Annotated in this window: 46 protein-coding genes (1 of these 46 running past the window's edge); 31 read left to right on the top strand and 15 right to left on the bottom strand. The window is 70.8% G+C overall.

The genetic code is table 11. The annotated features are described in order from the left end of the window. The 9 genes from ACTMTU_RS28765 to ACTMTU_RS28725 all read left to right on the top strand — a co-directional run. Window positions 1-262, top strand: the 3' portion of a protein-coding gene (locus tag ACTMTU_RS28765) for a VOC family protein (protein WP_441266371.1). It extends 179 nt beyond the left edge of the window; 262 of the gene's 441 nt are visible here — the last part of the coding sequence; its start codon lies off the left edge, out of view; it ends in the stop codon at window positions 260-262. 191 nt (window positions 263-453) lie between these two features. Beyond that, a complete protein-coding gene (locus tag ACTMTU_RS28760; protein WP_441266370.1) occupies window positions 454-1149 on the top strand; it encodes an ester cyclase in 696 nt (231 codons plus the stop codon). 342 nt (window positions 1150-1491) lie between these two features. Then, entirely contained in the window at window positions 1492-3450 is a 1959-nt protein-coding gene (locus ACTMTU_RS28755; RefSeq protein ID WP_441266369.1) for an acyl-CoA dehydrogenase family protein, read from the top strand. 87 nt (window positions 3451-3537) lie between these two features. Then, window positions 3538-4788, top strand: coding sequence for a 1-deoxy-D-xylulose-5-phosphate reductoisomerase (gene dxr / locus ACTMTU_RS28750; RefSeq protein ID WP_441266368.1), 1251 nt, complete (start codon window positions 3538-3540; stop codon window positions 4786-4788). Next, window positions 4785-6086 (top strand): M50 family metallopeptidase, encoded by a 1302-nt coding sequence (locus tag ACTMTU_RS28745; protein ID WP_441266367.1) that lies wholly within the window; start codon window positions 4785-4787, stop codon window positions 6084-6086. Before dxr ends, ACTMTU_RS28745 begins: the two co-directional genes overlap by 4 nt. Window positions 6087-6256: 170 nt before the next feature. Next, the gene (ispG, locus tag ACTMTU_RS28740) at window positions 6257-7426 is read left to right on the top strand and encodes a flavodoxin-dependent (E)-4-hydroxy-3-methylbut-2-enyl-diphosphate synthase (protein ID WP_159686382.1); all 1170 of its coding nucleotides are present in this window, start codon (window positions 6257-6259) and stop codon (window positions 7424-7426) included. 172 nt (window positions 7427-7598) lie between these two features. Next, entirely contained in the window at window positions 7599-8444 is an 846-nt protein-coding gene (locus ACTMTU_RS28735; protein WP_441266366.1) for a GNAT family N-acetyltransferase, read from the top strand. Window positions 8445-8494: 50 nt separating this feature from the next. Then, window positions 8495-9064, top strand: coding sequence for a GNAT family N-acetyltransferase (locus ACTMTU_RS28730; RefSeq protein ID WP_441266365.1), 570 nt, complete (start codon window positions 8495-8497; stop codon window positions 9062-9064). Between the two features lie 65 nt (window positions 9065-9129). Beyond that, on the top strand, window positions 9130-10824 hold the full coding sequence (locus tag ACTMTU_RS28725) for a proline--tRNA ligase (RefSeq protein WP_441266364.1): 1695 nt from the start codon (window positions 9130-9132) through the stop codon (window positions 10822-10824). Between the two features lie 361 nt (window positions 10825-11185). Here ACTMTU_RS28725 and ACTMTU_RS28720 read toward each other — a convergent pair whose 3' ends face one another. From ACTMTU_RS28720 to ACTMTU_RS28710, 3 genes are read right to left on the bottom strand one after another with little or no spacing between them, the layout of a single operon-like run. Beyond that, window positions 11186-12049, bottom strand: a complete 864-nt coding sequence (locus ACTMTU_RS28720; RefSeq protein ID WP_441266363.1) for an aminoglycoside phosphotransferase family protein — start codon at window positions 12047-12049, stop codon at window positions 11186-11188. 21 nt (window positions 12050-12070) lie between these two features. Then, window positions 12071-12526, bottom strand: a complete 456-nt coding sequence (locus ACTMTU_RS28715; protein ID WP_441266362.1) for a ferritin-like domain-containing protein — start codon at window positions 12524-12526, stop codon at window positions 12071-12073. After that, the gene (locus ACTMTU_RS28710) at window positions 12523-13077 is read right to left on the bottom strand and encodes a hypothetical protein (RefSeq protein ID WP_441266361.1); all 555 of its coding nucleotides are present in this window, start codon (window positions 13075-13077) and stop codon (window positions 12523-12525) included. Before ACTMTU_RS28710 ends, ACTMTU_RS28715 begins: the two co-directional genes overlap by 4 nt. A 152-nt stretch (window positions 13078-13229) precedes the next feature. Between ACTMTU_RS28710 and rimP the strand changes: the two genes are divergently transcribed. The 9 genes from rimP to ACTMTU_RS28665 all read left to right on the top strand — a co-directional run bounded on the left by rimP (window position 13230) and on the right by ACTMTU_RS28665 (window position 25217). Beyond that, window positions 13230-13727 carry a ribosome maturation factor RimP gene (gene rimP, locus ACTMTU_RS28705; RefSeq protein ID WP_441266360.1) on the top strand — a complete coding sequence of 166 codons (498 nt, stop codon included), beginning with the start codon at window positions 13230-13232 and terminating at the stop codon, window positions 13725-13727. A 2-nt stretch (window positions 13728-13729) separates the two neighbouring features. Beyond that, complete coding sequence (gene nusA, locus ACTMTU_RS28700; RefSeq protein ID WP_441266359.1) at window positions 13730-14725, top strand: transcription termination factor NusA; 996 nt, start codon at window positions 13730-13732, stop codon at window positions 14723-14725. A 130-nt stretch (window positions 14726-14855) separates the two neighbouring features. Then, window positions 14856-15134 carry a YlxR family protein gene (locus tag ACTMTU_RS28695; RefSeq protein WP_364601568.1) on the top strand — a complete coding sequence of 93 codons (279 nt, stop codon included), beginning with the start codon at window positions 14856-14858 and terminating at the stop codon, window positions 15132-15134. Window positions 15135-15287: 153 nt separating this feature from the next. Next, window positions 15288-18380 (top strand): translation initiation factor IF-2, encoded by a 3093-nt coding sequence (gene infB / locus ACTMTU_RS28690; RefSeq protein WP_441266358.1) that lies wholly within the window; start codon window positions 15288-15290, stop codon window positions 18378-18380. A 178-nt stretch (window positions 18381-18558) separates the two neighbouring features. Then, window positions 18559-18852 carry a DUF503 domain-containing protein gene (locus ACTMTU_RS28685; protein WP_005311234.1) on the top strand — a complete coding sequence of 98 codons (294 nt, stop codon included), beginning with the start codon at window positions 18559-18561 and terminating at the stop codon, window positions 18850-18852. A 27-nt stretch (window positions 18853-18879) separates the two neighbouring features. Next, on the top strand, window positions 18880-19323 hold the full coding sequence (gene rbfA / locus ACTMTU_RS28680; RefSeq protein WP_100109456.1) for a 30S ribosome-binding factor RbfA: 444 nt from the start codon (window positions 18880-18882) through the stop codon (window positions 19321-19323). Beyond that, on the top strand, window positions 19320-20219 hold the full coding sequence (truB, locus tag ACTMTU_RS28675; protein WP_441266357.1) for a tRNA pseudouridine(55) synthase TruB: 900 nt from the start codon (window positions 19320-19322) through the stop codon (window positions 20217-20219). Before rbfA ends, truB begins: the two co-directional genes overlap by 4 nt. A gap of 268 nt (window positions 20220-20487) precedes the next feature. Further along, window positions 20488-24219, top strand: coding sequence for a trypsin-like peptidase domain-containing protein (locus ACTMTU_RS28670; RefSeq protein ID WP_441266356.1), 3732 nt, complete (start codon window positions 20488-20490; stop codon window positions 24217-24219). Window positions 24220-24260: 41 nt separating this feature from the next. Continuing rightward, window positions 24261-25217: a bifunctional riboflavin kinase/FAD synthetase gene (locus ACTMTU_RS28665; RefSeq protein ID WP_307708569.1), complete on the top strand. Its 957-nt coding sequence runs from the start codon at window positions 24261-24263 to the stop codon at window positions 25215-25217. Between the two features lie 80 nt (window positions 25218-25297). Here the strand turns inward: ACTMTU_RS28665 and ACTMTU_RS28660 are convergent, their stop codons facing one another. The 8 genes from ACTMTU_RS28660 to eccE form a co-directional block, all read right to left on the bottom strand. Continuing rightward, window positions 25298-26281, bottom strand: coding sequence for an ABC transporter ATP-binding protein (locus ACTMTU_RS28660; RefSeq protein ID WP_441266355.1), 984 nt, complete (start codon window positions 26279-26281; stop codon window positions 25298-25300). Between the two features lie 14 nt (window positions 26282-26295). Next, on the bottom strand, window positions 26296-27267 hold the full coding sequence (locus ACTMTU_RS28655; protein WP_441266354.1) for an ABC transporter ATP-binding protein: 972 nt from the start codon (window positions 27265-27267) through the stop codon (window positions 26296-26298). Next, entirely contained in the window at window positions 27264-28226 is a 963-nt protein-coding gene (locus ACTMTU_RS28650) for an ABC transporter permease (RefSeq protein WP_441266353.1), read from the bottom strand. The genes ACTMTU_RS28655 and ACTMTU_RS28650 overlap by 4 nt, the downstream gene beginning before the upstream one ends. Further along, on the bottom strand, window positions 28223-29272 hold the full coding sequence (locus tag ACTMTU_RS28645; RefSeq protein ID WP_441266352.1) for an ABC transporter permease: 1050 nt from the start codon (window positions 29270-29272) through the stop codon (window positions 28223-28225). Before ACTMTU_RS28645 ends, ACTMTU_RS28650 begins: the two co-directional genes overlap by 4 nt. Before the next feature lie 3 nt (window positions 29273-29275). Beyond that, window positions 29276-31159: an ABC transporter substrate-binding protein gene (locus tag ACTMTU_RS28640; protein ID WP_441266351.1), complete on the bottom strand. Its 1884-nt coding sequence runs from the start codon at window positions 31157-31159 to the stop codon at window positions 29276-29278. A 199-nt stretch (window positions 31160-31358) separates the two neighbouring features. Then, a complete protein-coding gene (locus ACTMTU_RS28635; RefSeq protein WP_441266350.1) occupies window positions 31359-34559 on the bottom strand; it encodes an SCO5717 family growth-regulating ATPase in 3201 nt (1066 codons plus the stop codon). Window positions 34560-34842: 283 nt separating this feature from the next. After that, window positions 34843-35562, bottom strand: a complete 720-nt coding sequence (locus ACTMTU_RS28630; RefSeq protein WP_441266349.1) for a hypothetical protein — start codon at window positions 35560-35562, stop codon at window positions 34843-34845. Continuing rightward, window positions 35562-36857 (bottom strand): type VII secretion protein EccE, encoded by a 1296-nt coding sequence (gene eccE, locus ACTMTU_RS28625; protein ID WP_441266348.1) that lies wholly within the window; start codon window positions 36855-36857, stop codon window positions 35562-35564. The genes ACTMTU_RS28630 and eccE overlap by 1 nt, the downstream gene beginning before the upstream one ends. Before the next feature lie 220 nt (window positions 36858-37077). Between eccE and eccB the strand changes: the two genes are divergently transcribed. The 4 genes from eccB to ACTMTU_RS28605 all read left to right on the top strand — a co-directional run bounded on the left by eccB (window position 37078) and on the right by ACTMTU_RS28605 (window position 40705). Then, the gene (eccB, locus tag ACTMTU_RS28620) at window positions 37078-38619 is read left to right on the top strand and encodes a type VII secretion protein EccB (protein ID WP_441266347.1); all 1542 of its coding nucleotides are present in this window, start codon (window positions 37078-37080) and stop codon (window positions 38617-38619) included. Between the two features lie 9 nt (window positions 38620-38628). Next, window positions 38629-39873 carry a type VII secretion-associated serine protease mycosin gene (gene mycP / locus ACTMTU_RS28615; RefSeq protein ID WP_441266346.1) on the top strand — a complete coding sequence of 415 codons (1245 nt, stop codon included), beginning with the start codon at window positions 38629-38631 and terminating at the stop codon, window positions 39871-39873. Window positions 39874-40012: 139 nt separating this feature from the next. Further along, a complete protein-coding gene (locus ACTMTU_RS28610; RefSeq protein WP_441266345.1) occupies window positions 40013-40351 on the top strand; it encodes a WXG100 family type VII secretion target in 339 nt (112 codons plus the stop codon). A 57-nt stretch (window positions 40352-40408) separates the two neighbouring features. Further along, entirely contained in the window at window positions 40409-40705 is a 297-nt protein-coding gene (locus tag ACTMTU_RS28605; RefSeq protein WP_159686316.1) for a WXG100 family type VII secretion target, read from the top strand. Between the two features lie 67 nt (window positions 40706-40772). On the opposite strand, the gene ACTMTU_RS28600 is transcribed toward ACTMTU_RS28605, so the two are convergent. Further along, entirely contained in the window at window positions 40773-41018 is a 246-nt protein-coding gene (locus ACTMTU_RS28600; protein WP_441266344.1) for a DUF397 domain-containing protein, read from the bottom strand. Between the two features lie 124 nt (window positions 41019-41142). Continuing rightward, the gene (eccCa, locus tag ACTMTU_RS28595; protein WP_441266343.1) at window positions 41143-45093 is read right to left on the bottom strand and encodes a type VII secretion protein EccCa; all 3951 of its coding nucleotides are present in this window, start codon (window positions 45091-45093) and stop codon (window positions 41143-41145) included. Between the two features lie 186 nt (window positions 45094-45279). Here eccCa and eccD point away from each other — a divergent pair, with 186 nt between their 5' ends. The 6 genes from eccD (at window position 45280) to ACTMTU_RS28565 (ending at window position 52357) form a co-directional block, all read left to right on the top strand. Further along, complete coding sequence (eccD, locus tag ACTMTU_RS28590; RefSeq protein WP_441266342.1) at window positions 45280-46758, top strand: type VII secretion integral membrane protein EccD; 1479 nt, start codon at window positions 45280-45282, stop codon at window positions 46756-46758. Window positions 46759-46967: 209 nt separating this feature from the next. Then, the gene (gene rpsO, locus ACTMTU_RS28585; RefSeq protein WP_356629631.1) at window positions 46968-47258 is read left to right on the top strand and encodes a 30S ribosomal protein S15; all 291 of its coding nucleotides are present in this window, start codon (window positions 46968-46970) and stop codon (window positions 47256-47258) included. A 274-nt stretch (window positions 47259-47532) separates the two neighbouring features. Next, on the top strand, window positions 47533-49749 hold the full coding sequence (locus ACTMTU_RS28580) for a polyribonucleotide nucleotidyltransferase (RefSeq protein WP_307708593.1): 2217 nt from the start codon (window positions 47533-47535) through the stop codon (window positions 49747-49749). After that, window positions 49746-51125 carry a M16 family metallopeptidase gene (locus ACTMTU_RS28575; protein WP_441266341.1) on the top strand — a complete coding sequence of 460 codons (1380 nt, stop codon included), beginning with the start codon at window positions 49746-49748 and terminating at the stop codon, window positions 51123-51125. Before ACTMTU_RS28580 ends, ACTMTU_RS28575 begins: the two co-directional genes overlap by 4 nt. Window positions 51126-51143: 18 nt before the next feature. Continuing rightward, window positions 51144-51896, top strand: a complete 753-nt coding sequence (gene dapB, locus ACTMTU_RS28570; RefSeq protein ID WP_441266340.1) for a 4-hydroxy-tetrahydrodipicolinate reductase — start codon at window positions 51144-51146, stop codon at window positions 51894-51896. A gap of 8 nt (window positions 51897-51904) precedes the next feature. Next, complete coding sequence (locus ACTMTU_RS28565; protein WP_005311182.1) at window positions 51905-52357, top strand: tetratricopeptide repeat protein; 453 nt, start codon at window positions 51905-51907, stop codon at window positions 52355-52357. 36 nt (window positions 52358-52393) lie between these two features. Here the strand turns inward: ACTMTU_RS28565 and ACTMTU_RS28560 are convergent, their stop codons facing one another. Further along, entirely contained in the window at window positions 52394-52942 is a 549-nt protein-coding gene (locus ACTMTU_RS28560; protein ID WP_441266339.1) for a hypothetical protein, read from the bottom strand. Window positions 52943-53062: 120 nt separating this feature from the next. Further along, on the bottom strand, window positions 53063-53329 hold the full coding sequence (locus ACTMTU_RS28555) for a hypothetical protein (protein WP_441266338.1): 267 nt from the start codon (window positions 53327-53329) through the stop codon (window positions 53063-53065). Window positions 53330-53530: 201 nt separating this feature from the next. Here ACTMTU_RS28555 and thyX point away from each other — a divergent pair, with 201 nt between their 5' ends. The 3 genes from thyX to ACTMTU_RS28540 all read left to right on the top strand — a co-directional run bounded on the left by thyX (window position 53531) and on the right by ACTMTU_RS28540 (window position 57216). Further along, the gene (gene thyX / locus ACTMTU_RS28550) at window positions 53531-54271 is read left to right on the top strand and encodes an FAD-dependent thymidylate synthase (protein WP_441266337.1); all 741 of its coding nucleotides are present in this window, start codon (window positions 53531-53533) and stop codon (window positions 54269-54271) included. A gap of 193 nt (window positions 54272-54464) precedes the next feature. Further along, the gene (gene dapA, locus ACTMTU_RS28545) at window positions 54465-55364 is read left to right on the top strand and encodes a 4-hydroxy-tetrahydrodipicolinate synthase (protein ID WP_441266336.1); all 900 of its coding nucleotides are present in this window, start codon (window positions 54465-54467) and stop codon (window positions 55362-55364) included. Window positions 55365-55530: 166 nt separating this feature from the next. Next, window positions 55531-57216: a ribonuclease J gene (locus ACTMTU_RS28540; protein WP_441266335.1), complete on the top strand. Its 1686-nt coding sequence runs from the start codon at window positions 55531-55533 to the stop codon at window positions 57214-57216. The last annotated feature ends 455 nt before the right edge of the window (window positions 57217-57671 follow it).

Below are 57671 nucleotides of genomic sequence, written 5' to 3'. Positions count from 1 at the left end.
GGACGGTCACAGCCGGCTCGAGCTGGCGAAGTACCGCAGCCCCGCGGCGATCAGCGCCGGGCCGCGCAACCGGCCGCACAACATCCTGGGCACGCACCGCGTCATGTTCGCCGTCGACGACATCGAGGACACCGTCGCCCGCCTGCGCCCACACGGCGCCGAACTCGTCGGCGAGATCGCCCGGTTCGAGGACAGCTATCTGCTCTGCTACCTCCGCGGCCCGGAGGGCATCATCGTCGGACTGGCCGAGCAACTGCGCTGAGAAGGCTTCGGCCCGTACCACCGGCCCTCGCCGCGTGGCAGCCGCGACACGGCCTCGGCGAGGGCGACCGACACACGCTTCCACATGAGTCGGTGTCGCGCCCCCTTCCCTTCCGTCGGCCAACAGAGCGACCGACTTGGGCCGGGCATAGCCTGAAGGTGTCTGGAACTCTCCGATCCATGGGAGAAGTCATGACATTCATGCAGGTCATCGACTGCAGGACCAGCAGGGCCGATGAGTTGAACAGGTTGATGGACGCCTGGATCGAGTCGACGCAGGGCAAGCGGACAGCCACCCACTCGATCATGGGGCGTGACCGGGCCGACTCGACTCACGTGGTGGAGATCGTGGAATTCCCCTCGTACCAGGAGGCGATGAAGAACTCGAACCTGCCGGAGACGGACCGGATCTTCCAGGAGATGGTCGCCCTGTGCGACGGGGAACCGTCGTTCACGGACCTCGACGTGATGCGGGACGAGCAGCTGAACAAGATCGTGGTCCGGAGTTTCTTCGAGAACGTGATCAACGCGAGGAACTTCGACGCGGCGGACGACATCTGCACCGCCGACTACCGGGAGCACGACCCGTCCCTGTCGTCGTACGACGTGGGGCTCGCGCAGGCCAAGGCCGAGAACAAGGAAACGATGGAGGCGTTCGAACCGGTCGCCACCATCGAGAGCCTGGTGGCCGAGGGCGACCTGGTGTGCGTACGGGCGTCCTTCAAGGGGCGACACGTGGGCACGTACCAGGGCATGGAGGCCACCGGCCAGGAGATCTCCGGAACCGGCCACGCGACCTTCCGGTGCGAGGGAGGCAAGATCGCCGAGAGCTGGTGGAACCTCGACGACTTCGGCCTGCTGCAGCAGCTCGGTGCGGTCGACGTCTGATTCCTACGGGAACACCGATCCCCGCCGGGATACGCGGGCGCACGGCCGGGAGGCCGCGTTCCGGGCCGGTCGACCAGCCCGGCGGGTCGCCTGCGTGGGCCTGAGCCGGTCGGGGCACGGACGGTGACGCGGACCGCGGCGGCACGGAGCCCGCACGGCGCAGGAAGAGCGCAGGACAGGGGCACTGCGAAAAGCACACCGGGCGGGGGATCCGGCCGCTCCTCGTTGCCCCCTGTGCCGTACGTGGGCTGGTGGAGGTGCCGGGAATCGGGTACTACGAACGAGTAGCCACCGGCCGGTCATCGACCCGGCGGTCCCCGATTCGCGGCGAGGTGAGCCTCAATGTCCGCTCCAACGGACAAGCCCCTGCATCAGCCCCATACCCCGAAGATCAGCGAGCGCGAGGCGCGACAGGTCGCGGAAGCGGCGCGCGAACAACACTGGCGGAAGCCCAGCTTCGCCAAAGAGCTGTTCCTCGGCCGTTTCCGGCTCGACCTCATCCATCCCCATCCGATGCCGACCGGCGAGGCCGCCCGGCGGGGTGAGGAGTTCCTCTCCAAACTCCGCCGGTTCTGCGAGACGGAGATCGACGGCGCCCGCATCGAGCGCGAGGCGCGGATCCCCGACGAGGTGATCAACGGGCTGCGGGAGCTCGGCGCGCTCGGCATGAAGATCGAGCCCAAGTACGGCGGTCTCGGCCTCACCCAGGTGTACTACAACAAGGCGCTGGCCCTCGTCGGCTCCGCGAACCCGGCGATCGGCGCGCTGCTGTCCGCGCACCAGTCGATCGGCGTGCCCCAGCCGCTGAAGCAGTTCGGGACCGAGGAGCAGAAGCAGCGGTTCCTGCCGCGGCTGGCCCGCACCGACATCTCCGCCTTCCTGCTGACGGAGCCCGATGTCGGTTCCGACCCGGCCCGCCTCGCCACGACGGCCGTCCCGGACGGCGACGACTACGTCCTGGACGGCGTCAAGCTGTGGACCACCAACGGTGTCGTCGCCGACCTGCTCGTCGTGATGGCGCGGGTGCCGAAGTCGGAGGGCCACAAGGGCGGCATCACCGCCTTCGTCGTCGAGGCCGACAGCGCGGGCATCACCGTCGAGAACCGCAACGCCTTCATGGGGCTGCGCGGACTCGAGAACGGCGTCACCCGTTTCCACCAGGTGCGCGTCCCCGCGGACAACCGCATCGGCCCCGAGGGCGCCGGGCTGAAGATCGCGCTGACCACGCTCAACACCGGCCGGCTCTCCCTGCCCGCGATGTGCGTCGGAGCCGGCAAGTGGTGCCTGAAGATCGCCCGCGAGTGGTCGGCGGTGCGCGAGCAATGGGGCAAGCCCGTCGCCCGGCACGAGGCCGTCGGCGCGAAGATCTCCTTCATCGCGGCGACCACCTTCGCTCTGGAGGCCGTCGTCGACCTGGCCTCCCAGATGGCCGACGAGGACCGCAACGACATCCGCATCGAGGCCGCGCTCGCCAAGCTCTACGGGTCCGAGATGGGCTGCCTGATGGCGGACGAACTGGTCCAGATCCGCGGCGGCCGCGGTTTCGAGACGGCAGAGTCGCTGGCCGCACGCGGCGAACGCGCCGTCCCTGCCGAGCAGTTGCTGCGTGACCTGCGCATCAACCGCATCTTCGAGGGCTCGACCGAGATCATGCACCTGCTCATCGCCCGCGAGGCGGTGGACGCGCACCTGGCCGTCGCCGGCGACATCATCGACCCCGACAAGCCGATGTCCGCCAAGGCCCGGGCCGGGGCGAACGCGGCCGCCTTCTACGCCCGCTGGCTCCCCAAACTCGTCACCGGACCGGGCCAGCTGCCCCGTACGTACGCCGAGTTCCACCCCGCCGGTCACCAGGACCTGTCCACGCATCTCCGGTACGTCGAGCGCAGCTCCCGCAAACTGGCCCGTTCGACCTTCTACGCCATGTCACGCTGGCAGGGCCGTATGGAGACCAAGCAGGGCTTCCTCGGCAGGATCGTCGACATCGGGGCGGAACTGTTCGCGATGAGCGCGGCCTGCGTCCGCGCGGACATGCTCCGGGCGTCCGACGACCACGGCCGCGAGGCCTACCAGCTCGCCGACGCCTTCTGCCGCCAGGCGAGGATCCGCGTCGAGGAGCTGTTCACCCGCCTCTGGTCGAACACCGACGACCTGGACCGCAAGGTCGTCAGTGGCGTGCTCTCCGGAACGTACAGCTGGCTGGAGGAGGGCGTCGTCGACGCGAGCGGCGAAGGCCCGTGGATCGCCGACGCCACACCCGGCCCGACGGTGAAGGAGAACGTGCACCGCCCGATCCGCTGACGGGCCACGGCCGTGGCGGGCCCGATCACGGCGGCCCGCCGGGTACTCCCTGTCAACGCGGACAGGGAGTACGGCCACAATGGGGGGATGAGCGACAGCCCATCTCCCCTCGCGGACCCGCACATCGTCTTCGATCCCACCGAAGGCCGCCGGGACATCGTCGTCCTCGGCTCCACCGGGTCCATCGGTACGCAGGCCATCGACCTCGTGCTGCGTAACCCCGACCGTTTCCGGGTGACCGCCCTGTCCGCCGCCGGCGGCCGGGTCGGTCTGCTTGCCGAGCAGGCGCGCAAGCTGCGTGCCGGGACGGTCGCGGTGGCCCGCGAGGACGCCGTGCCCGCGCTGCGCGAGGCGCTCGCCGCGCTGTACGGCGCGGAGCCGCTGCCGGAGATCCTGGCCGGTCCGGACGCCGCCACGGAACTCGCCGCCTCCCCGTGCCACACCGTGCTGAACGGCATCACGGGCTCCATCGGTCTCGCCCCCACCCTGGCCGCCCTCGAGTCCGGCCGGACCCTCGCGCTGGCCAACAAGGAGTCGCTCATCGTCGGCGGGCCGCTGGTGAAGGCGCTCGCCAAGCCGGGGCAGATCATCCCCGTCGACTCCGAGCACGCCGCCCTCTTCCAGGCACTCGCCGCAGGCACCCGCGGCGATGTGCGCAAGCTGGTCGTGACCGCGTCGGGCGGCCCGTTCCGCGGCCGGACCAGGGCGGAGCTGGCGGGTGTGACCCGCGAGGACGCCCTCGCCCACCCCACCTGGGCGATGGGCCCGGTGATCACGGTGAACAGCGCGACGCTCGTGAACAAGGGGCTCGAGGTCATCGAGGCGCATCTGCTCTACGACATTCCCTTCGACCGGATCGAGGTCGTCGTCCACCCCCAGTCGTATGTTCACTCGATGGTGGAGTTCACGGACGGTTCGACGCTCGCCCAGGCCACGCCGCCCGACATGCGGGGGCCGATCGCGATCGGTGTGGGCTGGCCGGAGCGGGTCCCGGACGCGGCTCCCGCCTTCGACTGGTCCACCGCTTCGACGTGGGAGTTCTTCCCGCTGGACAACGAGGCGTTCCCGTCGGTGGGCCTCGCCCGCCATGTGGGGGAGCTGGGCGGCACGGCGCCGGCGGTGTTCAATGCCGCGAACGAGGAGTGCGTGGAGGCATTCCTCGACGGACGGCTGCCGTTCAACGCCATCATGGATACGGTCACCGAGGTGGTCGCCGCACACGGCACCCCCGCGTCGGGAACTTCCCTGACGGTGGCGGACGTCCTCGAAGCGGAGACCTGGGCCAGGGCCAGGGCCCGTGAGACGGCAGCGAAGGCAACGGCGGAGGCTCGCGCATGACCATTCTGTTGACCATTCTGGGCATCGCGCTCTTCGCCGTCGGGCTGCTGTTCTCCATCGCCTGGCACGAGCTCGGCCACCTCTCCACGGCCAAGCTCTTCGGCATCCGCGTGCCCCAGTACATGGTCGGCTTCGGCCCGACCCTCTGGTCACGGCACAAGGGCGAGACCGAGTACGGCATCAAGGCCATCCCCATGGGCGGCTACATCCGCATGATCGGGATGTTCCCGCCCGGTGAGGACGGCCGTATCGAGGCCCGCTCCACCTCGCCGTGGCGCGGAATGATCGAAGACGCGCGCTCGGCGGCGTACGAGGAACTGAAGCCCGGCGACGAGACCCGCCTGTTCTACACGCGCAAGCCGTGGAAGCGCGTCATCGTCATGTTCGCCGGCCCGTTCATGAACCTCGTCCTCGCAGTGGCGATCTTCCTCGGCGTGATGATGACCTTCGGCTCGCCGACGCAGACCACCGAGGTCGCCGGCGTGCAGAAGTGCGTCATCGCGCAGAGCGAGCAGCGCGACACCTGCGCGAAGAGCGACCCCGAGTCGCCGGCCTTCGCCGCCGGGCTGCGGGAGGGCGACAAGATCGTCGCGTTCAACGGCAAGCCCGTCGACGACTGGGCCACGCTGTCGACCCGTATCCGGGAGACGATCGGCCCCGCCACCATCACCGTCGAGCGCGGCGGCACGGAGCAGGTCCTTCAGGCCACGCTCATCGAGAACACGGTGGCGAAGAAGGACGAGGACGGGGAGGTGATCCCCGAGGAGTTCGTCCCGGCCGGATACCTGGGCTTCGCCGCCAAGACGGAGATTCTTCCGCTGTCGTTCGGCGACTCCGTCGACCGCATGGGCGGCATGATCGAGAACGGCGCGGAAGCGATCGTCGCCCTGCCGTCCAAGGTGCCCGACCTGTGGGACGCGGCCTTCGGTGACGGTGAGCGCAAGGACGACTCCCCGGTCGGCGTCGTCGGCGCCGCGCGCATCAGCGGTGAGGTGCTCAACCTCGACATGCCGACGACCAACATCGTCGCGACCTTCCTGATGCTGCTCGCGGGCTTCAACCTCTCCCTGTTCCTCTTCAACATGCTGCCCCTGCTGCCGCTCGACGGCGGACACATCGCCGGAGCGCTGTGGGAGTCGGTACGGCGGAACATCGCCAAGGTCTTCCGGCGGCCCGACCCGGGCCCGTTCGACGTGGCGAAGCTGATGCCGGTCGCCTATGTGGTGGCGGGGATCTTCATCTGCTTCACGCTGCTCGTGCTGGTGGCGGACATCGTCAACCCCGTGAAGATCAGCTGAGCAGTTCCCCTGCGGGGTTCCTGTGACGGCCGGGCACGCTTCGTGCCCGGCCGTCACCTTTGGGTGGACTTCGGTGTCCGATGTGCCCCGCCGAACGCCAGTGCCGTAATCTCAAGGGCTGGAGCCCGCCGATCCGGGACCACGATCCACACCTTGGGGTTGCACAGCAGATGACTGCAATTTCTCTCGGAATTCCGTCCGTTCCGACGAAGCTCGCCGACCGCAGGGTCAGCAGGAAGATCCAGGTCGGCTCCGTCGCCGTCGGCGGTGACGCGCCCGTTTCCGTGCAGTCGATGACGACGACCAGGACGTCCGACATCGGCGCCACCCTCCAGCAGATCGCGGAGCTCACGGCCTCCGGCTGCCAGATCGTCCGGGTCGCCTGCCCGACCCAGGACGACGCGGACGCGCTGGCCACCATCGCCAGGAAGTCTCAGATCCCGGTGATCGCGGACATCCACTTCCAGCCGAAGTACGTCTTCGCGGCCATCGACGCCGGCTGCGCCGCGGTGCGGGTGAACCCGGGCAACATCAAGCAGTTCGACGACAAGGTCAAGGAGATCGCGAAGGCCGCCGGCGAGACCGGCACCCCGATCCGGATCGGCGTCAACGCGGGCTCCCTGGACCGCCGGCTGCTGGAGAAGTACGGCAAGGCCACCCCCGAGGCGCTCGTCGAGTCCGCCCTGTGGGAAGCGTCCCTCTTCGAGGAGCACGGCTTCCGCGACATCAAGATCTCGGTCAAGCACAACGACCCCGTCGTGATGGTCAACGCCTACCGCCTCCTCGCCGCGCAGAGCGACTACCCGCTGCACCTCGGTGTCACAGAGGCCGGTCCCGCCTTCCAGGGCACGATCAAGTCCGCCGTCGCCTTCGGCGCGCTGCTCAGCGAAGGCATCGGCGACACCATCCGCGTCTCCCTGTCGGCGCCGCCGGCGGAGGAGGTCAAGGTCGGCATCCAGATCCTGGAGTCGCTGAACCTCCGCCAGCGCCGCCTGGAGATCGTCTCCTGCCCCTCCTGCGGCCGCGCCCAGGTCGACGTCTACAAGCTCGCCGACGAGGTCAGCGCCGGACTCGAGGGCATGGAGGTCCCGCTGCGCGTCGCCGTCATGGGCTGCGTGGTCAACGGACCCGGCGAGGCCCGTGAGGCCGACCTCGGTGTGGCCTCGGGCAACGGCAAGGGACAGATCTTCGTCAAGGGCGAGGTCATCAAGACCGTGCCGGAGTCGAAGATCGTCGAGACCCTCATCGAAGAGGCCATGAAGATCGCGGAGCAGATGGAGAAGGACGGCGTCGCCTCCGGCACCCCGGACGTGGTCGCCGTGGGCGAGCCCGGCGCCTGACCCGCACCCCCAGGACCCCGCCGGCGGGCTCGCAGCCCCGAGCCCGCCGGCACCCGGATCCACCAGGCCCCGTCGCCCCTTCCGGTCGGCGGGGTCTTCCCGTGCACGCGCCACGCCGTGGACGTGCCGGGTACAGTTCCAGAACCAGCAAACCGTGTGATGAGGCGCCCTCGTGTTGACGCAGACCACCACCCGGGTCCTCGGCCCGGGCGACCTCGGCGCCGCGCTCGCCATCCTCGAGAGCGAGCCGGTGACGAATGCTTTCGTCACCGCCCGTGTGCAGGTTGCCGGTCTCGACCCGTGGCGACTCGGGGGCGAGATGTGGGGCTATTACACGGACGGACACCTGCGCTCCCTGTGCTATTCCGGCGCCAACCTCGTGCCCATCTGCGCCGGCCCGGAAGCCGTACGCGCCTTCGCCGACCGCGCGCGCCGGGCCGGTCGCCGCTGCTCGTCCATCGTCGGCCCCGCGGAGTCCACGGCCCTGCTGTGGCGGCTCCTCGAACCGAACTGGGGCCCGGCCAGGGACGTACGGGCCAACCAGCCGCTCATGATCACCGAGCGGATGCCGGACGACATCGAGCCCGACCCCGGCGTCCGCCGTATCCGCAAGGACGAGATGGACGTGATCATGCCGGCGTGCGTGGCCATGTTCACCGAGGAGGTCGGCGTCTCGCCGATGGCCGGCGACGGCGGACTCCTCTACCAGGCCCGCGTCGCCGAACTCGTCGGCACCGGACGGTCCTTCGCCCGCATCGACGACGGCAAGGTCGTCTTCAAGGCCGAGATCGGCGCGGCCACCCCCCAGGCCTGCCAGATCCAGGGCGTCTGGGTCGACCCCGAGTACCGGGGCAGGGGACTGTCGGAGACCGGCATGGCGGCCGTCCTGCGCTACGCCCTGGCGGACGTCTCCCCGGTCGTCAGCCTGTATGTCAACGACTACAACACCGCCGCCAGGGCGTCCTACTGCAGGGTCGGCTTCCGTGAGGTCGGCGCCTTCATGAGCGTGCTGTTCTGATTCCCGGCACCCCGTGCTGAGCGGTCACGACGGCAAGTAGGGTTCGGCCCATGGCAGCACTCACCGGGGACGGCTCGCAGGCCCCCGACGTCGTCGTCGAACCGCTCGATCTGACGGCGCGGGTCGATGAGGCGCTCGCCGTGCAGGCACTCGCCTTCGGGCTCAGCGACGACGAGATCGACATCCGCCGCTACATCGTGCTGCGCCACCTGCAGAACCCCGGAGCCCGGGCGCTCGGAGCGACCACGGAGGGGGGCAGGCTCGTCGGATTCGTCTACGGCATGCCCAACGACCGCAGCCACTGGTGGTCCACCGTGGTCGAGCCGTATCTGCGCCGCAACGGCACCGACGGCTGGCTCGACGACTCCTTCGTCATCACCGAACTCCACGTCCACCCCGGCTTCCAGGGACGCGGCATCGGACGCGAACTGATCACCACCATCACCGACGGATGCGGCCTGCCCCGCTCGATCCTGTCCGCGATCGACACCGAGAGCCCGGCCCGCGCCCTGTACCGCAGGCTCGGCTACCAGGACCTCGCCGGGCAGGTGCTCTTTCCGAGCGCCCCCAGTCCCTACGCGGTGATGGGTGCCCCGCTGCCGCTGCGCCGCGCGAACTGATTTCCGCCTGCGGCTGCGCCCCGGCTAACCTCCTGCACATCACACGTTCCGAGCAGGAGTTCACCATGGCCCAGGTCCAGCGCATGTCCCGTCTGATGGTCAAGACACTGCGCGACGACCCGGCGGACGCAGAGACGCTCAGCCACAAGCTCCTCGTGCGCGCCGGTTACGTCCGCCGCAACGCCGCGGGCATCTGGTCCTGGCTGCCGCTCGGCAAGCGCGTCCTGGAGAACGTCACCCGCGTCGTGCGCGAGGAGATGGACGCCATCGGCGCACAGGAGGTCCTGCTACCGGCGCTGCTGCCCAAGGAGCCCTACGAGGCGACGGGCCGCTGGGAGGAGTACGGCGCGGAGCTGTTCCGTCTCAAGGACCGCAAGGGCGCCGACTACCTCCTCGGCCCGACCCACGAAGAGATCTTCACCCAGCTCGTCAAGGACCAGTGCACGTCCTACAAGGACCTGCCGGTGATCCTTTACCAGATCCAGACGAAGTACCGCGACGAGGCGCGTCCCCGTTCGGGCATCCTGCGCGGCCGCGAGTTCCAGATGAAGGACTCGTACTCGTTCGACACCTCCGACGAGGGTCTCGCCCAGTCCTACGCCCTGCACCGCGAGGCGTACGTCCGGATCTTCGAGCGCCTCGGCCTCGAGCACAAGATCGTCTCCGCGGTGTCGGGCGCGATGGGCGGCTCCGCCTCCGAGGAGTTCCTGGCTCCGGCCCCCGCCGGCGAGGACACCTTCGTGTACTGCCCGTCCTGCGACTACGCGGCCAACACCGAGGCCGTCACCTTCGCGCTCGCCCCGGTCGAGGGCGCCGCGCACGGCCCGGTCGAGGAGCTGGACACCCCCGACACCCCGACCATCGAGACGCTCGCCGACCACCTGGGCGTCCCGGCGTCCGCCACGCTGAAAAACCTGCTGGTCAAGGTCGACGGCGAGATCGTCGCGGTCGGCGTCCCCGGCAACCGCGAGGTCGACCTCGGCAAGCTGGGCGACCACTTGGCGCCCGCCGAGGTCGAACTGGTCACCGCGGAGGACTTCGTGGACCGCCCGGACCTGGTCCGCGGCTACGTCGGCCCGCAGGGCCTCGAGAAGGTCCGCTACATCGCCGACCCGCGCGTCGCCCCCGGCACCGCGTGGATCACGGGCGCCAACCGGGCGGGCTTCCACGCGAAGAACGTCGTCGCCGGCCGGGACTTCGAGGTCGACGACTACCTCGACGTCGTGGTCGTCGAGGACGGCGACCCGTGCCCCTCGTGCGGCACCGGGCTCAAGCTGGACCGTGCGATCGAGATCGGCCACATCTTCCAGCTCGGCCGCAAGTACGCGGACGCCTTCCAGCTCGACGTGCTCGGCCAGAACGGCAAGCCCGTCCGCGTGACGATGGGTTCGTACGGCGTCGGCGTCTCCCGCGCGGTGGCGGCGCTCGCCGAGCAGACCGCCGACGAGCAGGGCCTGTGCTGGCCCCGCGAGATCGCCCCCGCCGACGTCCACGTGGTCGCCGCGGGCAAGGCACTGCAGACCGAACTCGCCCTCGACGTCGCCGAGCAGCTCGGCGCGGCGGGCCTGCGGGTCCTGGTCGACGACCGCGCGGGCGTCTCCCCGGGCGTCAAGTTCACGGACGCGGAGCTGATCGGCGTCCCCAAGATCCTGGTGGCCGGCCGCCGCTCGGCCGAGGGCGTCGTGGAGCTGAAGGACCGCCGGACGGGTGAGCGTGAGGAGCTCACGGTGGCGGACGCGGTGGCGCGGCTGCGGGGGTAGCGCAGAGGTCGGGGCCGCTGCGCGGGGCGTGTTCCCCTACCGGCCCCTTCCCGCTGTACCGATGTGCGGCTCCGCCGCATGGGGGCTCGGCCCGGACCCGTCACCGCGCTCCGCGCGGTGCTTCGGGGGCTCTGCCCCCGGACTCCCGCGCCTCAAACGCCGGCGAGGCTGAAGTTGCCGGGCAACTTGAGCCCGCCTGGGGGCACCTCCCACGGTCGCCAGGCCGTAGGGGGAGTTTGAGGGCACCGCGCGGAGCGCGCGGGTACGCCGCCGCAGGGCGGTACGGGGTCCGGGGCTTGCCCCGGTTCGGGAAGGGCGGGGAGGGGAACACGCCCCGCGCAGCGGCACGCTCGTGGAGCGGCTACAGCCAGCCCGCGAACTCCAGTGCCAGTTCGCCCTCCGCGCGCCGCCCCGCGGACACCGCCCGCAGGCCCGACTCCACCGCGCGGAACAGCGTCCAGCCGCGCAGCCGGTCGCGGTCGACCTCGAGGGAGTCCGCGAGGCGGTTCAGCCTGCGGCGGGCCGCCGACGCGCCCGCGGAGGACGCGACGAGGTCCTCGACGCGGTCGCGGGCGAGGCGGGCCAGGTCGTACGCGCGTTCGCCGACCACGGGCTCGGGCCCGACCGCCAGCCATGGCGTGCGGTCGCCGGAAAGCACCTTCCCCTGGCGGAAGTTGCCGTGCAGCAGCAGTTCTTCCGGTGCCGCCGCGACCAGTTCGTCCCGCGCCGCCAGCGCGGCCGCGACGAGCGGTTCCGCGGAGCTCCGCATCGCCGCCGCCTGCCGTGCCGTACGGTCCGCCACCGTCTCGAAGGCATGGCCGTCCGGCGCCTCGACCCACAGCCGCCGCACGGTACCCGCCGCCTCCAGCAGCGCCTTGGCCTCAGGGAGCGAGCGGAGCGAGACCTCGGGGTGCAGCCGCTCCAGCAGGAGTTCGCCGTCGGCGGCGTCCAGCAGCCGTACCGCGCCCCAGCCGTTCCAGTGCTCCAGCGCGGACGCCTCGCGCCCCGGGGCCGCCGACGGGGGCGCCAGCTTCAGCGCGGCGGGTGTGCCGTCCGGCTGCCGTACGAGGAGGAGCAGGCTGCTCCGGCCGCCCGGCACCACGGTCCGTTCGACGTCCAGCTTCCGCCGGTCCACGGTCTCCTGGACCGTTTCCGGCAGCCGCGCCAGCCACAAGTCGTCCTCACCGAGTGCCCGGACCAGCCGCTGCGGGGGTTCGAAAGCCATACGCCCGTTGTTCCTTCCCCGTCAGTCCTGGCCGGCCCGCTCGGCGAGCCCAGGAAAGGCTACGCCGCTGCCGCGCCAGCGCACCGCGCGGACCGCCGCCTCGCGCAGCGCGCCTGCGGCATCCAGCCGCAGCGGACCTTCCGCGGCCCGTACGAGATCGGAGTAGACCGCCGCCACCCGTTCCTCCAGGACGGCGGCGAGTCGTATCGCGGCCGCGGCGTCCGGCACGGGGAAGGGCAGGGCGTAGCCCGCGGCGGCCGCCGCGGGCTTTCCGCCGAGGTCGCGCACGGTGCGCGCCAGCGAGTCCCGCCGTGAGCGGTGTGCGGCGTGCGCGGCGGCGGCCTCGTTCTCGCGGTCCTCGCCGACCCGGCCGCCGACCACTCCGTATCCGTAGACGGCGGCGTGTTCCGCCGCGAGCGCGGCCTGGAGGGCCTCGAGCTCGCGCGCCGTGTCGCCCCGTGGGTCGAGCGTGGTCAACGCGGGTCCCCCTTCGTCAGCAGGTACGCATGCCCGGCGCCGGCCGCGGCGACGGAGGCCAGCAGACGTGCGAGCTCCGGCTCCGCGTCGGCGAGGGCGGCCGTGTGGCTGTCGGACGTGCGGCGCTCCGCCGCGGCCAGCGCCTTGAGCGCGGCGGCGGGGTCCTCCGGGACGGAGCCGGCCGCGGTGGTGGACGGCGTGACCGGGGGAGCGGTGGACGGCGTGACGGACGGCGAGGGAGCGGCGGACGTCTGCCCGGGCCGGCCGCCGGCGAGTGCCACGGCGTGCGCGGCGACCGCGGTACGCAGCGGTGTCAGCCGTTCGGCGAGCTCCGGGTGGCGGGCGATGACCGCGTCGTACTCGTCGCCGAGCGCCGTGCTCCCGGCCGCGAGCCGTGCCCGCAACGCCGCCTGCGCGCGAGCCGGGTCCGCGGAACGGCCGGACGGGCGCCGCGTCGCGGGGGAGTCGCTCGAACAGCCCGTCAACATGGCGGCAGCGGCCGCCCCCGTCGCCAACAGCGCACGTCTGCGTGTCGTCCCCGTGCGCCCCACGCGTGTCTCCTCGGGCTCGCAGTGATCATCGCCGCAGGCGAGCGTACCTGCGGCTCCCGGGCGGGTGGACGGCAACACCCCCCGCGACCGGATACCCTTTCTTCGACACGCGACGATCCCACAACAGCACACGCGGCCGAGGAGTCACCCGGATGAGCACCACCCAGAGCGAGAGGCTGCGCGGGCTGCTTGAGCCGCTCGTCAGCGCCGCGGAGCTGGATCTGGAAGAGATCGAGATCTCCCGGGCGGGCCGGCGCCGCATGCTGAGGATCACCGTCGATTCCGACGAGGGCGTGGAACTGGACGCCTGTGCCGAGCTGAGCCGCGCCATCTCCGAGAAGCTCGACGAGACGGACGCGATGGGCGAGGACGAGTACGTCCTCGAAGTCAGCTCCCCCGGCGCCGACCGGCCGCTGACCGAGCGTCGTCATTTCGTGCGCGCCACCGGCCGCCTGGTCAAGCTGCAGCTCAAGGAGGGCGGGGACCTGGTGGCCCGCCTGCTGACCGTGGACGACGAGGGACTCGACCTCGAGGTGCCCGGTGTGAAGGGGCGCAAGCCCACCGCCCGCCGGGTGGCCTTCGACGACATCGTGAAGGCCCGCGTGGAGATCGAGTTCAACCGCAAGGACAAGAAGGAAGAGGAGGCGTAGCCGTGGACATCGACGTGAAGCTCCTGAAGGGCCTGGCCCAGGAGAAGGAGATCGCCTTCGACCTGCTGGTCGAGGCCATCGAGTCGGCCCTCCTCATCGCGTACCACCGCACCGAGGGCAGTCGCCGCCACGCCCGTGTGGTGCTCGACCGGAACACCGGTCACGTGACCGTGTGGGCCAAGGAGGACCCGGCCGATCTGGAGGAGGGGCAGGAGCCGAAGGAGTTCGACGACACTCCCTCCGACTTCGGCCGGATCGCCGCCACCACGGCCCGCCAGGTCATCCAGCAGCGGCTGCGTGACGCGGAGAACGACGTCACCTTCGGCGAGTACGCCCGCCGTGAGGGCGACATCGTCGCGGGCATGGTCCAGCAGGGCAAGGACCCCAAGAACGTCCTGGTGAGGCTGGACGACAAGCTCGAGGCGATCCTGCCGGTGCAGGAGCAGGTCCCCGGCGAGGAGTACACGCACGGTCTGCGCCTGCGCACCTATGTGGTGCGCGTGGCCAGGGGTGTGCGCGGTCCCTCCGTCACCCTGTCCCGCACCCACCCGAACCTGGTGAAGAAGCTCTTCGCGCTGGAGGTTCCGGAGATCGCCGACGGCAGTGTCGAGATCGCCGCGATCGCCCGCGAGGCCGGCCACCGCACCAAGATCGCCGTCCGCTCGACCCGCTCCGGCCTGAATCCCAAGGGCGCCTGCATCGGCCCGATGGGCAGCCGTGTGCGTAATGTCATGGCCGAGCTGCACGGCGAGAAGATCGACATCGTGGACTGGTCCGACGACCCGGCGGAGATGGTGGCGAACGCCCTGTCGCCCGCACGGGTCAGCAAGGTGGAGGTCGTCGACCTCGGCGCCCGCTCCGCCCGGGTGACGGTCCCGGACTACCAGCTGTCGCTGGCGATCGGCAAGGAGGGGCAGAACGCCCGCCTGGCCGCCCGCCTGACCGGCTGGCGCATCGACATCCGGCCCGACACCGAGCAGGGCCCCGACCAGGGCTGAGGAATGGGCAGGGGCCGAATCCCGTTGCAGTGAGGACGGGAGCCGACCAAGATCTCACAAGGATCAGGACAACAACCGTTCGATTTTTGCCCCCAAGGGGTGAGGTCGGTGCGGGGAGGTAGACTTAACCGTGTCTGGCCGGACGCATGCCCGCGTGTGCCCTGAGCGAACCTGTGTGGGATGCCGGGAGCGAGCGGCCAAGAGCGATCTGCTGCGGATCGTGGTGATCGAGGGCGAGTGCGTCCCCGATGATCGCGGTACGCTGCCCGGCCGGGGTGCGTACGTGCACCCCGCCTTGGTCTGTTTCGACCTGGCGGTCCGCCGCCGGGCGTTCCCGAGGGCCTTCCGGGCCCAGGGACCGCTCGATACCGCCGCAGTGCGGCGGTATGTCGAGCAGGCAGCACCGTAAGAGAAAGAAGTACGGCACGGATACCCCCGTGCGGTCAGGTACCTCGCGAGTTGGAAGTAGGTCGAGATTGCGATGAGCACTCGATGAGTACGCGATGAGTACGCCCATGAAGTAGCGACGGTCCGGCGGTAACCCGGACCTAAAAGGAGCGAAGTGGCTAAGGTCCGGGTATACGAACTCGCCAAGGAGTTCGGCGTAGAGAGCAAGGTCGTCATGGCCAAGCTCCAAGAACTCGGTGAATTCGTCCGTTCGGCGTCCTCGACGATCGAGGCGCCGGTTGTACGCAAACTGACTGATGCACTGCAGGGGCCCGGCGGCAACGCCGGCAAGTCCGCTGCGAAGCCCGGCGCGCCCCGCAAGGCGACGCCTTCGAAGCCTGCCGCGCCCTCGGCGCAGGCGGGACGTTCTGCTGCCCCCAAGCCCGGCGCACCGGCCCCCAAGCCGGCCCCGGCGAGCAGCACCCCCTCCTCCGCGGCCCCGGCTCCGGGACCGCGTCCGACACCGGGTCCCAAGCCCGCGCCGGCCAAGCCCGCCCCGGCGGCTCCGGTGCCCGCTGCCGAGTTCTCGGCCCCGGCTCCGGCCCAGCCCGCCGCACCGCAGGCCCCGCGTCCCGCGGGTGCCACGCCCGGTCCGCGCCCCGCCCGTCCGGCTCCGGCCGGCGGACAGCGTGACGGCGGTCAGCGTGACGGCGGCCGTGGCGGCGAGCGTCCGGCGCGTCCCGCCGGCGGCCAGGGCGCCCCGCGTCCCGGTGGTCGTCCGGCCGGTCCCCGTCCGGGCAACAACCCGTTCACGTCCGGTGGCTCCACCGGCATGGCGCGTCCGCAGGCGCCCCGTCCGGGTGGCGCACGTCCCGGCCCCGGTGGCCCCGGCGGCGCCGTTCCCGGCGCTCCGCGTCCGCAGGGCGGCCCCGGTGGCGCCCCGCGTCCGCAGGGCCAGGGCGGTGCCCGCCCGACCCCCGGCGGTATGCCTCGTCCGCAGGCCCCGCGTGCCGGTGCTCCCGGTGGCGCGCCCGGCGGTAACCGTCCGAACCCCGGCATGATGCCGCAGCGTCCTGCTGCCGGTCCCCGTCCTGGTGGCGGCCCCGGTGGCGGCGGTCGCGGTCCCGGCACGGGCGGCGCAGGCCGTCCCGGCGGTGCCGGTCGTCCCGGTGGCGGCGGCGGCTTCGCCGGTCGTCCCGGCGGTGGCGGCGGCGGTCGTCCCGGTGGCGGCGGCGGCTTCGCCGGTCGTCCCGGCGGCGGTGGCCCCGGCGGCGGTGGCGGCGGCTTCGGCGGTCGTCCCGGCTTCGGTGGCCGTCCCGGCGGTCCCGGTGGCCGTGGTGGCACGCAGGGCGCCTTCGGCCGTCCCGGCGGCCCGGCCCGTCGTGGCCGTAAGTCGAAGCGGCAGAGGCGCCAGGAGTACGAGGCCATGCAGGCCCCGTCGGTCGGCGGTGTGATGCTGCCTCGCGGCAACGGCGAGACCGTTCGCCTGTCGCGCGGTGCGTCCCTCACCGACTTCGCGGAGAAGATCAACGCCAACCCGGCGTCGCTCGTCGCCGTGATGATGAACCTCGGCGAGATGGTCACTGCCACGCAGTCCGTCTCCGACGAGACCCTTCAGCTCCTCGCCGACGAGATGAACTACACCGTTCAGATCGTCAGCCCGGAGGAAGAGGACCGCGAGCTTCTCGAGTCCTTCTCCATCGAGTTCGGTGAGGACGAGGGCGGCGAGGAGATGCTCGTCTCCCGTCCGCCGGTCGTGACCGTCATGGGTCACGTCGACCACGGTAAGACCAGGCTGCTGGACGCCATCCGCAAGACGAACGTCGTCGCGGGTGAGGCCGGCGGTATCACGCAGCACATCGGTGCGTACCAGGTCGCCACCGAGGTCAACGGCGAAGAGCGCGCCATCACCTTCATCGACACCCCGGGTCACGAGGCGTTCACCGCCATGCGTGCCCGTGGTGCGAAGTCCACCGACATCGCGATCCTCGTGGTGGCGGCGAACGACGGTGTGATGCCGCAGACGATCGAGGCGCTGAACCACGCCAAGGCGGCCGACGTGCCGATCGTGGTCGCGGTCAACAAGATCGACGTCGAGGGCGCCGACCCGACCAAGGTGCGCGGTCAGCTCACCGAGTTCGGTCTGGTGGCCGAGGAGTACGGCGGCGACACCATGTTCGTCGACATCTCCGCCAAGCAGGGTCTCAACATCGACTCCCTGCTGGAGGCCGTGGTCCTGACCGCGGACGCCTCGCTCGACCTGCGGGCCAACGCCGAGCAGGACGCGCAGGGTATTGCGATCGAGGCCCACCTCGACCGTGGCCGCGGCGCCGTCGCGACCGTCCTGGTCCAGCGAGGCACGCTGCGCGTCGGTGACACGATGGTCGCCGGTGACGCGTACGGCCGTGTCCGCGCGATGCTCGACGACAAGGGCGAGAACGTGGAAGAGGCGGGTCCGTCGACCCCGGTCCTCGTCCTCGGTCTCACCAACGTCCCGGGCGCCGGCGACAACTTCCTGGTCGTCGACGAGGACCGTACGGCCCGTCAGATCGCCGAGAAGCGTGCCGCCCGTGAGCGCAACGCCGCGTTCGCCAAGCGCACCCGCCGGGTGTCCCTCGAGGACCTCGACAAGGTGCTCAAGGCGGGCGAGGTCCAGCAGCTCAACCTCATCATCAAGGGCGACGCGTCCGGTTCGGTGGAGGCTCTCGAGTCCTCGCTGCTCCAGCTCGACGTCGGCGAAGAGGTCGACATCCGGGTGCTGCACCGCGGTGTCGGTGCGGTCACCGAGTCGGACATCGACCTGGCGATGGGCTCCGACGCCATCGTCATCGGCTTCAACGTCCGCGCGGCCGGCCGTGCCTCGCAGATGGCGGAGCGCGAGGGCGTCGACGTCCGGTACTACTCGGTGATCTACCAGGCCATCGAGGAGATCGAGGCGGCCCTCAAGGGCATGCTCAAGCCGGAGTACGAAGAGGTCGAGCTCGGTACGGCGGAGATCCGCGAGGTCTTCCGCTCGTCCAAGCTGGGCAACATCGCGGGTGTCCTCATCCGTTCCGGCGAGGTCAAGCGCAACACCAAGGCACGCCTCATCCGCGACGGCAAGGTCATCGCGGAGAGCCTCAACATCGAGGGTCTGCGTCGCTTCAAGGACGACGTCACCGAGATCCGCGAAGGCTTCGAGGGTGGTATCAACCTCGGAAACTTCAACGACATCAAGGTCGACGACGTCATCGCGACGTACGAGATGCGCGAGAAGCCGCGCGGCTGACGCACGGCGCTCGTCCGGGGCCGGTCGGCGGAAGTATTTCCGTCGATCGGCCCCGGCCGTTGCGTGTACGGTTTGGGTGTCCCTGCCAAGTACGGCGGGGACCCGACCGTGCCGGTCCGGCGGGAAGCCCTGGACCCCCGGCACGACGAACCCGGACCGGCGGGACATCCGGACATACATGTATGTGGGGACACTGTCCTTCGATCTGCTTCTCGGCGACGTACGGTCGCTGAAGGAGAAGCGCTCCGTGGTCCGACCGATCGTCGCCGAGCTCCAGCGGAAATACGCGGTGAGCGCGGCGGAGGTGAGCGGCCAGGACCTCTACCGGCGGGCCGAGATCGGCCTCGCCGTGGTGTCCGGGGACACAGGGCACCTCACGGACGTACTCGACCGGTGCGAGCGCCTCGTCGCCGCCCGGCCGGAGGTGGAGCTGCTGTCGGTACGACGCAGACTCCACAGCGACGAAGACTGAATGCAAGGCAAAGAAGGAGACGGACCAGTGGCCGACAACGCGCGGGCGAAAAAGCTGGCAGACCTCATCCGGGAGGTGGTCGCGGAGAAGCTGCAGCGTGGCATCAAGGACCCCCGCCTGGGTTCGCACGTGACCATCACGGACACCCGCGTCACCGGTGACCTGCGGGAGGCCACGGTCTTCTACACGGTCTACGGCGACGACGAGGACAGGGCCAGTGCCGCTGCGGGCCTGCAGAGCGCCAAGGGCATCCTGCGCTCGGCGGTCGGCGCGGCGGCCGGTACCAAGTTCACGCCGACCCTCACCTTCGTGGCCGACGCGCTCCCCGAGAACGCCAAGACGATCGAGGACCTCCTCGACAAGGCGCGCGCCTCGGACGCCAAGGTCCGCGAGGTGTCCTCCGGCGCCACGTACGCCGGTGAGGCCGACCCGTACCGCAAGCCCGAGGACGAGGACGAAGCCTCGGAATGACGCAGCGCACCGTCACGCCCGACGGACTTGTCATCGTCGACAAGCCGTCGGGCTTCACTTCGCACGACGTCGTCGCCAAGATGCGCGGGATCGCCAGGACCCGGCGCGTCGGACACGCGGGGACGCTCGATCCCATGGCCACGGGGGTACTGGTGCTGGGTGTCGAGAAGGCCACCAAGCTTCTCGGGCACCTCGCCCTGACCGAGAAGGAGTACCTCGGCACCATCAGGCTGGGCCAGGACACCGTCACGGACGACGCCGAGGGCGAGGTCACCTCCTCCACCGACGCCTCCGCCGTCACACGTGAGGCCATCGACGCGGGTGTCGCCGGCCTCACCGGCGACATCATGCAGGTGCCGTCCAAGGTCAGCGCCATCAAGATCGACGGAAAGCGGTCGTACGCGCGGGTCCGCGGCGGCGAGGAGTTCGACATCCCGGCCCGTCCGGTGACCGTCTCCTCCTTCCGTGTCTACGACGTCCGCCCGACGACCACGGAGGACGGCCTGCCCGTCGTCGACCTGGTCGTGTCCGTGGTCTGTTCCTCCGGCACCTACATCCGGGCGCTCGCCCGCGATCTCGGTGCCGTGCTCGGAGTGGGCGGACACCTGACGGCGCTGCGGCGCACCCGGGTCGGCCCGTACGGCCTGGACGCGGCGAAGACCCTCGACCAGCTCCAGGAGGAGCTGACCGTAATGCCGATCGCCGAGGCGGCGGCCGCCGCGTTCCCCCGGTGGGACGTGGACGAGCGGCGGGCCAAGCTGCTCACCAACGGCGTGCGGCTGGACATGCCGGCCCACGACCGCGCTCCGGTGGCCGTCTTCGGGCCCGACGGACGCTTCCTGGCCCTCGTGGAGGAGCAGAACGGCAAGGCGAAGAGCCTGGCCGTCTTCGGCTGACCCGAGCGTGTGACGGTCCTGGGCCGGACCGAGGCTGCCGGCGTCCTGTCGTGGGCGTCGCTTCTTCGGGGGCTCGATTCGTCGTGGGGCGGACGGCTTCGCCGTCCGCCCCACGATCCCCCCTCGATTCCCCCGCACAGTGTCTATCCACCCAGGCCCCTGGATTCACCCCTTCGAGCAGGCGCTCGGAGTGAACCGGGGTGCACTGGGGGGCGCGTTCGAGATCCGCGCTTCTCTTCTTGATCATCGTCTGCCTAACGTCGTCCGTATGGGACGCGCTGACCTGGCAACTTTGGTACGGATCTGCGATCCGGCCGGTCGGCCGTACGGCACCGGCTTCGTCGCCGACGACCTCGGCACGGTCGTGACCGGGCATGACGTGGTCCATGGCCTTCCCCGGCCCGTCGTCCGGCCCCTGGACGGCGGCGGACCCGCGATCGAGGCCGACTCCGTCACCCCGCTGCCCGGCAGTGGCCTCGCCCTCCTGCACACGAGCGGCCTTCGCGTCGTGCCCCTGCCGATCGGGGCGCGCGAACGCGTGGAGCCGGGCACATACGTGCGCCTCGTGGCGGGCGGCTGGCGTGAGGCGCGCGTACTCGCCACCACTCACGGCGTCCTGGAGCTCGCCATCGGCACGGACGGCAGCGACGCCCTGCGCCTCGTGGGCGGAGCCACCGGCGGGCCGGTGCTCGACGCGGCGACCGGGGCGGTCCTCGGCGTGCTCGCCGCCCCACCGCCTCCGGGCACGGCCACCTCCGGCGTGCTCGCGCACCCCTTGGGCACCGCACGCTCCGAGCCGCACGCCGAGCTCCTGCGCAGGAACGCCGCCACCGCGCCCGCGTACGGACCGGACCTCAACCTGGCCGCGGTACTGGAGCTGACCGCGACTTCGCTCGCCCAGGCCGCCGGTCCGGACGTATGGCCGGAGCCCGTGCCGCGGCCCGACATCGCGGAGGAGTTCGCGGCGTTCACCGCGAACGACGGTGCGGCTCTGGTCCTCGGACTGGCCGGCGCACCCGGCACGGGCCGTACGGCGGAGCTGCGCGCGCTCGCCGCACGCCGCGCCCAGGGGCCGCGGCCCGCGCCCACGCTGTGGCTGCGCGGCGCCGACGTCCGGGCCGGCGACACCAGCCTCGCCGACGCCGTGGCCCGCGCGCTGCGCGGGGCCGCCCGCATCGTCGCCGTACCGGAGCAGGCGGACGGCCGCGAACGCGGGGCGAGCGCGGAGCGGGTGGCGCGCCTGGCCGCCGAGGCGGGCCGGCCGCTGCTCGTCGTCCTCGACGGCTTGGAGGAGATGCCGCTCGCGACGGCGACGGCCCTGCCGGGCTGGACGGCGGCCACCGTGGCGTGGCTGGCCGCCTTCGGCACCCGGCTGGTCGTGGCATGCCGTCCGGAGCACTGGGAGCAGGCCGGGGCGCTCTACCCGCCGTACCTGCTGCACCGCCCGGTCGGGGCGGCGCAAGGGGCTTCGGCGGCGCAGGCGTGGCGGGGCCCTGCCGCACAGGCGGCAGGGCCGGCACACGCGGCCCGTACAGCTCATGCGGCACACGCGGCGCAGGCAGCACACGCGGACCCAACGGCGCACGCAGCTCGCACCGCACACGCACCACATGCGGCGAAGGCAACCCGAGCGGTCCAGGCCCCCGCCGCCCGGGCAGCGGAGGCAGCACACGCGGCGCACGCAGCGCCGCTGACCGCGGGCGCGGCGGAACGCACGGTGCCGGGGCCCCGCTTGCCGGTCGTGGTCCCGCCGCCGCTCGCCGTGGGACCGGGCTGTCCCGGCCCCGGTGTCCGGGACCCGCAGCCGCCGCCCGCCGTGCGTCTCGGCGACCTGACCCCCGACCAGGCCCGATCGGCGCGGCAGAGGTACGGGCTCGGGCCCGGCAGCGTGGCTGCCGGTGACGAGCGGCATCCGCTCGTGCTGAGGCTCCTCTCGGAGGTGCACCGTGCCCTGCCCGGCGCCGTGCCCGGCACACCGGGGCGGGACGACGTCTTCGGCGCCTACCTCGACCTCGTCTCCCTGCGGATCGCGGTACGCATCGCCGCCGCGGCCGGGTCCCCGCCCCGGGGCGCCGCCGTCCGCCGGCTCGCCGCCCGGGTGGCCGGGAGGGTGCACGAGGCCGCTCGGCGCTGCCTGGGGACAGGTCACGGCCAACTGGACCGTGCCTCGTTCGAGGAGCTGTTCCCCTGGGCGGGCGGCTGGGCGTCGGCGGTCCTCACGGAGACCCTGCTCGTCGCGGCGGGCAACGGCTACCGCTTCGCCCATGAGGGGCTCGCCGACTGGATCCAGGGAGCGCATCTCGACGTCGACGCGGCGCTCCACTCGCTCGTCCACCGCCGCGAGCACGACGGGCCGGGTGAGGACGGCCCGCCGCCCGTGCCCCGCCATCGCATGGGTCCCGTCGCCCAGGCCCTGCTGCACCTCGGCCGGGAGCGCGGTGCACACCGACTGGCGCACCGGCTCGCCGAACTGGCCGACGTGGTCCATGACGACGCCCACGGCCGGCGGGACCCGGATGCTCGCTGGTGGGCCTCCAGGCTGCTGCACGAGGTGCTCGGCCGGGTGCCGGACGCCGAGCCGTGCCTCGCCGTCCTGCAACGGCTGGCGGAACGGCCGGGAGACGACTTCGGGCCCGCCTTCTGGGCCGGGCTGCGGCTCGGGGACCCGGCGAGGTTCGACCTCCTGCGGCGGCTCCTGCCCCGCGATCCCTCCCCGCCGAGCGGCACCGCCACCCCCCACTTCCTGGAGCTCGCCGACGCGCGGCTGGCGGCCGACCCCGCGGCCGTGCAGCCGCTGCTGTGCCGGTGGTTCGACGACGACACGCCGCTCACTCCGGGACCCGGCGCGACGGTGCGCCCCACGGTCGGCGCTGCCGCACAGGCGCTGCTCTACGCCCGCCGGGACCTCGCGCCCGACGATCTCGCCGAAGCCCTCGCGGACACCTCCCACCCCCGCGCCTGCGAGCTTCTCCGTGCGCTCGCGGAGGACGAACCGTCCGCGATGTGCCGGGCCGTGGACCGCTGGGCCCGCGACCCGCGGCCCGGGCGACGGACGGCAGCCGCCACCTACGGGCCGCTCATCGCGGCCGGGTCCGTCGGCGACACCGACCGGGAACTGCTGCGGCGGGCCGCCCGCGCCCTGCTCGCCGGCACCCGGGGCGCGCACGGCCCCGCACTCACCCTGCTGGTCCGCGACCCGGTGAGCCGCGACCGGCATCTGCCGCGGGCCCTCGAGCTCTTCGCCGCCGGCGACCCGTGCCTGCCCGCCGACGCCCTCACCGACGCGCTGACGACCCATCCCGGACCGGTGCTCGCCGCCTTCCGGAGCCGGCTGCTGAGGCCGGACACCTCCGCCCGAGCGGGAGAGACGCTCGCCGCGCTCGCCGATGCCGCCACCACCCCGGCCGTGGCCCGCCGGGCGGCCGCCCTCGTATGCGAGTACGTCGACCACCGCCCGGACGGCGCGGTGCACGCCGCCGCCTACGTCCACCGCCGCCTCGAGCACGGACCGGACGGGCGGGACGTACTGTTCCCGCTCGTCACCCACCTCGTCCGCGGCCGCCCGGCCCGGGTGCGCGGCGCCCTCGCGCCCGTGCTCGCCGCGGCCGGGGCTCCCGCCTCCCGCCCGCTGCGCGCGGAGCTTCTGGAGGTCCTGCTGCGGTACGAGCAGTACGAGGCCCGCGACCTCACCGTCCTCGACGACCTGCTGCGCGCCGCCGCGCACGGCTGCGGGACGCGCGAGGAGGAACGGACCCGGTCGCTGGTCCACCGGACGGGCCTGCTGCTCGTCCGCACCCCCAAAGGCGCGGCGTGCCTCGACCGGAGGCTCACCGAGCTGGCCCGCGAGGTGCCTGCCTTCGCCGTGCTCATGGCACGCTGGCCGGTCGCGGATCCGGAGCAATGGGCCGCGGTGGAGGCCTGCCGGGCTCTCGGGATACGGGGGAGTCCGGTGCCGATGCCGACCCCGGCCGCCGGGCATGGCAGTCTTAGACCTGCGTAATCGGCAATCACGTACACAGGTTCGGGCGAGGAGCGGTCACAGTGCAGCGCTGGCGTGGCTTGGAGGACATCCCCCAGGACTGGGGACGCAGCGTCGTCACCATCGGCTCCTACGACGGCGTGCACCGCGGACACCAGCTGATCATCGGACGCGCGGTGCAGCGGGCGCGCGAGCTTGGCGTGCCGTCCGTCGTGGTGACCTTCGACCCGCACCCCAGCGAGGTCGTCCGCCCGGGCAGCCATCCGCCGCTGCTCGCACCGCACCACCGCCGTGCGGACCTGATGGCCGAGCTCGGCGTGGACGCGGTGCTCGTCCTGCCCTTCACCGCCGAGTTCTCCAAGCTCTCACCGGCCGACTTCATCGTGAAGGTGCTGGTCGACAAGCTGCACGCGCGGGCGGTCATCGAGGGCCCCAACTTCCGCTTCGGCCACCGGGCGGCGGGCAATGTCTCCTTCCTCGCGGAGATGGGCCGGACGTACGACTACGAGGTCGAGGTCGTCGACCTGTACGTGCGGGGCGAGGCGGGCGGCGGTGAGCCGTTCTCCTCGACCCTCACCCGCCGGCTGATCGCCGAGGGCGACGTCGAGGGGGCCTCCGAGATCCTCGGCCGCCCCCACCGCGTCGAGGGCGTCGTCGTGCGCGGCGCCCAGCGCGGGCGCGAGCTGGGCTTCCCGACGGCCAACGTCGAAACCCTGCCGCACACCGCGGTCCCCGCCGACGGCGTGTACGCGGGCTGGCTGACGGCAGCCGGCGAGCGGATGCCGGCGGCGATCTCGGTGGGCACGAACCCCCAGTTCGACGGCACGGAGCGGACCGTGGAGGCGTACGCGATCGATCGGGTGGGACTCGAGCTGTACGGGCTTCACGTCACGGTGGACTTCCTGGCGTACGTACGCGGCCAGGAGAAGTTCGACACCATCGACTCGCTGCTCGTGGCGATGGCGGACGACGTGAAGAAGTGCCGCGAGCTCACAGCGTCGTACGACGCCGGTCACTGACCTGACCCGACCCGCCGCAGGCCGGCCACCTCGGGCCGGCCTGGGCGATGCAGCCCCGGGCCGGCCCCGGCGAACGAGCCTCAGTCGGCCGCCGTCGCCCAGTGACACGCCACCTGCGGTCCGGGCGCGTTCGCCAGGACCGGCAGCTCCCGCGACCGGCACAGGTCGGCCACGCCGGCACGGGCCGCCTCGCCCGACGCCAGGACCTGGCAGCGGGCGTGGAAGCGGCAGCCCTCCGGGATGCGGGACGGGTCCGGCGGTTCGCCGGTGAGTACCACCGGTGCGGACTCCGACTCCGGCAGCACCGACAACAGCGCCTTGGTGTACGGATGCTGAGGTGACGTCAGCACGTCCTCGACGGGTCCCGACTCGACGATCCGCCCGAGATACATCACCGCCACCCGGTCCGCGATGTTCCAGGCGAGGCCCAGGTCGTGCGTCACGACCAGCGCGGAGAGCCCCAGTTCGTCCCGCAGCCGCAGCAGGAGGGCCAGGATCTCGCCGCGTACGGAGGCGTCGAGGGAGGCCACCGGTTCATCGGCGACGATCAGCTCGGGCTCCAGCACCAGGGCGCCCGCGATGACGACGCGCTGCCGCTGGCCGCCCGACAACTCGTGCGGATAGCGGAGGAAGAAGCGCTCCGGCGGGCGCAGTCCGGCCCGGGACAGCGCCTGGGCGACCGCCGCGCGCTCGTCGCCCGCGTAGCCGTGGATCCGCAGACCCTCCGCCACGGCGTCGTACACGGTGTGCCGGGGGTTGAGCGACCCGCTCGGGTCCTGGAGCACCAGCTGCACCCGCTTGCGGTACGCCTTCAGGGCGCGGGAGGCATACCCGAGCGGCTCCCCGCCGAAGGTGACCCGCCCGGAGGTGGGCGGCACGAGGCCGAGGAGGGAACGCGCCAGCGTGGTCTTGCCGCAACCGGACTCGCCGACCAGGGCGACGATCTCGCCCGCGCCGATGTCGAGGTCGACGCCGTCGACGGCCCGGGCGGAGGGCCCGCCGCGGCGGCCGGGGAAGGTGACGTGCAGTCCGGTGGCGGAGAGCAGGGGAGAGGTGGTGGTCATGACGTGCTCCTGTGTCACTGCTGCTTCTCCGCCCCGACCAGCACGCACGCGGCCCGGTGTCCCTGACCCGCCGTGACCAGCTCCTGGTCCTGCTCGGCACACGAGTCGAGGGCGACGGGGCAGCGCGGGTGGAACGTGCAGCCGCCCGGAAGCGACGACGGGTCGGGCGGGTCGCCCGGCAGCCCGCGCGGTGCCCGGCGGGAGGCCGGGTCGCCGATGCGCGGGAACGCCGCGGACAGGGCCCGCCCGTACGGATGTTCCGCCGCGCCGTACACGGCGCGGGCCGGGCCCTCCTCCACGACCCGGCCCGCGTACATCACGGCGAGCCGGTCGCAGGTGTCGGCGAGGACGCCCAGGTCGTGGCTGATCATCAGCAGGCTGATGTCCTGCTCGGCGACCAGCTGCTCGATCAGCCGCAGGATCTGCGCCTGGATCATCACGTCGAGGGCGGTCGTCGGCTCGTCGGCGACGATCAGCTGCGGATCGCACGCCAGAGCCATGGCGATCATCACGCGCTGGCGCTGTCCGCCGGACAGCTCGTGCGGGTACGCGTCCGCCCGGGAGGCCGGCAGCCCGACGTGCTGGAGCAGCTCACCGACACGGCGTCCCGCCTCGGCCGGTGTCGACCTGCGGTGCAGCATGATCGGCTCGGCGATCTGGTCGCCGACGCGGTGCACGGCGTTCAGGGAGTGCATCGCGCCCTGGAAGACGATCGAGGCGCCCGCCCACCGCACGGCGCGCAGCCGGCCCCACTTCATCGTGAGGACGTCCTCGCCGTCGAGCATGATCTCGCCGCTCAGCCGGGCGGAGGCAGGCAGCAGCCGCAGCAGGGCGAGGGCCAGCGTCGACTTGCCGCACCCCGACTCGCCCGCGACACCGAGTTTCTGTCCGGCGCCGAGGGACAGGTCGACACCGCGGACGGCGGGCACGGCGCGCTTCCCCGAGCCGTAGGTCACATGGAGGTTCCTGACCTCGAGCACACTCAACGCGCCACTCCCAGCTTCGGGTTGAGTACGGACTCGATCGCGCGCCCACACAGGGTGAAGGCGAGCGCCACGAGTGCGATGGCGATTCCGGGCGGGGCGAGATACCACCAGTGGCCCGAGGAGACGGCGCCCGCCTCACGCGCGTCCTGGAGCATTCCGCCCCAGGAGACGACGGTCGGGTCACCGAGCCCGAGGAACGCGAGCGTCGCCTCGGTGAGGATGGCGCTGGAGATGCCCAGTGTCGTCTGGGCGAGGACCAGCGGCATCACGTTGGGCAGGACGTGCCGGTTCATGATGTGCCCGTGGCCGCCGCCGAGCGCCTTGGCGCGTTCGATGTAGGGGCGGGACTCGACGGCGATGGTCTGCGCCCGGACGAGCCGCGCCGTGGTGGGCCAGCTCGTGACGCCGATGGCCAGGATGACCGTCCACACGTTGCGGGACATCACGGTCGCGAGCACGATCGCCAGCACCAGTGCCGGCATGACCAGGAACCAGTCCGTGATCCGCATCAGCACGGTGGAGAACCAGCCGCCGTAGTGACCGGCGATGATGCCGACGAGAGTGCCGATGGCGACCGACAGCGCAGCGGCCAGCAGACCCACGGTCAGCGAGATCCGCGCGCCCCACACCAGCAGTCCCAGCAGCGAGCGGCCGAACTGGTCGGTGCCGAGCGGAAATTCGCCGCTGGGCTTCTCCATCGCCGTGCCCGGCGCGTTGGTGACGCTCTGGACGTCGCCCCCGACGAGCAGCGGCGCGGCGAGCGCGATCAGCGCGATGAGTGCCAGCGCGGCGAGACCGAAGAGCCCCGCCCGGTGGCTGCGGTACGAAGTCCAGAAGCGGGCCGCCGAGTGCCGGCGGCGCGCCCACGTCAGGGACCTCGCCGTCGGGACGTTCTTCCCGACCGGGCCGGCCGGGGCGGCGGGAGTGGTCTTCGTCGGCGGCGTCGGTGTCGTCGTCATCGGCCCACCCGGGGATCGAGCAGCGGATACAGAAGGTCGGCGAGGAGGTTCATCACGATCATCGCGCCGGCGAAGACGACGAACAGCCCTTGTACGAGCGGCAGGTCGGGCACGCTGAGCGCCTGGTAGAACAGTCCGCCGAGGCCGGGCCAGGAGAACACCGTCTCGACCAGGATCGAACCGGCGGCCACATGGCCCAGGTTGATGAACACCATGGTGACGGTCGGCAGCAGCGCGTTCGGAACGGCATGCCGGCGCCGTACGACGTCGTCACGCAGGCCCTTGGCCCGTGCCGTCGTCAGGTAGTCGCTGCCCATCTCGTCGAGCAGCGAGGAGCGCATCACCAGAAGCGTCTGCGCATACCCGACGGCGACCAGGGTGAGGACCGGCAGCACCATGTGATGGGCGACGTCGGCCACGTACGCGAAGCCGCTCGCGGTGCCCGACTCCATGCCTCCGGTCGGGAACATCCCCGGGATCGGGCCGAGCCCCACCGAGAAGGTGATGATCAGCAGCAGGCCCAGCCAGAATCCCGGCACCGACCACAGGGTGAGCGCCACGCCCGTGTTGAGCTTGTCGCCGAGGCTGCCGTGCCGCCAGGCGGAGCGGGTGCCCAGCCACAGTCCGATCGCCGAGTAGATGACGACCGCCACACCCGTGAGCAGCAGCGTCGCCGGCACCTTCTGGAGAATCAGCTCGCCGACGGGCGCACGGAACTGGTACGACATCCCCAGATCGCCGCTCAGCGCGCCGGCGCAGTAGTCGGTGAACTGCTGCCACATCGGTTTGTCGAGGCCGAACTGCCGTCTCAACGTGGCCATCTGCTCGGCCGACGTCGGCATGCCATGGGTCATGGCCTTCACCGGGTCGCCGGGGATGATCCGGAACAGGAAGAAGCTGGTGACGAGCACGGCGACGAGCGAGACCGCCGCTCCGCCGAGTTTGCCCGCCACGTAGAGCAGATAGGCGCGTACGTTGCCGCGCGCGGCGCGGGCCTCGGAGGCCCGCGCCACAGCGGTCGTGCCGGTGGTGCTTGTGGTGCTCATCGACTATTCACGGTCTTCCGCGGTGGAACGGCGACGCATCGCGACGAACAGCCCGAGAGCGGCCGCGAGGACGACGACCGCGCCGATGCCGATCACCACACCCGCGGAGGAGCCGCTGTCCGAACCACTGTCGGCCGCGGCCGGCTCCGCCGACCACCAGCTCCAGTAGCCGTCCTGGCCGTAGATGTTGCCGGCCGCTTCCGGCATCGTCTTGATGGACTTGATGTGGTCCGTACGGTACGCCTCGACGGCGTTCGGATACGCGAGGATGTTCATGTAGCCCGTGTCGTACAGCCGCGACTGCATCTGCTTGACCAGGTCGGCGCGCTTGGCCGCGTCGTACTCGACGGCCTGCTTGGCGTAGAGGTCGTCGAACTGCTTGTCGCAGATGAAGTTGTCCGTCGCGCCGGTGTCCTTGGGCGTGGCGGGCAGTGCCGCGCAGGTGTGGATCGACAGGACGAAGTCCGGGTCGGGGTTGACGGACCAGCCGTCGAAGGCCAGGTCGTAGTCGCCCGCGAGCCACGGGTCGGAGACGTTGTCGAGGCACTCCACCTTCAGCCCGATGCCGAGCTCGCCCCACCACTCCTGGAGGTACTTGCCGATCGCCTTGTCGTTCGGGTCCGTCGCATGGCAGAGGATCCGGAAGCCGAGCGGCTTGCCGTCCTTGTCCAGGCGCTTGCCGTCGGCGTTCTTCTTGTATCCGGCCTGGTCCAGAAGCTGGGCCGCCTTGGCCGGGTCGTACGCGATCTTCTGGCTCGTCTCCGGCTTCCAGAAGTACGACTCGAAGCGGGGCGGGATGTAGCCCTCGCCCTCGACGGCGTGGCCCTGGAAGACCTTGTCGACGATGGTGGCGCGGTCGGTGGCGTGGAACAGCGCCTTGCGCACGGCCGGGTCGAGCAGCGCCTTGTGACCGTTGCCGAACTTCTTGCCGTCCTTGGACTGCGCGCCGGGGTTGGTGGCGAGCGCGAAGAAGCGACGGCCGGGAGCGTCGTTGACCTTGATGTTCTCGGCGCTCTTCAGCGCATCGGCCTGGGCCGGGGTCAGGCCCTGGACGAACGACACCTCGCCCTTCTGCAGGGCCGCGACGGCCGCATCACCGTCCTTGTAGTACTTGAAGACCAGCTCGTCGAACTTGGGTGCGCCGCGCCAGAAGTCCTTGTTCGGCTTCAGCTTCAGATACTGGTCGACCTTGAAGTCCGTGATGATGAACGGGCCGTTGCCGACGATCGGGAACTGCTTGTCGTTGTTGAACTTGGAGAAGTCGTCGACCTTCTCCCACACATGCTTCGGGACGATCGGCACATCGAGCGCCGTCATCGTCGCCTGAGGCTTCTTCAGCTCGATGACCAGCGTCTTCGGGTCGGGAGCCGTGACCTTCTTGAAGTTGGCGGTGAAGCTGCCGTTGGCGGTGGCGGCGTTCTCGTCGGTCATCATCTTGTTGAACGTCCAGGCCGCGTCCTCAGCGGTGGCCTGCTTGCCGTCCGACCACTTGGAGTCGTCGCGGATGGTGTACGTCCACGTCAGCTTGTCGGCGGACGGCTCCCACGCGGTGGCGAGCCCCGGGACGGTGTGGCCGTCCTTGACGTCGTAGTTCGTCAGGTAGTCGTAGGCCAGGCGGTGGATGGAGGTGCTCACCAGGCGCTGCGCCAGGAACGGACTCAGCGAGTCGATGCTCTGCGACACCGCGACGGTGAGGACCTGCTTGCCGTCGGCGGCGGCCGCCGCCCGCGCCTGCGACTGCGCGAGTGACCGGTCCTGCGGCTGGGCCTGGGCCTGGGGGGCCACGGCCCCCGCCGTCACCAGTGCCGTGGCCGCGGCGCCAGTGGCCAGGACCAATCGGAAGCGGGGGCGTTGCCGGGTTCTCTTGGGTGAAACCGTTGTGACCATGGACAGTGACCTCGCGTCATTACTCGCACGGAGAGGGCGGGTTGGTGATCTCTGGTTCGCCAGTTGGTGAAGCGAAGGTTTATCAGGGTGGTCATGCCGCGTCAACGGCCGCTCAAACCCCGTGTGGGCTGCGGGAATGCGACGAGGGCCCGCACCGGGGAGTCGGTGCGGGCCCTCATTGGTCAAGACCTCTGTCGCGTTACTGCTGAGGGGCTGGCGGTGCCTGCGGAGGCTGCTGCTGCGGCCATCCGCCGGGCGGGAACTGACCGGGCGGAACGTGTCCTTGCGGATCGGTTCCGCCGGCCGCGGGAGGCATCGGACCGGCGGGTTCCGCCGGTGCTGTGGCCTGCTGCGGATGCGGTTGCTGGGAGTGCGGCGGCTGCTGGTGAGGCTGCTGCTGCCAGCCCTGCGGCGGGTGCTGTCCCTGCGGCGCGCCGTACGGCGGCTGGGGCTGCTGCTGCGGGTGCTGAGGCTGGTGGGGCTGCGGCGGGTACGGCTGGCCGGGCACCGGTCCGCCAGGGGCGGGCTGGTGGCCCTGCGGGTGCTGCGGGTGGGGCTGCTGGGGTTGCCCCTGGGGGTGTCCCTGCCACTGTCCCTGCCCGTGGACCGGCATCGGCGGGGCCGCCTGGGGCGGCGGGTTGCCGTCCGCCGTCCAGAGCCCCTGCTGCTGCTGGGCGCGGACGAAGTCCTCGGCGATCAGCGCGGACAGATTGAAGTACGCCTCGCGGGTCTTGGGCCGCATCATGTCGAGATCGACCTCGGCGCCCGCCGCGAGGTGCTCGTCGAACGGCACCACGACCACGCCGCGGCAGCGGGTCTGGAAGTGCTGCACGATGTCGTCCACCTTGATCATCTTGCCGGTCTCGCGGACCCCGGAGATGACCGTGATGGAACGCTGCACCAGCTCGGCGTACCCGTGGGCGGACAGCCAGTCGAGCGTCGTCGAGGCGCTGCTCGCACCGTCGACGGAGGGCGTCGAGATGATGATCAGCTGGTCGGCCAGGTCCAGCACACCGCGCATGGCGCTGTAGAGCAGGCCGGTGCCCGAGTCGGTGAGGATGATCGGGTACTGCTTGCCCAGCACGTCGATCGCGCGCCGGTAGTCCTCGTCGTTGAACGTCGTCGAGACGGCCGGGTCCACGTCGTTGGCGATGATCTCCAGTCCGGAGGGCGCCTGAGAGGTGAACCGGCGGATGTCCATGTACGAGTTGAGGTACGGGATCGCCTGGACCAGGTCCCGGATCGTCGCCCCGGTCTCCCGGCGCACCCGGCGGCCGAGCGTACCGGCGTCCGGGTTGGCGTCGATCGCGAGGATCTTGTCCTGCCGCTCCGTGGCGAGGGTCGAGCCGAGCGCGGTGGTGGTCGTGGTCTTGCCGACACCGCCCTTGAGCGAGATCACCGCGATCCGGTAGCAGGACAGCACCGGCGTGCGGATCAGGTCGAGCTTGCGCTGCCGCTCGGCCTCCTCCTTCTTGCCACCGAGCTTGAAACGCGTGGCGCCGGAGGGGTTGCGGCTCGACTTGGGCTTCTGCTTGTTGTTGCGCAGGAGCCGGTCGGAGGAGAGCTCGACGGCGGCCGTGTATCCGAGCGGAGCTCCCGGCACGGAACGTTCACGCTGGTCGTGGGTGACCGGCGTGGGCCAGGCACCACCCGTACGCGGGTCCACGGCCGGACCGGGCGGCTGGGGGTAGGCGTGGGCCCCACCGGGCTGGGGGGCCTGCGGAGGCTGACCGTGCGGCGCCTGGCCCTGAGGGGGCTGGTGGCCCTGGGGCGGCTGACCCTGGTTCTGCGGCGGTACCTGGGCGCCCGGCTGAGCCTGATGCTGTCCGGGCTGCGGCTGTCCTGGGTGGCCCGGCTGCGGCGCCGGCTGACCGGGCTGCTGACCCGGCTGGGGAAAGCCGTAACCGCCCTGGGGCGGCGCGGCGGGGGCCTGTCCCGGCCCGGACTGCTGCGGAAAGCCGTAACCGCCCTGCGGCGCGGGCGCCGGCACGGGCTGCGCCGGCGCGACGGGACCGGTCTGCTGCGGGAAGCCGTAGCCGCCGCCCTGCGGTGCGGCGGGGGGCTGCCCCGGTACGCCCTGCTGCGGGAAGCCGTATCCGCCCTGCGGTGCCGGGGGCACCGGCCCGCCGGGCTGCCCTTGCTGCGGCGGCTGCTGTGCCTGCTGCTGCGCCGGGTGCGGGAAGCCGTAGCCGGGGGCCTGGGCGGGTACCTGGGCGGCCGGGTCCGCGGCCGGTGCGGGCACGGTCCACTGAGGCGCGGCCGGCGGCGCCGCCGGCTGGAACTCGGGCGGGAGGGGCGGCAGTCCTCCGCTCTGCGGCGGCGATGCGGGAGCGGCTGCCCACGGCGCGGCTCCCGAGGGGGCGTCCTGGGGGGCGGCCGGAGCAGGAGGCGCGGTGTCCTGGGGGGCGGCCGGGGCAGGAGTGGCGTCCTGGGGGGCGGCCGGGGCAGGAGTGGCGTCCTGGGGGGCGGCCGGGGCAGGAGTGGCGTCCTGCGGGGCTGTCGGAGCGGGGGTGGCGTCGGAGGGCTCGTCGCCGGCCTGCGGACCGGAGTCCGTGACGGCCACGGCTTCGCCGCCGTCCGTGTCGTCGCCTTCGTCGCCGGCGCTGCCTTCATGGCCGCTCCGGTCGGCGGCCGGGGCATCGGTGGCCGATGCGTCGTCGGCGATGGGCTCTTCGGAGGCGTCGCTGCCCGGGCCGTCGGTACGACGGGGATCGTCGGCGTCGTCCGCCACAGCGGCGTCGGGGGCGGCGCCCTCGGCCTCGGCCTCCGGCGCCGTCTGCGTCTCCGCCGGGGCCTCGGGCTCCGCGGCCGGTCCCGTCTCGGCCTCCGGCTGCGGGCCGTCGGCCGCCTCGGCGTCCGTCCCGCCCGCCTCTGCCGCGGCCCGCTCGGCCATCTCGCGCTTCAGCGCGGCGGGGGAGAAGCGCATGGTGGCGCCGCTCTCCAGGTCCCCGCCGCCGAAGGACTGCCACGACAACTCCGGCGCCTGCGGCGCGGTCGACCCCTGCGCGGGCTCGTCCGCCGGGGCGGGCGCCTGCTCCGCCTCGGGCACGGGTGCGGACGCGGGAACGGCCGGAGGCGCGACGGGTGCGGGTTCCTGCGGCGTGGATTCCTGCTGCTGGGCAGGCGCAGGCGCGGGCGGCGGCGTCTGCGACCAATTGGGTTCGAACCCGCTGCCCGAGGGCAGTCCCGGCACCGCGATCGGCGCGCCCTGCGGCGGGGGCGGCGGGGGCGTCTGTGCCCCGCTGCCTCCGCCGGACGTGTCACCCGACGCGTTCTGTGTGTACCAGGCAGGCGGGGTGTAGTCGATGGTGAACTCACCCGTCAACTCGGCGGGCTCCGCGTCGGACTCGTCGACGGGAATGTTCCAGCCCCCGTGGATGTCGTCCCGATCGCCGTTCACTTTGCCTCCTGGTGTGGTCGAGCACCCTTGTGCCGTCGTGGGTGGGGGCCACCGCCTTCTTCGGATCGGCCCGGCTCTCCCCCTGGGACGCTGTCGGCACACCCGTAGGTTCTAGTGCCGCGCCCCGACCCACCCTAATCGCCAACAACGCCACTCCGTCAGGCCCGTCAGGCCCTCGGCCACTGTCCCGTGCGTCACGCCCTGCCCACAGGTGACCCTGCTGCACCAGAGCGTGAGAAATCCGGCAGACCAAACCGGGACAACCCTGAACGGAACCGCCCGCTCAGTCCATCCGCCGGGCGCTGCCCAACAATCCGGTCTCGGCATCGGTGGCCTGCGTCATGACGAACTGCCGGTCCCGCGGCGTGCACCAGAGGGTGACTCCGTCGGCGAGCGTGGAAAGCGCCTCGGTCTCGGCCTGAGGCAGATGCATGATGCGTCCGATCTGCCGTGCTTCGTCCGGGGAGACACGCTGGACGCCGACGAGCCCCGACTTCTCCATCAACCGGGGCGCGACCGGGCTCAGATACGGCAGGAGCGTCAGCACCGACTGCCAGGGCCCGGAGACGACCCGGCCGCGCGGCGGCCGCATTCCGCAGTCCCGTACGACGACCACGGGGCTCCCGGCGGAAGCGCCCTGCGGCGGCACCCGGCCCACGTCGTGCAGCGAGATGCACTGCTGTCCGCCGCCCGCGGCCTGAGCCAGCGCGGTCCACGCCGGCGCGCGACCCGTCTCGACCGTGACCCTGGCCCCGGTCGCGGCGGCGCGCAGAGCGAGGACCTGGGCCGTCCACAGGCCACCGATCAGTGTCACGTCGTACGGGGTGGGGCGGTTGATGCCCAGTACGGCGGGCCTGCCTTCGGCGTCGACGCCGATGACCACGCCGTCGTCACCCACCGGCAGGGTGAGGGCGGCCAGTTGGTCGAGGGTCATCGCGTGCCGGTCCCTGCGGGGCCCGATGAGACCGAAACCGATACGCGGCTTTGCGGCAGGTGCAGACATCAGCGGGCTCCCCCGAGCGGCAGCGTGGCGAGCATTCCGGGCAGTTGCTCACGGTCGAGCCTCACCAGACCCGTCTTCACCCCACGGGCCGCCCGCTCCAGTTCGTGGCGTGCGGTGACCAGTTCCTCGTCGCTGCGTCCCGTGATCCGGACGTGTCCGGTGACCGTCACACCCTGCCGGTCGCCGTGGCCGAGGGTCAGGCTGAATGTCGTCGCGAGCGCGGGGATCGACGTGAGCAGGGCGACCAGCTGGGGCATCTGGGCCCCGCCACCGCCGAGTTGGGGCCACCGGCCCACCCAGTACGTCGTGTGCCTGCGGTCGTCGACGCGCCAGGTGCGGGAGGTCTCCTGAGTGCGCCGCGCGGGCACCTCCGCCCGGCCCGCCTGGGCGATGGCCATGGGGCTGGCGCAGGACGACGTGGCGAGGGCGGAGGTCAGTTCCTGCTCCGTGAGCACGGTCGCCCGGAAGCCGGCTCCGGTCAGGCGGCTGGCCAGCTGGTCCGCCGTCCGCACCACGCATTTCTGTGCGCCTTCGATGCCGCCGCCGCGGGCCGCCACCGCTTCCGGGCACAGCTCCGGGTCGAGCTTCAGAGCGATCCAGGTGATGCGCAGCGCCGGTGAGCCGGTCTGGGCCTGCAGCGGCGCGTAGTTGCGTGCCGCGACGGACTGCTGAGGCAGGTGCGGAGCCGGGGCGGGCTGGGTGTGCTGGACGATCTGGACCGACTCCAGCCGGATCCCGTCCACTTCCATGACGTCCTTGATCAGGGCCATGGGGAGCGGGCGCGCCATGCGCTCCGGCCGCAGCGCCGTCGCGTCCGACTCGACCTGGAGGACGGCGGTCAGGAACGTGCCGTCACCGATCATCCCCACGGGTCGCCGGTCCCGGTCGCCGTACGTGTACGTCCGCAGCGCCGGGTCGCATTCGACGACAGGCGCCAGTCCCGGCTCGGTCCCGGGCTCGATGGTCAGCGACTTCGCCCGGCGCGTCCTCGCGCGCAGGGCGAACACGGTGGAGAGCCACTCCGGCAGCGACCGGCGATGCCTGCGTACCACGGCCAGCAGCACCAGAACGGCCGCCAGGACACCGGCGGGTACAAGGAGCAGCGGGTCGGCGACCCAGGCGACCAGCAGCAGGGCGGCGGCGATCTCGACCAGGACGAGTTGTTGCAGTCGGAATGTTCCGAAGTGGCCGGGCCGTGCCCGCAGACGGGGTGCGCTCGGGCCGGAGGAATGGGCGGACGGTCGTGCGGAGGACTGTCTGCGGGCCGCGGGCCGCGCGCGCGTTGCGGACGCCATTACTCCGGCACCCCCCGGTTCATTAGGCCCCAATTCATCCCGATCACCCCTGTCCAGCCCCGCCCAGCAAGGCTTCCGGCGGCTGGATCACCCTACCCGCCCCACGAGCACCACCGATCAACAGGCATAGTAGGGGGCCGGTCCGAACGGCAGGGCCCGGGGCCGCGCTCACCACACGGGCCTCGCGGGGAGACAGTGCCTTCTTTACCAATGGGGACTCATGGCATCACGGCGGGATGAGCTCAACGCATACACCTTTGCGAAGAAGCGCACGGTGGCGGCATTCCTCCAACCCTCCCCGTCGGGCACGGAGGAGGGGGCGCCGCGGCCGCTGCGCGCGATCGTCCCCGGCCTGATCGTGGGAGTGCTGATCCTGGCCGGCTTCGGCGCGTTCGGCATGTTCAAGCCCAAGGCCCCCAAGGACTGGGCGGCGCCGGGCACCAAGGTGATCGTCGGCAAGGACTCCACCACGCGTTACGTGGTCCTCGAGACCGGCAAGGGCAAGAACAAGAAGGTTCTGCTCCACCCGGTGCTGAACCTCGCCTCGGCCCGACTGCTGCTCACCCCGGAGCAGTTCAAGGTCATTCAGGTCGCCGACGACATCCTGGACTCGGGCAAGCCGGCCCGTGGCCCGATCCTCGGCATCCCGTACGCGCCCGACCGCCTGCCCAGCGAGAAGGAGGCGGGCCAGGCCAAGCGCTGGGCGGTGTGCGAACAACCGGGCGCCGGCCAGGGCGCGTCCGCGCAGAAGGCGACGTTCATCTTCGCCGACCGCGACCTCAAGAGGACCGAGGGGAAGAACCGGCTGACCGGTGGACAGGTCCTGTACGTGGAGGGCAAGAGCGGGCGTTACCTCGTCGACGCGGCAGGCACCAAGTACCTGGTCCGCGGAACGGAGAACGACGCCGACCTCCTCACCCGCGCCCTGGTCGGTGACCGCACCGAGCCGCAGCCCGTCACGGAGGAGTGGTTGGCGACGCTCCACGAAGGCAGCCCGATCGACTTCCCCGTGATCCAGGGCCAGGTGGGCGCACCGGCCGGCGTCGGCGGCGGACTGACCGCCGAGCAGGACCAGGTGGGCATGGTCCTCCAGGCCCAGACGGGTGCCGGACCACGGCACTACGTCGTCCTCGAGGGCAAGGTCCAGCCGGTGTCGGACTTCACCGCGTGGCTCCTGATCAACTCTCCCCAGACGGACACGCTCGACATGGGCGGACAGGCTGCGGTGGTCGACGCGGCCTCCTTCACCCCGGAGTCCGACGTCTTCGGCGCGCAGAACCGCTGGCCCGAACCGAGGGCCGAGCACGTCAACTCCGCGAACGGCGGGCGCGACACCGTTTGCAGCGTGCTCCGGAAGGTCGACGACAAGGGCCGCACCACGCTCTCCACCTGGGCGGGCTCGGCCTACCCGGCGGAGATCACCGCCGGCGGCACCAGCACCTACGTCACCCCCGGCTCCGGACTGCTCTACACCCAGGTCCAGGGCAACCAGACCAAGCCCGACGGTTCTCTCTTCCTCGTGACCGACACCGGGCTGCGCTACGCGGTGCAGGCCAACGGCGACAGCGACTCCGACCGCTCCGACATCGGCGCCGGCGGCGAGGGGCAGCAACAGGACGGCCGCCCCGAACCCAGCCAGGCGCAGATCCGGCTCGGATACGGCAAGATCGTCCCGTCGCTGGTCCCGATCACATGGTCCGAGTTCCTGTCCAAGGGCCCGCGGCTGGACACCAACAGCGCACGCCAGCCGCAGGGTTCGTAAGGAGCGCCGATGCTGTATCCGCTCAAGCGGGCCGCGGCCACGGCCGCCGCCGCGCTGCTCACCGCCCTGACGGCCGCGACGCCGGCCGCCGTGGCCGCCGAAAGGCCGGGAGGACCGGCCCTCGACGGCAGCGGCGAGTGCACCTTCCCCATGAAGGAGCAGATCGCGGGTACCCCGTGGCCCCTTCAGCGGGTCCTGCTCGACGAGTTGTGGCAGGACACCAAGGGCAAGGGCGTCCGGGTCGCGGTCATCGACACCGGGGTCGACAACGACAACGTGCAGCTGAAGCCGGCCGTCGACGCCTCAGCGGGCAAGGACCTCCTCAAGCCCGACAAGAAGAACAGCGACGAGAAGCGCGGCAAGACGGACGGCACGGTCGACCTGGTGGGCCACGGCACCAAGGTGGCGGGCATCATCGCCGCACGGCCCCGCGAGGGAACCGGCTTCGTCGGCATCGCACCCGAGTCGACCATCATCCCGATCCGTCAGAACGACGAGAACAACAGTGGCAACGACCGCACCATGGCGACGGCGATCGACCACGCCATCGCCAAGGGCGCCGATGTCATCAACATCTCCCAGGACACCGTCAAGCCGCTCGGACCCGATTCGGCGCTGGGCAAGGCGGTGCAGCGGGCGATAACGGCGGGCGTCGTCGTCGTCGCGTCGGCCGGCAACGACGGCATGGACGGCAAGGTCAAGAACACCTACCCGGCCGCTTTTCCGGGTGTGCTGGCCGTCGCCTCCTCCGACCGGAACAACGAGCGGGCGGTCTTCTCCCAGGCCGGTGAATTCGTCGGCGTCGCCGCGCCGGGCGTGGACATCGTCTCCACCGTTCCGGGCAACGGCCAGTGCATCGACAACGGCACCAGTTTCTCGGCCCCCTACGTCGCCGGGGTGGCGGCCCTGCTGAAGGCCAAGCACCCCCGGTGGACGCCGGCCGAGATCATCGCCGAGATCGAGCAGACCGCGACCCGCAGCATCAACGGCCACGACAACTTCGTCGGTTGGGGAGTGATCGACCCCGTACGCGCCCTGAGCGGCGACGACAAGCCCCAGGCCGCCCCTCGGCCGGACCCCGGACCGGCCAAACCGCCCGCGCCGGAACCGGCGCACCTGGCCATGACGGAGACCGTCCAGGAACGCAACGAACGCTATGCAACCTACGCGCTGGGAATCGGCGTCGTACTGGTGGCGGTGATCGCGGGGACCGCGGCGGTCGTCCGGGACACCGCGCGGAAACGGGCACGCTGAAGCAAGTAACCGTAAACCGCTTTGCAGTTGGAACCGTCGTACCAAGTGGATAGAGTGACAGTCGGACCAATGGTCCGGCACGGGGGCGGCATCCGAACGGCTTCCGTCTACAGTCACTGTCGCAGGAAGAAGGGGCACGATGTCGGACAAGAATCTCGACGTAACCACCGGTGATATCACCGAACTCAGCGGCAAGATCCAGAACTTCTCGACCGAGCTGAACAGTCGGATCACCTCCCTGAACGGCGTTGTCGACCGCATTCAGGCGGGCTGGCAGGGTGCGGCGAGCCAGCAGTACGACCAGGTGCAGACGCAGGTGAACCGCCGTCTGGCCAACCTGCAGCAGAGCCTCGAGAATCTCCAGAACATTGTGAAGATGAGCGCCGACGGCTTCGACGAGGAAGAGCGCAAGCGCATGTCGAGCTTCGCCGGCATGGAGAACGCCAAGGGCAACACCAGCGCCATCCTCGAAGTCTGAGCCGGACAGTCCCGTCCGCATCGACCGTTCGCCGAACTTCACTACCAGGAGAGATCAATGACCACTGCCGTCAATTACGACACAGTGACCCAGGCCGCGCGCGACACGGTGAAGACCGCCTCGGACCTGGCGGACGAACTCCGCATCCTGCTGGGCCACGTCAACCGTGTCGCCGGCGCGTGGCAGGGTGAGGCCAAGGAGGCCTACGTGGCCATCCAGAAGCAGCTCGCCACCGACATGGACGGCATGAACCAGGACCTGCAGACGATCGCCCGCCTGCTGGGCGACGCCGTCATCGGTTACCAGGACACCGACAAGGGCAACGCCGCACGGTTCCGCATGATGATGGGCTGAACCGCCCGTCGCCCACGCGAAAGGGGGCTGCCCGCACCGGCGGGCAGCCCCCTTCGTCGTGACGCCGCTACTTGAGGTCGAACTCGCCGTCCCGCGCGCCCAGCACGAAGGCCCGCCATTCGGCGTCCGTATAGCGCAGCACCGTGTCGTGGTCCAGCGACGACCGCATCGCGACGGCACCGCCCGGCAGGTGGGCGATCTCGACCCGTTCCTCGTCGGGACTCGTGCCGGGAGCGCCGACCCACTCCACACCGGAGATGTCGAGGGCGTACAGCTCTTCCTTCTGACGTTCCTTGTCGACTGCGTCAGTCATCGGCGCGTCCCTCCATGCATGTCACCCAGCAGTTGCAGATGGTCACACTACTGCGTGCGCCCGACCGTTCTTGACGAACGGCCGGGCGGTGTGCAAGGGGACCGGGGAGCCGGTCGACGCGCTCCTACTGACCCGGGTACCAGCCGACCTGGATCAGCGGGTTGCCCCTCTTGCGTGACACGAAGGTGCCCCGTCCCGGCGGCATCGGACGGGCCCTCACGTTGCCCATGATGTCGCCCTCGGCCGGGCTGCCGGACAGGATGACACCCTGGCCGCCCAGTTCCTTCATGCGCTGCATGAACGGCTCGTACATCGCGCGGGACGCTCCCGCGGCGTTGCGCGCCACGATGAAGCGGACACCCACGTCGCGCGCGTAGGGCAGTTTCTCGGCCAGCGACGCCAGCGGATTGCCGGAGTTGGTGGCGACCAGTTCGTAGTCGTCGATCACGACGAACAGCTGCGGACCCGACCACCAACTGCGGTCACGCAGCTGCTGCGGTGTGATGTCCGGCTTCGGGGCACGCCGTTCCATCACCGTGGAGATCGCGTCCATGTGCATCTCCATCGCCGACGCCATCGGCGCGTACTCGAGCAGGTGGGACGCCGGGACCGCCTCCAGCATGGTGCGCCGGTAGTCACCCACCACGATGCGCGCCTGCTCCGGCGTGTACCGCTCGGCGATCTGCTTGGCGACGAGCCGCAGCAGGTTCGTCTTTCCCGACTCGCTCTCGCCGAACACCATCAGGAAGGGATCGGTCTCGAAGTCGACGAAGACCGGTTCCAGGTTCGTCTCGTCGATGCCGATCGCGATGCCGTGCTGGGGGTACTCGAAGCCCTTCGGCAGCTGCTCCGCGGGCAGCCTGCGCGGCAGCAGCCGGATCGTCGGAGCCGCCGGACCGGACCAGTTGCTCTTCACCGCCTGGACGAACGCGGAAACGCCGTCGGCGAGGTCGCCGGAGCTGCTCACCGAGTCGATCCGCGGCAGCGCCGTCATGAAGTGCAGCTTCTCCGGCACCTGGCCACGGCCGGGCACCCCGGCCGGGACGTTGGCCGCGACCTTGCGGTCGAACTCGGAGTCCATCACATCGCCCAGACGCAGCTCGAGACGGCCGAGCATCTGGTCCTTGAGCGCCGCGCGCACCTCCATGTAGCGGGCGGCGGTGATGACGACGTGGATGCCGTAGCCCAGGCCGCGGGCGGCGATGTCCGAGACGATGGGCTCCAGCATCTCGTAGTCGTTCTTGAAGCCGCCCCAGCCGTCGATGACCAGGAAGACGTCTCCCCAGGCCTCGCCCGGCAGCTCACCCGCGGCACGCTTGCGCCGGTACGTCTGGATGGAGTCGATGCCGTTCGCCCGGAAGAACTCCTCACGCCGGTTCAGGACGCCCATGACCTCGGCCACGGCACGCCGCACCCGCTCGGGGTCGAGACGCGAGGCGATACCGCCGACGTGCGGCAGGTCCGAGAGGGACGACAGACCGCCACCGCCGAAGTCCAGCCCGTAGAACTGCACTTCGCCCGGTGTGTGGGTGAGGGCGAAGGAGGAGATCAGGGTGCGCATCAGCGTCGACTTGCCGGACTGCGGACCGCCGACCACCATCATGTGGCCCGCGGCACCGGAGAAGTCGCGGTACAGCACCTCACGCCGCTGCTCGAACGGCTTGTCGATCAGGCCCAGCGGCACGATCAGACCACCCGGCCGGGTGTACTCGGTCGCGGTGAGTCCGCGATCCGCGGTGGGAGCGAGGCCGGGCAGCAACTGGTCGAGCGTCGGGGCCTGGTCCAGCGGCGGCAGCCACACCTGGTGTGCCGGCACGCCCTGACCCTCCAGCCGGCGCACGATCACATCGAGGACCGTGTCGGCGAGGGCTTCGTCGTCGGAACCGCTCGGTGCGGTGGCCGACGGGTCGGGGGCCGCGTACACGACCGGCACCGGAGCCGCGGTGAACAGCGCCGGCCGCCGCTCGACGGACAGATGGCCGACCGAGAGGTCCGGGCCCCCGGTGCGGTACGTACCGGACACGTAGGCCGCCTTGAAGCGGGTCATCTCGTCGGTACCGAACTTCAGGTAGCCGGAACCGGGCACGGAAGGCAGGTGGTACGCGTCCGGCACACCGATCGCCGTGCGGGACTCGGCCGCCGAGAAGGTGCGCAGACCGATCCGGTACGACAGGTACGTGTCCAGACCGCGCAGCTTGCCCTCCTCCAGGCGCTGCGACGCGAGCAGCAGATGGACACCCAGCGAACGGCCGATGCGGCCGATCTGGATGAACATGTCGATGAAGTCCGGCTTGGCGGTGAGGAGTTCGGAGAACTCGTCAAGAACCAGCACGAGCGAGGCGAGCGGCTCGAGCGCGGCGCCCGCCGCGCGGGCCTTCTCGTAGTCGTGGATGTTGGCGTAGTTGCCCGACTTGTGCAGCAGTTCCTGGCGGCGCTGCAGCTCCCCGCGGATCGCGTCGCCCATGCGGTCGACCAGCGTCAGGTCGTCCGACAGGTTGGTGATGACCGCCGCGACGTGCGGCATCTGCGACATTCCCGCGAACGTCGCACCACCCTTGAAGTCCGCGAGAACGAAATTGAGCGTCTCGGAGGAGTGGGTCACCGCGAGCCCGAGGACCAGGGTGCGCAGCAGTTCCGACTTGCCGGAACCGGTCGCGCCGACGCACAGGCCGTGCGGGCCCATGCCCTCCTGCGCGGCCTCCTTGAGGTCGAGCATGACCGGCTGGCCGTCCTCGCCCACGCCGATCGGCACACGCAGCCGCTCGGCCACGGAACGGGGCCGCCACGTACGGGCCACGTCGATACCCGCGGCGTCGCCGAGGTTCAGCAGATCGGTGAAGTCGAGGTTGGAGAGCAGCGGTTCGTCGTCGTCGCCGCCCCCCATGCGCAGCGGCGCGAGCTGACGGGCGAGCGCCTCCGCCGCGGGCAGCGAGATGCCGTCGGGAATCCCCTCGTACGCCACCCGCGAGCCCGACTCCAGCCGGAGCCTGCCCGGCCGCACGACGACGGACAGTCCGCCGCGGGGCTCGTCCAGGTCCCCGGAGACGACCTCGACGATGGTGACGCCCTGCAGGCCCTCCGCCGCCGCGAACAGGGAGTCCGGCGGCACCATCCCGCCGTCGAGCACGACGACGATGTGGGGCTGGTCCATCACGGGCTGGTTCTCGCGGCTGAAGCGCGGCCGGCCGTCGAGCCGGCTGTGCAGCATCTGCTCCAGCTCACCGAGGTCGTCGCCGAACAGACGCTTGGTGCCCGCGCCGTCCACCTGACCGGGCACCTGCGTGTGCGGGAGCCACTTCGTCCAGTCCCAGCGGGCCACCGCGCCCGGCGCCGCGACGACAGCCAGCATCAGGTCGTCGGGCGAGTGCAGCGTCACCAGCTGGGAGACGAGCGCACGGGCCGTGGCCTGCGCCGACTCCGGCTCGCCGGAGACCGTCACGTGGTAGAAGGCGCGCATCGAGACGGCCATCGGCAGGCCGTCCAGCGAACCGTGGGCAGCCAGGAACTGCTGCATCGCACCGGCCGCCAGCGGCTCCAGCTCGTCGACCGGCGCCGTGTCCGGAGCGATCAGCGGCGTGGCGAGCTGCTGCGCGCCCAGGCCGATACGGACCTGGGCGAAGTCCTTGTCTCCCACCCGTCGTTCCCACAGGCGGGACCCTTCGGCCACCACCGACCACAACTGCTCGGGGGAGGGGTGCAGATAGAGCTGCGCGTCGCGCTGCTTACGCGCGGTCTTGCGCACCGTACGCCGCGTCTGTGCGAGGTATTTGAGGTAGTCACGACGGACATCGGCCATTTGCCCCTGCGTACCGCGGCGGTACCTGACGACCTGTGCCACAACCATCGCGACCGTCGAGACCAGCATCAGCACACCCATGATGCGCATGAACGGAGGTGCCTGCGGCGAGAAGAAGAAGACCACGGAGGAGCCCATGCCGAGAACCGGCAGGACCTGCATCAGCATGCCCTCCTGCTGGCCTCGCGGCAGCTCTGGAGGCGCCTCCAGAACCAGTTCCCCTGTGGGGACTTCGGGCGGCAGGGACCTCGGCGGGCGTTTCACGACGATCTGGCTCACCGGAGCATCAATCCCTCGAGACGGACGGAAGACGGATGGGCCGGTTCCGCCACCGACGCCCCCGGGACCGGGTGATCGGCGCGCTCCCCTCCGCGCGACGGTGATCCTACTTGCAGACCGGTCCCACGTGTCCCGGTAGGGTGGCGCGCGCATCGTGCGCAACCGCGAATCAGGGGGTCCACACACGTGAGTACGACCGCAGCGACCGGCTTCTGCCGCGTCACCGTTGTGGCGCCGGACAGTCGTATCGATGTCGCCCTCCCCGAGGACATCGCCGTTGCCGACGTCTATCCGGAGATCCTGCGCCTGACCGGACAGACGCAGGCGGCGGGCGCACCCACCGGCTACCACCTGGTCCGCAGGGACGGCACGGTCCTCGACGGCGCACGGTCCCTGGCCGCCCAACGGGTGGTGGACGGCGACGTGTTGAGCCTGCGTCCGTTCGCGGAGTCCCTGCCCCCGGCCGTCTTCGACGACGTCTCCGACGCCGTGGCGTCCGCCGTGGTCCGCGACCGTCACCTGTGGAGCGACGACCTGCTGCGCGGAGCCGGCCTCGTCGGCGGCGTGCTGCTGCTCGTCCTGATGGGCTTCGTGCTGTGGTTCGCCGATCCCGTCCGCCACGACATGCACAGCCTGCCGGGCATCATCGCGGGCGCCGCGGGCGTGCTGCTCACCGCATTCGCCGGTGTGCGGGCACGCGTCTACGCGGACCGCGGCACGGCCGTGGCCCTCGGACTCGGGGCGCTGCCCCTCCTGCTCATCGCCGGCTCCGGAATCATCGGCCCCGACGCGGGCCACGGCCCCGGCCGACTGCAGTTCCTCCTCGGCTGTGTGACCGTGCTGATCGCCTCCGTGGCCCTCGTCGCCCTCACGCCCAGCGGCGACGCCCCGTTCGTCGCGGCCACGTTCCTGGCCGTCACCGGCACCGCCGCCACCTTCCTGGCGATCATGACGGAGTGGTCCGCGACCGGGACGGCAGCCGTCGTGGTGCCGGTAGCCATCGGCCTGGTGGCCTTCCTGCCCGGCCTCTCCGCCCGCTTCGCCCGCCTCCCCATCGGCTACGCCGCGCCCCGCAGCGCCGCCGACGAGTTCGAGGGGGACGGCTACACGGACCCGAACGAGCCGCCGGAGGCCGAGCCGGTCGACGCCGAGCGGATCGCCGCCCAGGCGCGCCGCGGCCACGAGATGCTGCTCGGCCTGGTCGGCGGCTGCGCCGCGGTCGTCGTCGGCTGCGCCGCCGTGCTCGGCTTCTCCAGCAACGTCTGGGGACAGTTCCTGGCCCTGGCCGCCGGTCTGGCGATGCTGCTGCGCGCCCGCCTCTTCCGCTACACCTCGCAGGTCGCCTGCACCCTGGTGGCGGGCATCGCGGCCATCGCCCTGCTGGTCCTCGGCCTCTCCCTGAACCCGCCGGTCGACCTGATGAAGGACTTCCTGATGTACGGCGACCGGGGCGGCCTGGACATCCGTACGATCTGGCTCACGGCCGCCGTGGCCGCCGGTGCCGCGCTGATCACGGCGATCGGACTGGTCATCCCCAAGAAGGGCCTCTCCCCCTTCTGGGGCCGGCTCCTGGACATCACCGAGGGTGCCGTGCTGCTCTCCCTGGTCCCGCTCTGCCTCGCCGTCCTGGACGTCTACGACGCGGCCCGCTCGCTCACCAGCTAGCCGTGGCCGGCCGGGCGTGGCGGCGCCCGGCCGGGCGGGCTCCGGCAGGCTGGTACGCTGTGTAACGGCCGATTGTGTACGCGATCCCCGGAGTCCTGCGGATTCCGGAGTGCAGCGCCTGTCGGACCTCCGCCTCCGAGTCACGGAAGCTCCCCTGAGACAGAGACCAGGGGCACTCGCGGGCGCATCGAAACCATGAGGAGTACCGAGTGTCTCTCGACGCCGCTACGAAGAAGCAGATCATCACCGAGTTCGGCACCAAGGAGGGCGACACCGGCTCCCCCGAGGTCCAGGTTGCGATGCTCTCCCGCCGCATCTCGGACCTGACCGAGCACCTCAAGACGCACAAGCACGACCACCACTCCCGTCGTGGTCTGCTGATCCTGGTCGGCCAGCGCCGCCGCCTGCTGCAGTACCTGGCCAAGAAGGACATCCAGCGTTTCCGTACGCTGGTGGACCGGCTCGGTATCCGCCGCGGTGCTGCCGGCGGTGCCAAGTAAGACGCCGTGAAGGGAGCGGTTCCCACTCTTAGGGGGCCGCTCCCTTTGCTGTACGTGCGCGATGTACCGGACGACAATTAGTCTGGTCGCACAACGACACACCGAACGCGCGAGAAGCCGCCTCCTCGCCGCCGGTCCTCGGTAGTGGCCCCCGGACAGAACACCCCGGGTGCTTCGATCGAAGACCGGCCCGCACACAAGGCGCGCTTCTCCGCCACGGTCCCCGAGCCACACGGGCACGGGGACGAAAAGACGAATGTAGGAGAAACCGCTGGTGGAGAACGAGACCCACTACGCCGAGGCCGTCATCGACAACGGCGCCTTCGGTACCCGCACCATCCGCTTCGAGACGGGCCGCCTGGCCAAGCAGGCCGCCGGTTCCGCCGTGGCGTACCTGGACGACGACACCATGGTGCTGTCGGCCACCACCGCTTCGAAGAAGCCCAAGGACCAGCTCGACTTCTTCCCCCTCACGGTGGACGTCGAGGAGCGGATGTACGCAGCCGGCAAGATCCCCGGCTCCTTCTTCCGCCGTGAGGGCCGGCCCTCCGAGGACGCGATCCTCACCTGCCGCCTGATCGACCGCCCGCTGCGCCCCTCCTTCAAGAAGGGCCTGCGCAACGAGATCCAGATCGTCGAGACGATCATGGCTCTCAACCCCGACCACCTGTACGACGTGGTCGCCATCAACGCCGCCTCCTGCTCCACGCAGCTGGCCGGCCTGCCGTTCTCCGGCCCGATCGGCGGCACCCGTGTCGCTCTGATCAAGGGCCAGTGGGTCGCGTTCCCGACGCACACCGAGCTCGAGGACGCCGTCTTCGACATGGTGGTCGCCGGCCGCGTCCTCGAGGACGGCGACGTCGCGATCATGATGGTCGAGGCCGAGGCCACCGAGAAGACGATCGAGCTCGTCAAGGGCGGCGCCGAGGCGCCGACCGAGGAGGTCGTCGCCGCAGGTCTCGAGGCCGCGAAGCCCTTCATCAAGGTCCTCTGCAAGGCGCAGTCGGACCTCGCCGCCAAGGCTGCCAAGCCCACCGGCGAGTTCCCGGTCTTCCTCGACTACCAGGACGACGTCCTGGAGGCGCTGACCGCCGCCGTCAAGAGCGAGCTCGCCCAGGCGCTGACCATCGCCGGCAAGCAGGAGCGCGAGACCGAGCTCGACCGCATCAAGGAGCTCGCCGCCGAGAAGCTCCTCCCGGCCTTCGAGGGCCGCGAGAAGGAGATCTCGGGCGCCTACCGCGCGCTGACCAAGAAGCTGGTCCGCGAGCGGATCATCAAGGACAAGGTCCGCATCGACGGCCGTGGCATCACGGACATCCGTACGCTCGCGGCCGAGGTCGAGGCCATCCCGCGGGTGCACGGTTCCGCGCTGTTCGAGCGTGGCGAGACCCAGATCCTGGGCGTCACCACCCTGAACATGCTCCGCATGGAGCAGCAGCTGGACACCCTCTCCCCGGTGACCCGCAAGCGCTACATGCACAACTACAACTTCCCGCCGTACTCCGTCGGTGAGACCGGCCGCGTGGGCTCGCCCAAGCGCCGCGAGATCGGCCACGGAGCGCTCGCCGAGCGCGCCATCGTGCCGGTGCTGCCGACGCGCGAGGAGTTCCCCTACGCGATCCGCCAGGTCTCCGAGGCGCTGGGCTCCAACGGCTCGACGTCCATGGGCTCGGTCTGCGCCTCCACCATGTCGCTGCTGAACGCCGGTGTGCCGCTCAAGGCCCCCGTCGCCGGTATCGCCATGGGCCTGATCTCCGAGCAGATCGACGGCGAGACGCACTACGTCGCCCTCACCGACATCCTCGGTGCGGAGGACGCCTTCGGTGACATGGACTTCAAGGTCGCCGGCACCAAGACCTTCGTCACCGCGCTTCAGCTCGACACCAAGCTCGACGGCATCCCCGCCTCGGTCCTGGCCGCCGCGCTGAAGCAGGCCCGTGACGCGCGTCTGCACATCCTCGACGTGATGAACGAGGCGATCGACGTTCCGGACGAGATGTCCCCGAACGCGCCGCGCATCATCACCGTCAAGATCCCGGTGGACAAGATCGGTGAGGTCATCGGCCCCAAGGGCAAGATGATCAACCAGATCCAGGAGGACACCGGCGCCGACATCACGATCGAGGACGACGGCACCATCTACATCGGTGCCGCCGACGGTCCGGCCGCCGAGGCCGCCCGCGCCACGATCAACGGCATCGCCAACCCGACCATGCCGGAGGTCGGCGAGCGTTACCTGGGCACCGTCGTGAAGACGACGACCTTCGGTGCGTTCGTGTCCCTGCTCCCGGGCAAGGACGGCCTGCTGCACATCTCGCAGATCCGCAAGCTCGCCGGCGGCAAGCGCGTGGAGAACGTCGAGGACGTGCTCGCCGTGGGCTCCAAGGTCCAGGTCGAGATCGCCGAGATCGACTCGCGCGGCAAGCTCTCCCTCATCCCCGTGGTCGAGGGCGAAGAGGGCGACGAGACGAAGGACGACGCTGCCAAGTGACGTCCCGTAGTTCACAGGCGACGGCCCGCACCTCCTCGGAGGCGCGGGCCGTCGCCCGTACCCAAACCCTCCTCAAGGGCAAGGACGGAATCGGCACCGTCCGGCGCACCACCCTCCCCGGCGGTCTGCGCGTCGTCACCGAGACGCTGCCCTCCGTACGGTCCGCCACCTTCGGCATCTGGGCGAACGTCGGCTCACGCGACGAGACGCCCTCCCTCGGCGGCGCGACGCACTACCTCGAGCACCTCCTGTTCAAGGGCACCCACAAGCGGTCCGCCCTCGACATCTCCGCCGCGATCGACGCGGTCGGCGGCGAGATGAACGCCTTCACGGCCAAGGAGTACACCTGCTACTACGCGCGGGTGCTCGACACCGATCTGCCGCTCGCCATCGACGTCGTCTGCGACATGCTCACCGGCTCGCTGATCCTTCAGGAGGACGTCGACGCGGAGCGCGGTGTCATCCTCGAGGAGATCGCGATGACCGAGGACGACCCCGGCGACTGTGTGCACGACCTGTTCGCACACACCATGTTCGGCGACACGCCCCTGGGCCGCCCGGTACTCGGCACCGTCGACACCGTGAACGCCCTGACCGCGGACCGCGTGCGGCGCTTCTACAAGAAGCACTACGACCCGACCCACCTCGTCGTCGCGGCCGCGGGCAACATCGACCACGCGACGGTCGTGCGCCAGGTCCGCCGCGCCTTCGACAAGGCCGGCGCACTGTCCCGTACGGACGCCGTCCCCACGCCGCCCCGCGACGGCAGCCGCGCGCTGCGCACAGCGGGCAAGGTCGAACTCCAGAACCGCAGGACGGAACAGGCACACGTCGTGCTCGGCGTGCCGGGCCTCGCCCGGACCGACGAGCGGCGCTGGGCGCTCGGCGTCCTGAACACCGCGCTCGGCGGCGGCATGTCCTCCCGCCTCTTCCAGGAGGTCCGTGAGAAGCGCGGCCTCGCCTACAGCGTGTACTCGTACACGTCCGGCTTCGCCGACACCGGCCTGTTCGGCGTGTACGCCGGCTGCCGGCCCAGCCAGGTCCACGACGTGCTCAAGATCTGCCGGGACGAGCTCGACCGGGTCGCCTCCGACGGCCTGCCCGACGAGGAGATCGAGCGCGCCATCGGTCAGCTCTCCGGCTCCACGGTCCTCGGCCTGGAGGACACCGGCGCGCTGATGAACCGCATCGGCAAGAGCGAGCTGTGCTGGGGCTCCCAGATGTCGGTCGACGAGATGCTCGCCCGCATATCGGCCGTCACCCCCGACGACGTGCGCGCGGTGGCCGGCGAGGTGCTGGGACAGCGCCCGTCGCTGTCGGTCATCGGCCCGCTCAAGGACAAGCAGGCGGACCGCCTCCACGAAGCGGTCTCCTAGGAACGAAGGAAGTTAGCGATGAGCAAGCTGCGCGTGGCCGTCCTGGGTGCCAAGGGCCGTATCGGCTCCGAAGCCGTACGCGCCGTCGAGGCCGCGGAGGACATGGAACTGGTGGCGGCGCTCGGCCGCGGCGACAAGCTGGAGACCCTTGTGGACTCCGGCACCCAGGTCGTCGTCGAGCTGACCACTCCGGCCTCCGTGATGGGCAACCTGGACTTCTGCGTACGCCACGGCATGCACGCGGTCGTCGGCACCACGGGCTGGACCGACGACCGCCTGGCGCAGCTGAACACGTCGCTCGCCGCCTCCCCGGAGACCGGCGTGCTCATCGCGCCCAACTTCTCCATCGGCGCGGTCCTCACCATGAAGTTCGCCCAGCAGGCCGCTCGTTACTACGAGTCGGTCGAGGTCGTCGAGCTGCACCACCCGAACAAGGCCGACGCCCCGTCCGGCACCGCCACCCGCACGGCCCAGCTCATCGCCGCGGCCCGCGCCGAGGCGGGCTGCGCGCCGCAGCCCGACGCCACCGTCACCGCCCTCGAGGGTGCGCGGGGCGCGGACGTCGACGGCGTCCCGGTGCACGCCGTCCGGCTGCGCGGGCTCCTGGCCCACCAGGAGGTGCTGCTCGGCGGGGAGGGCGAGACCCTGACCATCCGTCATGACTCGCTGCACCACAGCAGCTTCATGCCCGGCATCCTGCTCGGCGTCCGCCGTGTGGTGTCCGCTCCCGGCCTCACGTTCGGCCTGGAGAACTTCCTCGACCTCGGCTGAAGCGGACCATGCGCGCAAAGATCACGTACTTCGTCACGGCCGCCGTCCTGGTCGTCTACTTCGTCCTCGTCGGCAGCCGGGGCGTGATGCTGCTGAAGCAGGGCACCGCGCTGACCGTCACGTTCGGTGTCGCGGTGCTGATCCTGCCGGTGATCGGTGTCTGGTTCCTGTGGATGAACACCCGTTTCGTCAACCGCGCCAACCAGCTGGCCGCCGAGCTGGAGGCCGAGGGCGGGCTGCCCGTCGACGAGCTGGTCCGTACGCCCGGCGGGCGCATCGACCGTGACTCCGCGGACGCCGTGTTCGCCAAGCGGCGCGCGGAGACCGAGGACTCACCCGGCGACTGGCGCTGCTGGTTCCGGCTGGCCGTCGCCTATCACGACGCCCGTGACACACCGCGGGCCCGCCGCGCGATGCAGCGCGCGATCGCGCTGCACGACGGCAGGCCCGTCCCGAACTGAAGTCGGCGCCGACCGGGGCGGCGGGGAAGCGGAGAGTCAGCCGGCCCGGTACTCCGCGCCCCACGCCTCCACGGTGTCCGCGGCGCGGTCGAAGGCTTCCGGCCGTGAGAGGAAGTCGGCGTTGTGGTCGGTGAGCAGCGTGAGCGGCTCCCCGCCCGGGCGGGCGGCCACGAGCGCCTGACCCTGCACCGTCCGGGGCAGGCCCAGCCAGCGCACCGGCTGCTGCACGGTGCGCAGTTCCGAGGTACGGCGCCACGGGACGGTGGTCGTCGCGAAGAACCCCACGCGCCGCAGGCCGTGCCGGCTGACCCAGACTCCCATGCGCAACAGCCGCAGCGCGGCCGCGATCACCGCGAGGCCGAGCACGAAGCACACCCCGGAACCCGGCAGGGCACCCGCGAAGGCGATGATCACGCCCGCGATCAGCACGAACGAGGCGAGCAGCAACAGCAGGGCGGCGGCCCCGACCCGCCATGGGCCGGGCCGGTACGGACGCCGCCACTGGTCGTGATCGTCGAAAGGCAGCGCGACGTCGTCCTCTTGCGTGTCAAAAGCACGGTCGGCCGTCAGGAAAGGCAGGGGCACGACTGATCCTCACTCACCAGCACACTCGGTTGGGCTGTGCCCGGTGAGGCTACCGAGGCCGCCGGGCGCCGACCACCCCAGGGGGTCTTGGGCGTTCCCCTGCCCCCGGCGGCGACTGCCTCAGCGGTTCTGGGACGCTTCGGACTTCTTGGGCTGCGAGGGCGTGCCCCCGGCGTCCAGCGCCGGCAGCCCGAAGAGCAGCGACCCCACCAGGCCGGCCACGACGGTCAGCCCGACAAGAACCCGTCCCGCGAGCTCTGAACGGCTGGGACGGACGGGGGGAGGGGGAGTGACGTTACTGCGAAAGGCATCGGCCTCGGCGACGAACGCGAAGGGGACGGCCTCTCGCCGGGGGGCACCGCCCAGCGATGGCTGGGGGAGGGACATCAGGGACTCTCCTGTAACTCGTGATGGAACGGCTGCGTGGTTGAACACCGCTACTCGTACAGACGAGCGCAGACGTCATTCGGTGCCCGAATTCCCCGAATTGACCAAAGGACACCTCGAACGGACGGCATGGTCGGCGCTGTCGGTGCCGCGCCGTAGAGTGGGCGCCGCCCGAGCGATGCAGATGGAAGGACCCCGCCGGTGAGTGAGACCCCCGCAGAGATGGCCAAGCCCAGCTTCCGGAGCGACGTGACCGTCGAGTTGGTGAAGCACACCGCCGGAGACTCCGACGTGCTGTGGGCCGCCCGTGTCTCCACCGCGGGCGAGCAGTCCCTCGAGGAGCTCTCGAAGGACCCGGAGCGCTCAAAGGGCCTGATCAACTACTTGATGCGGGACCGCCACGGAAGCCCCTTCGAGCACAACTCGATGACGTTCTTCATCAGCGCCCCGATCTTCGTCTTCCGTGAGTTCATGCGGCACCGCGCCGGCTGGTCGTACAACGAGGAGTCCGGCCGCTACCGCCGCCTCGAGCCGGTCTTCTACATCCCGGACGCCGAGCGCAAGCTCGTCCAGGAAGGCCGTCCGGGGAAGTACGTCTTCGTCGAGGGCACCCAGGCGCAGCAGGAGCTGACCGGCCGGGTGATGACCGACTCCTACACCCATGCGTACGAGGCGTACGTGGAGATGCTCGACGCCGGCGTCGCCCGCGAGGTGGCCCGCGCCGTTCTGCCCGTCGGTATGTACTCCTCGATGTACGCGACGTGCAATGCCCGCTCGCTGATGCACTTCCTCGGCCTGCGCACCCAGCACGAGCTGGCGAAGGTCCCGTCCTTCCCGCAGCGTGAGATCGAGATGGTCGGCGAGAAGATGGAGCAGCACTGGGCGAAGCTCATGCCGCTCACATACGCCGCATTCAACGCCAACGGACGCATCGCACCGTAGTAGGGCACACATGTACGGCGGGCCCGGACGAGGTGTCCGTATTGCGGCGTTTCGAGAAGTTCATCTAGGCTGATCAAACGGACCCGGCACTGCTTGAACCCCCGAGCAGGCAGTGCCGGGCTCCGCATGCCACGTCGTACGTCACGTCCCCCAAGGGGGCATCCGGCGATGAGCAGCGAGTAGCGTGTTACCCATGGCTCCGATCTCCACTCCGCAGACCCCCTTCGGGCGGGTCCTCACCGCCATGGTTTCGCCCTTCACGGCGGACGGCGCACTTGATCTCGCGGGCGCCCAGCAGCTGGCGGCCCATCTGGTGGACGCAGGCAACGACGGCCTGGTCGTCAACGGCACCACCGGCGAGTCGCCCACCACCAGCGACGCGGAGAAAGACCAGCTCGTACGGGCAGTACTGGAAGCGGTCGGAGACCGGGCCCATGTCGTCGCCGGTATCGGCACGAACGACACCCGCCACAGCATCCAGCTCGCCCGCGCCGCCGAACGGGCCGGCGCGCACGGCCTGCTCGCCGTCACGCCGTACTACAACAAGCCCCCTCAGGAGGGCCTGCTCCGCCACTTCCGGGCCATCGCGGACTCGACCGAGCTGCCCGTGATCCTTTACGACATCCCCGGCCGCAGTGGCGTGCCGATCGACACGGAGACGATCGTCCGCCTTGCCGAGCACCCGCGGATCGTCGCCAACAAGGACGCCAAGGGCGACCTCGGCCGCGCCAGCTGGGCCATCGCCCGCAGCGGCCTCGCCTGGTACTCGGGCGACGACATGCTCAACCTGCCGCTGCTCTCCGTCGGCGCCTGCGGCTTCGTCTCCGTCGTGGGCCACGTCGTCACGCCCGAGCTGCGTGCGCTGCTCGACGCCCACCGCGGCGGTGACGTCCAGAAGGCCACAGAGATCCACCAGAAGCTGCTGCCGGTGTTCACCGGCATGTTCCGCACCCAGGGCGTCATCACGACCAAGGCGGCACTGACCCTCCAGGGCCTGCCCGCCGGTCCGCTCCGGCTTCCCCTCGTCGAGCTCTCGCCGGAAGAAACCGCGCAGCTCAAGGTCGACCTGGCAGCCGGCGGGGTAGAGCTCTGAACAGACTTCACAACTGAATAGACGAAACCGGCCGACGAGACCGAGACGGGCCGACCCACAGCGGTCGGCCGACGGACCCGGCCGGACACAGACAACAGCAAGTGCACGAATGTCATGTACGCCACGTGCCCCCGCGGCAGGTGGCGTACATGGTGAGGAGAGTCTTTTGAGTCATCCGCATCCTGAACTCGGCGCGCCGCCCAAGCTGCCGAAGGGCGGTCTGCGCGTCACGCCGCTCGGCGGTCTCGGTGAGATCGGCCGCAACATGACCGTCTTCGAATACGGCGGCCGGCTGCTCATCGTCGACTGCGGTGTCCTCTTCCCCGAGGAGGAGCAGCCCGGCATCGACCTGATCCTGCCGGACTTCACCACCATCAGGGACCGCCTCGACGACATCGACGGCATCGTGCTCACGCACGGCCACGAGGACCACATCGGCGGCGTCCCGTTCCTGCTCCGGCTGAAGCCGGACATCCCGCTGATCGGCTCCAAGCTGACCCTCGCGCTGATCGAGGCCAAGCTCCAGGAGCACCGGATCCGCCCCTACACCCTCGAGGTGACCGAGGGGCACCGTGAGCGCATCGGCCCCTTCGACTGCGAGTTCATCGCGGTCAACCACTCCATCCCGGACGCCCTGGCGGTCGCCATCCGCACCCCTGCGGGCATGGTCGTCCACACCGGCGACTTCAAGATGGACCAGCTTCCGCTGGACCGGCGCCTCACCGACCTGCACGCCTTCGCGCGGCTGAGCGAGGAGGGCATCGACCTCCTCCTCTCCGACTCGACCAACGCTGAGGTCCCGGGATTCGTCCCGCCCGAGCGCGACATCTCGAACGTCCTGCGCACGGTCTTCGCCAACGCGCAGAAGCGCATCATCGTGGCCAGCTTCGCCAGCCACGTCCACCGCATCCAGCAGATCCTGGACGCCGCCCACGAGTACGGCAGGCGCGTGGCTTTCGTGGGCCGCTCGATGGTCCGGAACATGGGCATCGCCCGGGACCTCGGTTATCTGCGGGTCCCGGCCGGCCTGGTCGTCGACGTGAAGACCCTCGACGATCTCCCGGACCACGAGGTGGTGCTCGTCTGCACCGGCTCCCAGGGGGAGCCGATGGCCGCTCTCTCCCGGATGGCCAACCGCGATCACCAGATCCGCATCGTCCAGGGCGACACGGTCATCCTGGCCTCGTCCCTCATCCCGGGTAACGAGAACGCGGTGTACCGCGTGATCAACGGCCTGACCCGCTGGGGCGCGAACGTCGTCCACAAGGGCAATGCCAAGGTCCATGTCTCGGGTCACGCGTCGGCCGGTGAGTTGCTGTACTTCTACAACATCTGCAAGCCGAAGAACCTGATGCCGGTCCACGGCGAATGGCGCCACCTGCGTGCCAACGCGGAGCTCGGCGCCCTGACAGGTGTCCCCAAGGACCGCATCGTGATCGCCGAGGACGGCGTGGTCGTCGACCTGGTCGACGGCAAGGCCACGATCGTCGGCAAGGTCCAGGCCGGCTATGTGTACGTCGACGGTCTCTCCGTCGGCGACGTCACGGAGCCCGCGCTCAAGGACCGTCGCATCCTCGGTGAAGAAGGCATCATCTCGGTCTTCCTCGTCGTCGACAGCACAACCGGCAAGGTCTTGGGCGGACCGAACATCCACGCCCGGGGCTCGGGCATCGAGGACTCGACCTTCGCGGCCGTCATGCCGAAGATCGAGGACGCGATCGCCAAGGCGGCCTCCGACGGCGTCGCCGAGCCGCACCAGTTGCAGCAGCTCGTGCGTCGCACGGTGGGCAAGTGGGTCTCCGACACCTACCGCCGGCGTCCGATGATCCTCCCGGTCGTCGTCGAGGTCTGAGGCCTCCGACGCCGCCAACTCCGGAGCGGAGCCCCCGATTTGCATCGGGGCGCTCCGCTCCAGTACGTTTACGTCTCCGCCTGAACGGGAACCCAGCACACTCATGTGTGCTGTGGGCTGCCCGCAGGGGGCGGGGAATTCCGACTCAGAACTTCTGATAAAGTCGGAACCGCCGGAAAGTGAAACGCGAAAGCGGAGAACTGAAAGGCAAAACCCGCCGGCCGGGAATCAGACACGAAAGAGTTTGATAGAGTCGGAACCGCCGGAAGGCCGAAAGGCCGGAAAGCACACCGAGGAAATCGGATCGGAAAGATCTGATAGAGTCGGAAACGCAAGACCGAAGGGAAGCGCCCGGAGGAAAGCCCGAAAGGGTGAGTACAAAGGAAGCGTCCGTTCCTTGAGAACTCAACAGTGTGCCAAAAATCAACGCCAGATATGTTGATACCCCGTCCATC

The organism is Streptomyces sp. OZ13, assembly GCF_052068155.1.
In the GTDB taxonomy this organism is placed as follows: Bacteria; Actinomycetota; Actinomycetes; order Streptomycetales; family Streptomycetaceae; genus Streptomyces.
The sequence above is the reverse complement of the archived record's forward strand: the minus strand, read 5'-3'. Positions and strand labels throughout refer to the sequence as shown.

What these genes read in the sequence shown, in the direction of transcription:
- ACTMTU_RS28600 (WP_441266344.1), bottom strand. Translation starts at nt 41,018, where the DNA reads ATGACTGACGCAGTCGACAAGGAACGTCAGAAGGAAGAGCTGTACGCC.
- eccB (WP_441266347.1), top strand. Translation starts at nt 37,078, where the DNA reads ATGGCATCACGGCGGGATGAGCTCAACGCATACACCTTTGCGAAGAAG.
- ACTMTU_RS28755 (WP_441266369.1), top strand. Translation starts at nt 1,492, where the DNA reads ATGTCCGCTCCAACGGACAAGCCCCTGCATCAGCCCCATACCCCGAAG.
- ACTMTU_RS28725 (WP_441266364.1), top strand. Translation starts at nt 9,130, where the DNA reads ATGGCCCAGGTCCAGCGCATGTCCCGTCTGATGGTCAAGACACTGCGC.
- ACTMTU_RS28555 (WP_441266338.1), bottom strand. Translation starts at nt 53,329, where the DNA reads ATGTCCCTCCCCCAGCCATCGCTGGGCGGTGCCCCCCGGCGAGAGGCC.
- mycP (WP_441266346.1), top strand. Translation starts at nt 38,629, where the DNA reads ATGCTGTATCCGCTCAAGCGGGCCGCGGCCACGGCCGCCGCCGCGCTG.
- ACTMTU_RS28610 (WP_441266345.1), top strand. Translation starts at nt 40,013, where the DNA reads ATGTCGGACAAGAATCTCGACGTAACCACCGGTGATATCACCGAACTC.
- ACTMTU_RS28685 (WP_005311234.1), top strand. Translation starts at nt 18,559, where the DNA reads ATGTATGTGGGGACACTGTCCTTCGATCTGCTTCTCGGCGACGTACGG.
- dxr (WP_441266368.1), top strand. Translation starts at nt 3,538, where the DNA reads ATGAGCGACAGCCCATCTCCCCTCGCGGACCCGCACATCGTCTTCGAT.
- ACTMTU_RS28650 (WP_441266353.1), bottom strand. Translation starts at nt 28,226, where the DNA reads ATGACGACGACACCGACGCCGCCGACGAAGACCACTCCCGCCGCCCCG.
- ACTMTU_RS28730 (WP_441266365.1), top strand. Translation starts at nt 8,495, where the DNA reads ATGGCAGCACTCACCGGGGACGGCTCGCAGGCCCCCGACGTCGTCGTC.
- ACTMTU_RS28660 (WP_441266355.1), bottom strand. Translation starts at nt 26,281, where the DNA reads ATGACCACCACCTCTCCCCTGCTCTCCGCCACCGGACTGCACGTCACC.
- ACTMTU_RS28760 (WP_441266370.1), top strand. Translation starts at nt 454, where the DNA reads ATGACATTCATGCAGGTCATCGACTGCAGGACCAGCAGGGCCGATGAG.
- dapA (WP_441266336.1), top strand. Translation starts at nt 54,465, where the DNA reads ATGGCTCCGATCTCCACTCCGCAGACCCCCTTCGGGCGGGTCCTCACC.
- ispG (WP_159686382.1), top strand. Translation starts at nt 6,257, where the DNA reads ATGACTGCAATTTCTCTCGGAATTCCGTCCGTTCCGACGAAGCTCGCC.
- ACTMTU_RS28640 (WP_441266351.1), bottom strand. Translation starts at nt 31,159, where the DNA reads ATGGTCACAACGGTTTCACCCAAGAGAACCCGGCAACGCCCCCGCTTC.
- ACTMTU_RS28670 (WP_441266356.1), top strand. Translation starts at nt 20,488, where the DNA reads ATGGGACGCGCTGACCTGGCAACTTTGGTACGGATCTGCGATCCGGCC.
- truB (WP_441266357.1), top strand. Translation starts at nt 19,320, where the DNA reads ATGACGCAGCGCACCGTCACGCCCGACGGACTTGTCATCGTCGACAAG.
- dapB (WP_441266340.1), top strand. Translation starts at nt 51,144, where the DNA reads ATGAGCAAGCTGCGCGTGGCCGTCCTGGGTGCCAAGGGCCGTATCGGC.
- ACTMTU_RS28720 (WP_441266363.1), bottom strand. Translation starts at nt 12,049, where the DNA reads ATGGCTTTCGAACCCCCGCAGCGGCTGGTCCGGGCACTCGGTGAGGAC.
- rimP (WP_441266360.1), top strand. Translation starts at nt 13,230, where the DNA reads ATGAGCACCACCCAGAGCGAGAGGCTGCGCGGGCTGCTTGAGCCGCTC.
- ACTMTU_RS28605 (WP_159686316.1), top strand. Translation starts at nt 40,409, where the DNA reads ATGACCACTGCCGTCAATTACGACACAGTGACCCAGGCCGCGCGCGAC.
- ACTMTU_RS28565 (WP_005311182.1), top strand. Translation starts at nt 51,905, where the DNA reads ATGCGCGCAAAGATCACGTACTTCGTCACGGCCGCCGTCCTGGTCGTC.
- ACTMTU_RS28630 (WP_441266349.1), bottom strand. Translation starts at nt 35,562, where the DNA reads ATGTCTGCACCTGCCGCAAAGCCGCGTATCGGTTTCGGTCTCATCGGG.
- ACTMTU_RS28745 (WP_441266367.1), top strand. Translation starts at nt 4,785, where the DNA reads ATGACCATTCTGTTGACCATTCTGGGCATCGCGCTCTTCGCCGTCGGG.
- eccE (WP_441266348.1), bottom strand. Translation starts at nt 36,857, where the DNA reads ATGGCGTCCGCAACGCGCGCGCGGCCCGCGGCCCGCAGACAGTCCTCC.
- ACTMTU_RS28645 (WP_441266352.1), bottom strand. Translation starts at nt 29,272, where the DNA reads ATGAGCACCACAAGCACCACCGGCACGACCGCTGTGGCGCGGGCCTCC.